This window comes from Nocardia sp. NPDC059691 (assembly GCF_042733915.1).
GTDB classification, from domain to species: Bacteria; Actinomycetota; Actinomycetes; order Mycobacteriales; family Mycobacteriaceae; genus Nocardia; species Nocardia sichangensis.
Window position 1 is genome coordinate 41,694 of the sequence record NZ_JBHWFB010000018.1, and the last position, 56,078, is coordinate 97,771.

The following is a 56,078-nucleotide window of genomic DNA, read 5'->3' on the forward strand; positions in this document are numbered from 1 at the left end:
ACCACCGCTGGCGACTTCGTCGCGGACGCGGTGGCCGCGCAAACGCGAGCCGGGCCGCGAACGGCGCATGCTCGGTCTCGCTTCGCTCGAAATCGGGGGCTGGGGTCGGTGGTCCTGCAGGTTGGAAACCGGCAGCACCCGATGCGCGCCGTTGATGGCCCCCCGGCAGCCTCCACCCGTCGCTTCGTGCGCCTCTTGCGGACCGCATGTACCCGCATGTTCGGGACGGGGACACAGCTTTGAGCCGTGTGGGGCGGGGAACCGGACAACAGTTCGTATTCCCGAGCGAAGGCCTGCCGAGGTGTGCGAATGACCTCAGGCGTGGCTGCCCCACGGGCCGCTGCCGCGGCATAGGGTCGGGATCATGAGCGAGGAGACGCAGTACCGCATCGAGCACGACACCATGGGCGAGGTCCGGGTTCCGGTGGACGCTTTGTGGCGGGCGCAGACCCAGCGGGCCGTGGAGAACTTCCCGATCAGCGGACGCGGCTTGGAGCGGGCGCAGATTCGCGCGCTCGGCTTGCTGAAGGCCGCGTGCGCCACGGTCAACCGCGATTTGGGGCTGCTCGATCCCGTGAAGGCCGATGCCATCATCGCCGCGGCGAACGAGATCGCGCGTGGCGAACACGACGATCAGTTCCCGATCGACGTGTTCCAAACCGGTTCCGGCACCAGCTCGAACATGAACGCCAACGAGGTGATCGCCTCGCTCGCCAAGGCGAAGGGCGTCACCGTCCACCCGAACGACGACGTGAACATGTCCCAGTCGTCCAACGACACCTTCCCCACCGCAACGCATCTCGCCGCCACCGAAGCGGTCATCACCGATCTGGTTCCCGCGCTGGAGCATCTGCGGCTGGCGTTGCTGGACAAGTCCACGGAATGGCGCACCGTGGTGAAGTCCGGCCGCACGCACCTGATGGACGCCGTCCCGGTGACCCTCGGCCAGGAGTTCGGCGGCTACACCCGGCAGGTCGCTGCGGGCATCGACCGCATCATGGCCACGCTCCCGCGGCTCGGCGAGCTGCCCATCGGCGGCACGGCGGTCGGCACCGGGCTGAACGCGCCCGAGGGTTTCGGCGCGAAGGTCGTCACGGAACTCGTGCGCGCCACCGACATCGATGCGCTGCGCGAGGCCGAGGACCACTTCGAGGCGCAGGCCGCGCGCGACGGTCTGGTCGAGGCGTCCGGCGCGCTCCGCACGATCGCGGTGAGCCTGACCAAGATCGCCAACGATATTCGCTGGATGGGCTCTGGTCCGCTCACCGGCCTGGCCGAGATCCAGCTGCCGGATCTGCAACCGGGCAGCTCGATCATGCCCGGCAAAGTGAACCCGGTGCTGCCCGAGGCGGTGACCCAGGTGGGCGCGCAGGTGATCGGCAACGATGCCGCGGTGGCGTTCGCGGGCGCGAACGGCGCATTCGAGCTGAACGTGTACATCCCGGTGATGGCGCGCAACCTGCTGGAGTCGATCCGCCTGCTGGCCAGCGTCTCCCGGCTGTTCGCCGACAAGTGCGTGCGCGGCCTGGTCGCCAATGTCGAGCACCTGCGCACGCTCGCCGAGTCGTCGCCTTCGATCGTGACGCCCCTGAACTCGGCGATCGGCTACGAGGAGGCGGCGGCGGTCGCGAAGGAAGCGCTTCGGGAGAAGAAGACCATCCGCCAGACGGTCATCGACCGCGGCCTGCTGGACGAGAAGCTGACCGAGGAGGAACTCGACCGCCGCCTCGACGTGCTCGCCATGGCGAAGGTGAAGGAGCAGGACTGACCCGCGCCGAAACGAACGCCACCTCGGTAGCCGGAAGGCTGTCGAGGTGGCGTTCGTGCGCTGCGCCCGGAAATGCGGATCAGTCGCGCAAGTGCGCGAGCTCCTCGCGCGCCTGCTCCCCTTCCGGACCGAAATCGGTGCGGGTGAAGATGTTCCACCGCTTCAGCAGCGGGGCGAACACCAACTCACCCTCCTTGGCGCGGTCGTAGATGCCCGCCTCGGCGAGCACCACATCGCTGTCGCGGCCGTCCGGCAACGTCACCGTCGGGACCTCGAAGCCCGCGACCCGGTCGGCGATGGCCCGCACGGTCTGGTCGGGCGCCAGATCGAGCGCGGCGGAGACCAGGTCGGCGAAGAACACCGACTGCAGTTCGTCGTCCAGCGCGATGCGCTCGGCGATGGCGGTGACCAGGGGGTTCTCCTCGAGCGCCGCGATGTTGCGGTGCCGGATCGCGCTGGCGGCCTCTTCGAACGCGCAGGTCGCCAGCACGTCGAGCAAGTGCATCGCCGGGCGGCGGAAGCCCTTGGTCATGTGCTCCATGCGCAACCGCTCCAGTTCCACCGGGTCGACGGACCTGCTCACCATGAGGTAGTTGCGGATGGTGATCTCGTGGCGGTTCTCCTCGGCCGTCCAGCGGCCGACCCAGCGCCACCACGCGCCGGTGCGCAGGTACTTGCCGATCTCGCGGTGATACGAGGGCAGGTTGTCGGCGATCAGCACCGAAACGGTCAACGCCAGCTTGGCGGTTTCGCCGAGCTCGGACTGCTCCGCCGCCCAGTCGGTACCGCCGAGGAAGGCGAAGTTGCGCCCGTCGTCCCACGGCACGAAGTCGTGCGGCTGCCACCCATCGGCGGCGTCCACGTGCTTACGCAGCAGCAGTTCTACGTCCACCGCGAGCGATTCGAGCAATTCGCGATCGGTCAGGAGAGTTTGCACCGAGATAACCTAGCGGCTTGGCCCGCGGAGCGGGGCGGATGGATGGGATTCACAGGCAACCGAGACCACACCGCGATCCCGGACGCCGAGTATCTGGTTCCTACTTCGGCGTGACCGTGATAGTACCGTTCACCCAGGTGATGGTGCCGCCGGTGAAGTCGCTCTGCTTGCCGCCGGGGATGTCCTTCTCGTCGCTGATCGGGTAGCCGAGCTGTCCCTGCGCGCCGCCGTTGTCTTCCCAGGCCTTGCGGATCTCACCCCAGACGACGTGCGCTTCGCCCTCCTTGGGTTCGTAGATCGTGCCGCCCGTGAAGTCCTGGTAGTGCCCCTCGTCGGGTGCGTCCTCTTCGGCCTGCAGCGGTGCGCCGAGCGGACCGGTCGGGCCGCCGAGCTGCACATACTTGTCGTAGATGGCGCCGGAGACGGCGATCTCCCCCGCCGGGGTCGCGATCTTGGTCGTCGCCTCGGCCGCGCCCGTGGTCGTCGGGCTCGCGCCGGTGTGCGTGGTCATCCCGGCGGTGGTGGTGGGGCTCGCGATCGAGGTGACCATACCGGTCATGCTGGCCATACCGGTCTTGGCGCCGTTGTCTTTGTTGTCGTCGCCGCCGCAGCCGGCCAGGACCAGCCCTGCCGCTGCGAGTACTGCGGTGAATCCAGCCGTTCGTCGAGCGAAGTGGTGCATGTCCATCCTCTCGCTGTGGGCTGCCGGCGCACCACGGATTCCGTGACGACGCCGCGCATAGCCTCGGCCGTTGGTCAGACGATGACCCGGTGACCGACGAGCGGCCACCGGGTCATATCGAACTGCTATCGCGGCCGATGATACCCACCGGACATGCGGTGAAACACGCCGGCGAACGGCGTCGCGGGATCAGGCGTTGGGGCCGTACTCCTCCAGCATCTCGGTGACCAGCGCCGCGATCGGCGAGCGCTCGCTACGGGTCAGCGTGATGTGCGCGAAGAGCGGATGGCCCTTGAGCTTCTCGACCACCGCCGCGACCCCGTCGTGCCTGCCGACGCGCAAGTTGTCGCGCTGGGCGACGTCGTGGGTGAGCACCACCCGCGAGCCGGTTCCCAGACGGCTGAGCACCGTGAGCAGCACATTCCGCTCCAACGACTGGGCTTCGTCCACGATCACGAAGGAGTCGTGCAGCGACCGCCCGCGAATGTGGGTCAGCGGCAACACCTCCAGCATGTCGCGGCTGAGCACCTCCTCCATCACCTCGCGGCTGGCCAGCCCGTCGAGCGTGTCGAAGACCGCTTGCGCCCAGGGGCCCATCTTCTCGCTCTCGGTGCCGGGCAGATAGCCCAGGTCCTGGCCGCCCACCGCGTACAGCGGGCGGAAGACCACCACCTTGCGCTGCGTGCGCCGTTCCAGTACCGCCTCCAGGCCCGCCGTCAACGCCAGCGCCGACTTGCCGGTCCCGGCCCGGCCACCGAGCGAGACGATGCCGACGCTCTCGTCCAGCAGCAGGTCGAGTGCGATGCGCTGCTCGGCGGAACGCCCGTGCAGCCCGAACGCCTCGCGCTCGCGGACCAATTGCACCCGCTTGTCCGGCGTGATCCGGCCCAGCGCACTCGAGCTGACGCCGAGCAGCCGGACGCCGGTGTGGCAGGGCAGTTCTCGCGCTTCGTCGAGATCGATCACCGACTCGGCGTAGAGCTGATCGATGCGCGCCGTGCTGACGTCGAGCTCGACCATGCCGGACCAGCCCGAGGTCACCACGTCCTGCGCGTGGTACTCGTCGGCGTGCAAGCCCACCGCACTGGCCTTGACCCGCAGCGGAATGTCCTTGGACACCAACACCACTTCGCGGCCCTCGGCCGCGAGATTGAGCGCACAGGCCAGGATCCGCGAGTCGTTGGTGTCGGTGCGGAAGCCGACCGGAAGGACCGCGGGATCGGTGTGGTTCAGTTCCACCTGCAACGTTCCGCCCTCGGTGCCGATCGGCACCTGCTGATCCAGCCTGCCGTGTTGCAGGCGCAGATCGTCCAGATTGCGCAAAGCTTCTCGCGCGAACCAGCCCAGCTCGTGGTGGTGCCGTTTGGCTTCGAGTTCACTGATGACCACCAGGGGTAACACCACGTCGTGTTCGCCGAACCGGGTGAAGGAACCGGGATCCGACAGCAGGACGGAGGTGTCGATGACGAAGGTTTTGCCGGGTAATTGCGAGGGGCGGGCCCCCTTCGCGGCGGCTCCGCCTTTCGCGGAGCGGGAGTTCGCCGAGGGAGCGGAAACGGAGCGTGCAGCAGTCACGGTGGGCTCCTCTGTGTTCATGCGGCAGTCGCACGAACGATCTCGCTGGACCGGTCCGTCCTGATGGACCCGACGTTGCCGTCAGATGCCACGAGGGCCGGGCTCCGGCCCCCTCGTACTGAGTAGCTCAGTCACGGTCAGGACCTCCCGTACGAGCCACACCGCCGCGGCCCGCACACCCGACGCTACCTCCGATTCCGGTGTCCGCGCTCGGGGACTGCGAGGCGTGTCCGTGAACATGTCGTAAACCCGCACGTCGCGAGGGTTCAGCGCAGCACGTCGAGCAACACCGGAACATGGCTGTGCGCCGGATCCTGTACGGCCGTGAGCAATGTCACCGGAGCTTCGGCTGCCAGGGCACGTAAATCCCGCAAATCTTGCTGAACCTCCGGCGCGGCGAGTTCGGCACGGTAGCGGCGGGCGAATTCCGGGCCGCGCGCGTCCCGGTCGGCGTGGAACCAGCGCCGCAATTCGGTGGTCGGGGTGAGCGCTTTGGGCCAGCGATCGACCCGCGCTTGCGCTTTGGTGATGCCCCTCGGCCAGAGCCGGTCGACCAGCACCCGGGTGCCGTCGTCGGGGTCGGGATCGTCGTAGACGCGCTTGATCCGGAAGCCGGGTCGGGGTTGCGGTGTCATAGCGGTTATCGCAGCACGACGTCCGGGCCGGGACGGGATTCGCCACGCGGTCGCTGTCGCCCGATTCGGCGGATAGAGTCGCTGGTATGTCCGGTAACGAGGATTTGGAGAAGCTGTCGTCGAAGGAACTGCACGACCGGGCGATGAAGCTCGCCGTGCGGCGGGGGGATGTGAAGTTCCTGTGGCGGTTGCTCACGTCGATCCCGGCCGCGGAGGCCGCCGCGGGCAATGTCGGCGAAAGCGAGGCGGACATCAAGTACGTGCTGCCCATGCTCGACGACTACGTCCACGCCGGTGACGGCGCGGTCGCCGAGGTGCTGCGACCGGTCTATCTCGACTACCTGGCCCAGCACTCCTGAGACCAGGTCAGCGGCGGGTGAGCGCCGCGCGCCAGAGGCCGACAGCCGTGCCGCGCAGGAAGTTCGCCCAACTGAAGTGGTCGTGCCACAAGATGATTCGGCCGTCGCGTAGCCGGAAGGTGCCGGTCACCCAGAACCCGACGCGCACCGGACCGAAGCGCAGGTAGTCGGTGCGGTCGGTGAGCACGACGTCGCCGTCGGCGGCGATGTGGTGCATGTCCACTCCGAACCCGAGCCAGTCGCGGCGCAGGCCGCGCAGCACGCCGCCGACCCTGCGGATGCCCTTCACATCGGGCAGCGAGGTGTTCTTCCAGACGATGTCGGGGTGCAACAGGTCGATCGCCTCCTCCGAGGCGCCCATTTCCAGCGCGGCGAAGAACTCCCGCACCGTGGTGGTCGAGTCCTGTTTCAGGTCGGGTTCGTCGGTCATGGTCCGAGCGTAGGCCGCTGCGGTCACCCGCGGCGCGCGATGAGCACGGCCAGTCCGTCGAGGATGCGCTCGATGCCGAACTTCAGCGCGCCGTCCCCGCCCGCGACCGCGCCGCCCTCCGCGAACGCGGCGGCCGCGGCCGGATATCGATCGGCCGCGGCGGCCACCATTTCGGCGAACTGAGCCGCTATCTGCTTCTCGAATTCGTCGGCGTCCGCCAGTCGCACCTGCTGCGCCAGGCTGCGGGCATGCCCGGTCAGCAGGACGATCGTGTCCAGCCGTTCGGCGGCGGTGAGCCCGGTCCCGGCGAGTGCGCCGAGCGCGGACTCCATCCACGCGACTTCGTTCGGGCCGACCGGCCGCAAACCGACCGACACCTCCATCGACCAGGGGTGGGCGCTGAAGCGCGCGTAGATCGTCTCGCACCACACGCGCAGCAGGTCGCGCCAGTCGTTCTCCGACGCCTCCTCGCCCGCGCTCAGTTCCGGCGGCGCGCCCAGCGCCGTGTCCAGCATCAGTGCGACGAGTTCGGCCTTGCCCGGCACGTAGCGGTACAGCGACATCTTGGTGAAGCCGAGGCGCTCGGCCAGCCGTTGCATGGACAGGTTCGCCAGCCCTTCGGCGTCGGCCAGCGCGACGGCCTCCGCGACGATCCGCTCCAGCGACAGCGCGGGCTTCGGTCCGCGCTTGGGCCGCTGACCGGTACCCCAGAGCAGTTCCAGTGTGGTCGGTGTCGGCATGCCCGAAATCCTTCCGGAGAACGTCTTGACGTGAAACTGTGTCTACCATACGCTAATCAGCGTCCATCGGATACAGTTTCCACCGGACGCAGATTTGAGACGAGGAGAACTCCATGCGCAACACCACCGTGCTCATCTCCGGCGCGAGCGTCGCCGGACCCGCGCTGGCCTACTGGCTGCACCGCTACGGCTTCGCGGTCACCGTCGTCGAGCGCGCTCCGGCGCTGCGCCCTGGCGGTCAGGCGATCGACTTCAAGGGCAGCACCCACCGCACCGTGCTGGAACGGATGGGCGTGCTGGACGACATCGAGCAGCGCAAGACGGGCACGACCGACACCGTCTTCGTGGACGAGCGGGGCGCCGAGCTGGCGCTGATGTCGGGTGATTTCACCGGCGGCGATGTGGAGATCCTGCGCGGCGACCTTGCCGAGATCTTCTACCGGCGCACCGCCGACCGTTGCGAATACCTGTTCGGCGATTCGATCACCGCGCTCACCGAGACGGCCGCCGGCGTGCACGTCGAGTTCGAGCACGCGCCCGCCCGCACCTTCGATCTGGTCTTCGGCGCCGACGGCATCCACTCCCGGGTCCGCAGGCTGGCGTTCGGTCCCGAGCGGGACTTCGTGAAGCACCTGGGCTACTACTACGCCGTCGCGGGCGCCAGCCCGTGGAGCGGCAAGACCACCGGACCGCGCGAGCGGGTGGTCGCCCGCGGCCACAACGCTCCCGGCCGACTCGCGGTCAGCGGCGGACCGAAGGCACAGCAGATGTACATGTTCGCCGCGCCCGAGCTCGACTACGCCCGCGACGACATCGCCGCTCAGCAGCGCATCCTCGCCGAGACCTTCGCCGGAGTCGGGTGGGAGGTGCCGCGAATGCTCGCCGAGCTCACCGGATTCGACGACTTCTACATGGACTCGATCAGCCAGGTCCAGATGCCCGACGGTTACACCAAGGGACGTGTCGCGCTGGTCGGCGACTCCGGGTACGGGAACACCCTCGGCGGCTTCGGCACCGGGCTCGCCGTGGTCGGCGCGTACGTCATCGCGGGGGAACTGGCCTTGGCGGGCGGCGACCATACTGTCGCCTTCGCTCGCTACGACGAGCACATGAAGCGCTACGCGAAGATCGCGGGCAACAGCAACGCCGGTCGCTTCCTGGCCCCGAAAACCGCGCGGGGCATCAAGATGCGCAACTGGTTCCTCGGCTCCCGGATGTTCGCGCTGATGGCGAAATTCGGCGACAACGCCGCCAACGACATCGATCTGCGGGACTACCCCGCGCTGGTCGCCGCGGCGAACGCGCGCTGATCGCTCGTCAGCGGCCTTGACAGCGATCGGCCCCGCCGCACCCGCCGGGGCCCGGCACAACATCCCAGTTGGGAACCGTCGCGCGGCCGACGACGAGCGGCGCGACGGGGCGACCCGAGGATTCGGCTGTGTTTCGATGGAACCGGAGCGAGACGGGTTGCGTCTATAAGGTCAGACGGCACTGACGGAAGGGGCGGCAATGGCGGACAGCCCGTTTCCCGGGTACATCGAAGCTGCGAAAACCGGGGCGTTGCGGGTGCGGATGGACCCGCAAGCGTTCGTGGACATCGACCGGGCCTGCCAGGAGTTGATCGACACGCTCGTCGCGGCACAAACCGACGCGCGCGAGCTCGGTGAGCGGCAGCACTGGGGGCTGGGCGAAGACAATCCGAAGCTGACCTCCGCCCTCGAACTGGTGCGGCTGTTCCGCGAAAAGGCCTTCGGTGGCCCGAACAACGCCTTCGACACCCTCACCGAGTACATCTCCGTGGCGCAAGAGATCAAATCCATGTTCGAAGCCATCCGCGACGGCTACGTTCGGACCGATACGGAATTCGCGGCGGCACTGCGGGAGCTCAGCGTATGAAGGCCGGAACAGCCTTTCGGGCAATCGGATTCGTCGCCGGAGCGGCGAGCTTGGTCCTGCTCTCCGGATGCGGCGGGACGACATCGAACGATCCGGCCACATCGGCCACCGGCGCGACCGAGTCCCGTTCGAGCGCATCACCACAGACGAACGCACAGCCCGCGTTCGATCCCTGCACCGCACTGACACCCCATTTGCTCGCGGAGCGCCAGTGGGACTCGAGACCCCCGGAACCCAAACAGGACAGCCAGGGCGGCGTCACCTGGAGGGGGTGCCGGTATGTCGCACGGGCCGGGTACGGATTCGTCGTCGAGACCACCAACGGCACCATCGAACAGGTACGCAGCAAATACCCTGCTGCCGTGGATATCTCGGCGGGCGATCGGAAAGCCGTCCGCTACGAAGCCCGTCCGGACGTACCTGGCGGCTGCACGATCAACGTCGAAATGAGGTCCGGCTCGCTCTACATCCTGACGAATGTGCCGCAGACGTCGGCGAACAAGCACCTCGCCGCCTGCGATATCGCCACCGATATCGCCGGAGCAGTCGCACCGCTGCTGCCCGCGGGCAGCTGAACACCGGGGGAAGCGATCATGAGACAGACCGACGGACGCGCGATCACCGATCCGGAGAACGCGCAGAGTTTCTCGCACGCGGAGATCAAACAGGCTGCCGAGGCGATGAATCCGGCCGCGCTCGACGGTGCGTTCGCCGCGTGGTCGGCCATCGCCGCTGCGGTGACGAACGCGGGCCAGCGCTTCGAGGACGCGATCAAGAACGCGGTGGAACAGCACTGGGAGGGCGCGGCGGCCGACAGCGCGGTCCGCGGCGTGCGAGATTACGCGGCGCGGGTGGGCGAACTCGGTGACGCACTCGGCGCACAGAGTTTGCCGCTGTCGGCGGCGGCGGACGCCGCGGCGAAGTTCAAGCTGTCGGTGCCGGATCTGCTGGACACCTCGAATGGCACGGCCGATCCGGCACAGCGCAATTCGCGGGAGGAGCAGGCCCGCGACGAGATGAACACCCAGTACATCCAGCCGTACGGGGCCACCGCTCCGGCTATCCCGACGCTCCCGCCCCCGGTCGCTCCGGCCGCCGCGGCGCCGATCGGTGCGGAAACCGGCACAGGCGTGGAGACGAGCGCGAACGTCGGCTCGCAGGCCGTGGCGGGCGCCCGCTCCACGGACAACTCCCCGTCCGGCAGCGCGCCTTCGGCCGCGGACACCGCCTCCCCCGCCGGTTCGGCGGACGACGGCGAACAGGCGGACCAAGCGCAGCCGGAAGCCGAGAACACACCGCAAACCGTCACGTCTCAGGCGGTTTCCCAGAGCCAGGACGCCACGCCGACCACTCCGGCATCCACCGTCGCGAGGACGCCGACGTCCACTTCGGCCACATCGGTCGCGCCCTCCTCCTCGCCGCCGCCGCAAACGACGCCCACCACCGTCGTCCCGACCTCGTTCAACGGCAGACCGAACGGCACGCCGAGCAAGCCGGCCACCCCGGGCACGACCGGAACCCCGAACGCCTCGGACAACCGAGCGCGACCGGGCACCTCTCGGCCCGCCCAGCCCACCGTCCCCGCCGCGGCGAACGGGCAACCCGCCGCACCGGGGCGCACGGGAGCGACGGGCGCTTCGGGGTACCCGGGCATGATGCCGCCGGGGATGCGCGGCAGGCGCACGGACGACGACGAGCACAAGTCGCCGAAGTACCTGCGCACCGAGGAGCACGCGAAAGAGTTGCTCGGCGAGGTGAAACCGACGGTGCCGCCGGTACTCGGTGAGCAATGACGGCGCAGTGGTCACTGTCGGCCGAGCAGTTCGCCGCGGCGTGGTTCGCAACGGGCTTGGACCGCATGCCGTTTCCGTTCCGGTTCACCAGCCGCTTCCCCGGTCTCAACGAGTACCAGGCGTATCAGCGGCAGTTCCGCGCCGAGCTCGGGCGGGACGAACGGCTGCCACTGCGCAGCGCGATCAGCACGCTGGCCGTTCCGGACTGGCGTATCGAGCTGTTCGGCTACGACAACACGCGTGCGGGCGTCGAACTGCGCGCCGTCGCCTGCGGCACCCGTTCCGGCTCCGGCGTGCTCGCCGTGCAGTCGCCCGCGCCGGACGGCGGCCGAGTCCGGTTGCGCCGCTGCCGGGTCGATCAGCTCGCCACCGAAGTGGTGCGCTTGCTCCCGGACGCCACGGCGGGAACGGTGGGTGAGAAGAGCTTCCTGCTCGACGATCTCAACGACGAGCGCCCCGATGTGTTCGGCAACGCGCCCGCCAGCCAGGCGAAAGAGCGTTACCGGCGCTTCTGGCGGCAGTCGTGCGCCACCCGCGGCACCGCCGTCGTGCTGCTCGGGCCGCGCAACGCCGAACCGCTGCGCACCGGCCGCCTCCGCTGGATCGACACGCCCGACGGCCGCTACTGCGAAGTGCCCGCGAACCGCGCCCTGATGATCCGGCCGGGTACCAGCGCCGATATCGCCCGGTACCTGGACGAGGCGATCGTGCGGGCGAAGGCGCGCATGGACAGGTAGTACCTGATCACCGCGCCGCGAGGTGGGCGGTGACGAGGGTGTCGAGCAGCACGTCGAGATCCGGCCACGGAAAGCTCGGGCGATCCTGGCGCAGCATCACCAGACCGTGCAGGGCGGCCCACAGGCAAGCCGCGGTAGCGGTGGGATCGGCGCTGCCGGTGGCCGCCACCGCATCCACCAGGTGACGAAAAACCGGCAGGCCGGGCAATTGAGCATCGGTCGGTTCCCAGCCCGGGGTGCCCGCGGTCGCGAACAACACGCGGTAATGGCCGGGATGGCGCAAGCCGTATGCGCAGTAGGCCCGGCAGATCTCGCGCAGCCGAGTGGCAGCATCGCCGTCCGGCAGGGCCGTCAGCACGGCGCCGAACTCGGCGAAGCGAGCCTCATAAACCGCGGTCAGCAGTTCCCGTCGATCCGCGAAGTGCAGGTAAATGCTCTGCGGCGCGATGCCCACCGCGCGCGCGACGGCGCGCATCGACAGCGACTCCTGACCGTCCAGCGTCTCCAGTAGGCCACTCGCGGCCTCGATCAAGTCCTCGCGCAGTTTGCTTCCCGCACCGCGGGGGTTTCGATTCCTCTTCGGTGGCGGCATCTTGACAGATTAACAAGACGGGTGTCCACTAACAACTGTCAGCAGACACCCGTCTAGTCAGGAAATTCCATGTCGGTCACTGTGACTCGCGTAGTGCATGCCAGCGTTCTGCTCGACTTCGGGGGAGCGAGAATTCTCACCGACCCGTGGCTGTCCGAGCGGCCCTTCTATCGGCAGGGTGAGCCGCGCAGCATTGCCACCGCTGCAGACCTGCCCGAACTGTCGGGCATCGTGATCAGCCACGGCCACTACGATCACTGCGATCTCGGCGCACTGGCGGCCTACCCCGACAAGTCCGTCCCGTTCGCGGTCGTCCGCGGCCTCGCATCCCGGGTCCGTACCGCCGGATTCCGCAATGTCGTCGAGTTGGATCCGTGGGAGCAGACCCACCTCGGCCCGATCGAGGTCACCGCGGCGCCCGCACGCCACGGCGTCCCGGAGATCACCTTCGTCCTGCGCGCCGACGGCACGAGCGTCTTCTTCGGCGGCGACACTTTGCGCATCGCCGAATTGGACGAGGTGGCCGTGCGCTATCCGGAACTCGACCTGGCGCTGCTACCGGTCAACGGTCTGCGCATCCGCCCCGCGTTCAACCGGCAGGTCGTCATGGACGCCGCGCAGGCCGCCGAACTCACCCGAGCCCTGCGCCCGCGCCTTGCCGTTCCCATCCACTACGCGTTCACCAGCGGCCCGATCGGCGACCGCGTGATGACGAAGGCCCAGCGCGACCCCGGGCTCTACGTCGACGCGTCCGCCGCTATCGCGCCGGACACGTCCGTCCACGTCCTCGCCCCTGGACAACCGTTGATCGTGTCGTCCTGAGCGCTCGGCGATTCAGCCCAGCAGGCGCCAGTCCTCCAGGCCGTCGTACAGCGGGACGTCCTTGGCCAGCTTGCTCACCCGGGCGCGCAGCGCGTCCAGGTCGGCGCCACCGGCCAGCGCGCTCGCGATGATGTCGGCGACCTCGGCGAACTCGGTGTCGCCGAAGCCGCGGGTGGCCAGCGCGGCGGTGCCGATGCGCAGGCCCGAGGTGACCATCGGGGGACGCGGGTCGAACGGAACGGCGTTGCGGTTCACCGTGATACCGATCTCGTGCAGCAGGTCCTCGCCCTGCTGGCCGTCGAGTTCGGAATTTCGCAGGTCGACCAGCACCAAGTGCACGTCGGTGCCGCCGGTGAGCACGCTGATGCCCTTGCCCTTGCCCTTGACGTCGGCGGCGGTGAGCCGCTCGGCCAGGAGCTTCGCGCCGGACAGGGTGCGCTCCTGGCGATCCTTGAACTCCGCGCCCGCGGCGATCTTGAACGCGACGGCCTTGGCGGCGATGGCGTGCATGAGCGGGCCGCCCTGCTGGCCCGGGAACACCGAGCTGTTCAGCTTCTTGGCGTACTCCTGCTTGGCCAGGATCAGGCCGGAACGGGGACCGCCGAGGGTCTTGTGCACGGTCGAGGACACCACGTCGGCGTAGGGCACCGGCGAGGGGTGCAGACCGGCGGCGACCAGACCCGCGAAGTGCGCCATGTCCACCCAGAGGTAGGCGCCGACCTCGTCCGCGATCGAGCGGAACGCCGCGAAGTCCTGGTGGCGCGGGTAGGCCGACCAGCCCGCCACGATCACCTTCGGACGCGCCTGCAAGGCGATGTCGCGCACCTCGTCCATGTCGACGCGGTGGTCTTCCTTGCTCACTCCGTACGAGTGCACCTCGTAGAGCTTGCCCGAGAAGTTCAAGCGCATGCCGTGGGTGAGGTGACCGCCGTGCGCGAGGTCGAGACCGAGCAGCTTGTCGCCCGGGTCCATCAGCGACATCAGCACCGCGGCGTTCGCCTGCGCACCGGAATGCGGCTGCACGTTGGCGAATTCGGCGCCGAACAGCGCCTTGGCGCGGTCACGCGCCAAGGTCTCCACCACGTCGACGTGCTCGCAGCCGCCGTAGTAGCGCCGCCCCGGGTAGCCCTCGGCGTACTTGTTGGTCAGCACGCTGCCCTGCGCCTGCAGCACCGCGCGCGGCACGAAGTTCTCCGAGGCGATCATCTCGAGCGTGTCGCGTTCGCGGGCGAGCTCGCCTGCCATCGCGGCAGCGAGCTCCGGATCGAGCTCACCGAGAGACTGGGAATTGACAGAGGCGGTCGTCTGCGTCACGTGCCTCAGTCTATGGGCCGTCGGCGTTGTCCTCGAGGAGGGGGTTCACCCCTCTCGGTCGGCACAGGCTCGGCACGCGGTCGGCCGGACCGCACTCGATCCGGTGGACAGGCGCTCAGCGGGACGCGCCGCCCTCCGGCAAGTAGTTCTCCAACAGCACCGCGAGATGCCGCTGGGCGTCTTCCAGCGGCCGGGTGGACTTCATCGCCCGCGACTGGACGATAGCTCCCTCCAGCGCGCTGAACACGAAACTGCCGAAGGAGCGCGCCTCTTCGGCGGACATACCCGCATCGGCGAGCGCCGAGCCGAGCCGCTCGTGCCAGTCGGCGAACACTTCGCCCGCCGCGGCCTGCACTCGCGGCTCGGACTCGGCCAGCGCCGCCCCCAGGATCGGGCACCCGGCGCGGTATCCGGTCCGCTCCAGTGTGGCGACCCACCAGCCGAGCAACGAATCGAACCAGCCCGGGGGCGGCGCGGCGGTGATCTTCTCGACCACTCCGGCGATCCGGGCTCCCGCGACCCGGGTGGCGGCCTCGACCAACTCACCTTTGCCTGCGGGAAAGTGCTGGTAGAGCGAGTTGCGCGAGGCGTTGCCGCGTTCGAGTAAGGCGGCCAGTCCGGCGGCGTGCACGCCCTGCTCGCGTACGAGTTCGATGGCGCTTTCGATCAGCCTGGTGCGCGGTCCTGCGGTCATGCGAGTTCCTTGCTCACTGTTGCGTGAACCGATCGGTCCATGTTGCAATCATGTCAGATGTGGACCGATCGGTTCATCGAAAGGATTGCGATTCATGTCCGAAACCACCGTCGACCCGACTCAGCTGTCCGGTCTGGAACTCCTGCGTGTCGCGATGACCAGAACGGATCGCCCGCCGTTCATCGGTGACCTGCTCGGCATGGAGGTCGATGAACTCGAGCACGGCAAGGTGGTCTTCGCGCTGCGTACCCGGCCCGATTTCGCCAACCCGCTCGGCACCACACACGGCGGCATCTGCGCCACCCTGCTCGACTCGGTGATGGGCTGCGCGGTGCACACCACCCTGGAGCCAGGCGTCGGCTACACGACGCTGGAACTGAAGATCAACTACATCCGGGCCGTGCCCACCGACGGACAGCGCCTCACCGCCACCGGCACCACGATCCACCTCGGGCGCACCACCGCGACCGCCGAGGGACGCGTGGTCGACGAGCAGGGCCGCCTGGTCGCGCACGCCACCACCACCTGCGCCATTTTCCGCCCACATCGATCCTGAGGAGGACTGTCATGGCGGGACGAACACCGAGCGCCGCGGTACGCAAATTCCGGCGCGAACGCCTCATCGGCCGCTACCTGGTGAACCCGGCCGTCGGCCTGCTCGACCGGCTCGGCATCCGGTCGTCACTGATCGCCGAACTGGAGACGGTCGGCGCGAGATCCGGTCAGCCGCGGCGGGTGCCGGTCACCGCGTCGATCGACGAGACCGGCGCGTGGCTGATCTCGCAGCACGGTTATCGGTCCGGCTGGGCCCGCAACATCGCCGCCGACCCGCACATCAGGCTGCGGCTGGGCACAGAGTGGCGCACCGGAACGGCCTCCTTCGTGCCCGAGGACGATGTGGTGGCTCGCTCGCGCACCTTCGCCAAGGGCCGCGTCTCGGCCGCCGTCGCCGAACGAACGATGAAAGCGCTGGAGAGCGATCCGATCTCGGTGCGCATCACCTTCGCCGGAGCTTGACCGCGCACCGGAAATCCGCGACCGCTCGACAGACGCGGCGGCCGTGCGCTGACGATCGTGCCGAGGCCGCGACGTATGGCCGGGCCACCGATTCGGTTTCCCTGGTGAGAGTTCGCAGCATCTCCACGGGCGGACAGGGCTGCGCGGCGATCCGGTAGCCCTCACGCCGCCGCGCGTACCGCCCCTGGAGTGAGTGGCTCGTCGAGCAGCCTGCGGAAACGGTCGGCCCGGTCCTCGGCGTCGGCCGCGCGATCGAGCCAGCCGCCCAGCAACCGGTATCCCTCGACGTAGGTGGAGATGTAGGCCCGCCACAGCGGCGAGGACAGGAAGCGCAGCGACTGGCGCGCCCGCTCGGGCGTCGTCAGGCTCCAGGTCTGCAAGAACTCCGCCACCTCGTCGTGCGACCGGCCCCGGTCGTGCAGCAGCAGCGCGGCGTCCTGGCGCACGCTCAGCAGGTCTGCCGAGGCGTTCGAAAGGCGTTCGGCACGTTCGCCATCGAAGCGCAGCCCGAGATCCGCGTAGATCTCCTGCGCCCACTTGCCCCAGCCAGGGCCGACGATCGAACGCAACGCCAGATCGGCGAGCCCCTCGGCCATCAGGCACTGCGGCGTGTTCACCAGGAACAGCGTCTGCTCGGCCTGACCGGCGGCGACCAGCCCGGCTTCCTTGCGGCAGTGCTCGGTGTGGTGCCCCGGGTAGGACTCGTGCGCGATCAGCTGCGGCAGGTGCGCCATGTGCTGCTTCAGGTCGGAGTTGATCGCGACCCGGGAGTGGTAGTTGCCCAGGTAGTAGTTGAACCCGGACCAGGGCTTGTCGCCGACCACCTCGTAGGTGACGTGCTCATGGTCGGGTAGCGGGTAGCGGGCGCGAACCAGCTCGCGCAACGCGCTGGAGAACGCCTCGACGCACACCGCCAACCGCTCCGGCGGGATCTCGTCGGCCTTGCGATGGGCGGCCACCCGCTCGGCCAGCGGACCGTCCCCGGCGAGCACCTCGTCCATCCGCCGGTGCGCGTCGCGGTAGTCGTCCACGTCACCGGGCGCGATGTCGACGTCGAAGTAGGCGCGCACCTCCTCGATGAAGCCGACGTCCTCGCCCGCGAATTTCCGTCCGGAGCACTCCAGCGCGCGCAGGTGCACGTCGAGGAACTCGGCGCGCTCGGGCGCCAATCCGGCCTCCGGCACCGCGGCGCGCAACTCGGCGGCACGGCGAGCCAGCTCGCGCGGCTGCGGCGCGGGCGCGTTCCGCACCTCGCGGCGCAGCGCCGGATCACCGGTGTAGGCGTCGACGAATCCTTCCTCCAGCCGGTCGAAGGCGAGGCCGAGCCGCAGGTATTCGGTCACGAGCGGATGCGCTTCCATGCCAGCCGACATTAGCGGCTCACACCTGTGTCATCGAGTCGGTTACCAGCCGGTAGTGGTACCCCGCTCGGCCCACGATGCTGACGCAGAGCAGAATTCGCCTATGCGGCGACAGCTAGACCGAATCTCACCGGATCCGCACGGTAACCGTGCGTGTTTGCTGAAACGGAGTGTCGGGTAAATGGCACGAATGAGCGAGCCGAGTCCCTACGTGGAATTCGACCGGAAACAGTGGCGGACCCTGCGTAAATCGACTCCCCTGGTGCTCACCGAGGAAGAACTGATCGGCCTGCGCGGTCTCGGGGAACAGATCGATCTCGAAGAAGTCGCGGAGGTGTATCTCCCGCTCGCTCGTCTCATCCACCTGCAGGTGGCCGCTCGTCAGCGACTGTTCGCCGCGACCGCGACATTTCTCGGCGAAACCCATCCCGACCAGCAGGTACCGTTCGTGATCGGCGTCGCGGGCAGCGTCGCGGTCGGCAAGTCCACCACCGCGCGCGTACTGCAAGCGCTGCTGGCGCGCTGGGATCACCACCCGCGGGTCGACTTGGTCACCACCGACGGATTTCTCTATCCCACCGCGGAACTCACCCGGCGCGGCCTCATGCACCGCAAGGGTTTCCCGGAGAGTTACGACCGCCGCAGCCTGCTGCGATTCGTCACCGAGGTGAAATCCGGTGCGGCCGAAGTCTGCGCGCCGGTGTATTCGCACATCTCCTACGACATCGTGCCTAGCAAGCTGCACTGCGTGCGCCAACCCGACATTCTGATCGTGGAGGGGTTGAACGTGCTGCAGACCGGTCCGCGCCTGATGGTGTCGGACTTGTTCGACTTCTCGATCTACGTCGACGCGCGTATCGAGGACATCGAGAAGTGGTACGTGCGACGGTTTCTCACCTTGCGCAAGACCGCATTCGCCGACCCGAACGCGCATTTCCACCACTACTCCGGATTCACCGACGAGCAGGCGACCGCCGCCGCGCAGGAGATCTGGAACAACACCAACCGGCCGAATCTGGTGGAGAACATTCTGCCCACCCGCCCGCGCGCGACCCTGGTGCTGCGCAAGGACGCCGACCACAGCATCAATCGGCTGCGGCTACGGAAATTGTGATTCCGATTACAATTTCCACGCCTCGTCGAGTCGCTGCGCGACATCGATATCGCGGACCGCGGCGATGTGCGGCTTACGGATCTCCGCGGAGATATAGCGGGCGACGAAACGCCTGATCTCGTGATCGACGCCGGCGAGGACGCGCAGCAGTTGCCCGCGCCGCGTGGCGGCGGCGACATCGACGTGCACGTCGGCAGACCGCGGCTCCGCGATATCGATCACCACCCGCAGGGGCGCCGCCGTGCGTACCGTCAGGTGCAGGTGCACGGTGCCCTGTACGTGGAACCGGTGCCGGTCGACCGCCAGGTGCAGCAGCAGGTCGACCTCCAGCAGGATTATCAATTCGAACGTGATGGTCTCGTCGTCGCGACGGCTCAGCCTGGACGACCCGAGCCTGACCTGGGCGGTCACCTTGGCGAGTCGGCCGGGACCGACCCCGATGGGGCCGAAATCGAATGCGCTGCCGGTCAGCTGGTCGAACGCGCCCGCGATGCGCGCTTCGGAGGCGGCGTACTCCAGGAAGCGTCTACCGAAGTCCGCATAGCTGATCGAGTCGTCCGGTTCGCCCAGCGCGGGTCGGCGGTCGAACGAGCTCATGAGACCGGACGGTACGCGAGAAGAACGATACCGGAGCGGGATTCAGCGCACCGACATCGAGTCAGACCCCGAAACGGCGATGACGCGCGGCGAAGTCGCGCAGCGCCCGCAGGAAATCCACCCGGCGGAACTCCGGCCAGTACGCCTCGGTGAACCATATTTCCGAGTATGCGCTCTGCCACAGCAGGAACCCGGACAGCCGCTGCTCGCCGGAGGTGCGAATCACCAGGTCCGGGTCCGGTTGGCCGGAGGTGTAGAGGTGCTGGCCGATGGCGTTCACGGTGATCGACTGGACCAGGTCCTCGCCGGTCTCGCCCGCGGCGATCTCCTGGCGGACCAGCGAGCGCACCGCGTCGGTGATCTCCTGTCTGCCGCCGTAGCCGACCGCGACATTGACGTGCACTCCGTTGCGGCCGTCGGTGCGCTCGGCCGCGGTGCGCATCCGCTTGGCGATCAGTTCGGGGAAGCCGTCGAGCGAGCCGACGATGCGCACGCTCCAGTTCTGCTCCGGCGCCGACAGCTCCTCGACCACGTCGGTGATGACCTCGAACAGCGTCTCCAACTCGTCGGGATCACGCTGGAGATTCTCGGTGGACAGCAGGTAGACGGTCACCATCTCGATGCCCTCGGCCTCGCACCAGCCGACCAGCTCGGCGATCTTCAGCGCGCCGACCCGATGGCCGTGACTGACGTCGGTGAAACCGTTCTCCCGCGCCCACCGGCGATTGCCGTCACACATCACCGCGACGTGCCGGGGATGCTGCTTGCCGGCCAGCTGCCTGGACAGCCGGGCCTCGTAGATGCGATACGGCAGACCCCGCACCTGACTCGGAAGTTCCACGCGGGCAACCCTACGCCTCGGCGACACGAACGCGGCATCGACCGCGATACGCCGGTACAGTGGCCAGGAGCACGCAAGTTACGGTTGCGTAGGTTACTGACGGGTTCAACTACCTCGTCTGCACTCGGTCCGGCGTGGGGCCGCGGAAAGACTGCTCCGGCTGTTCCCTTAGGAGGTACTCGTGTCCGAATCGGTCGGCGCCGCCGATGCGGCAACGGTCACACCGGTCCCCGCCACGGCGGGCGAAGCGCTCGCCGAGGCGCTGGTCAAACCGCGCATGCGGGGCTGGATCCACACCTGGGCCGTCGGCGTCGCGGCGATCGCGGCCGTCGTGCTGATCGCCACCGCGGGCACGGTCTCGGCGACCGCGGGATGGTCGACGCTGATCTACGGGCTCACCGTGTGCGGGCTGTTCGGCGTCAGCGCGGTCTACCACCGGGTGACCTGGCCGACCGCCCGCGCTCGCATCCGGATGAAGCGAGCGGACCACTCGATGATCTTCCTGTTCATCGCGGGCAGCTACACCCCCTTCGCCCTGCTCGGCCTGCCCGGACGAACCGGGCAGACGCTGCTGGCCGTGGTCTGGGCGGGCGCGCTGGCCGGAGTGGCGCTGAAACTGCTGTGGCCCGGCGCTCCCCGCTGGGTCGGCGTTCCGCTCTATCTGTTGCTGGGCTGGGCCATCGTGCCGGTGGCCGGACAACTGAACGGCCAGATCGGCATCGCACCGCTGATTTTGTTGCTGATCGGCGGCCTGTTCTACAGCGGCGGCGCGATCCTCTACGCCACGAAATGGCCGAACCCGTGGCCGGGGGTGTTCGGGCACCACGAGTTCTTCCACGCGGCCACGGTGCTCGCGGCGTTGACCCACTACGCGGCGGTCTGGCTCGTCGTCCTGCGCTGAGCGCATAGAGTCGACGCGGAGGGCGGACGAGAGGGCGGCGCAGGCGATGGAACGGTCATCGAGATCGCGACCCCTATGATCGCGAAGCTCGTCGTCTGGGCGCTCAAAGCGCGGGGTGGTCTGGCCGCTCTGGTCACCACGGCGAATCTCAGCGGCCTCGCGGTGATCGTCACCCAGCTGTGGCTGAACGGGTTCCTCGGCAGGCTGGGCACGGATTGGCTGCGGGCACTGGCCTTCGTCGGCATCTATCCGGCGGCGGGATTCCTGGCGGGCATCGTCCTGGCGGTGCGCGACCGCAAGGTGTACTTCGGCTGGCTCGACGCCGGGCGCAAGCCCACGGAGGTGGAGGCGCGGCGCTTGCTGCACCTACCCGTCGCGATCAGCATGCGCGCGATCGCGCTGTGGATTCCGGGGGTGATCGTGGCGACCGCGGTCTTCGCGCGGCTGAGCCCGGACAACGACCCCGGCGTGACGGCGTCGCTGTTCACGATCGGCGCCTTCGAGTCGGCGGCGGTCACCTTCCTGATCGTGGACCGGTTGATCCGGCCGACGATCCCGGTGGTCGCCCGGGTGCTCGGCTGGACCATGCACTGGAGTTCCTCTGTGCTGGTGCGGGTCGTGCTGACCTGGGCGGTGGCGGCCGCGCTTCCGCTGCTCATGCTGATCGTCGTGCTGGCCGACCCGGTAGCGGCCGCGCCCGACCGGGTCCGCACCGCCATCTACCTGTCCGCGGTCGGCATCGGAGTGGGCGCGCTGGCCACGGCGTTCCTCGCCCGCGCGGTCGCCGCGCCGATGCGCGTCCTGCGTCGCGCGCTGGACCGCATCGCGCAAGGCGATCTCGGCGTCCGGGTGCCGATCGGCAGCACCAGTGAGATCGGCCGGTTGGAGCATTCGGTCAACGAACTGGCGGCGAACCTGCGCGAGCGCGAGCGGATGCGTGAGGTGTTCGGCAGGCACGTCGGGGCCGAGGTGGCCGAGCGCGCGCTGGCTCGCGGGGCGGATCTCACCGGCGACGTGCGTGAGGTGTCGGCGCTGTTCGTCGATGTGACCGGGTCGGTGGAGCTGTCCACCGGGTTGCCGCCGCAGGAGTTCGTGGCCAAGCTCAATCGGTTGCTCGCGATCGTCGTCGCGGCGACCGAGGAGAACAACGGACTGGTCAACAAGTTCGAGGGCGACGCGGCGCTGTGCGTCTTCGGAGCGCCGATCGCTTTGGGCGACAACGCGACTCCGGCACTGCGGGCGGCGCGCCGCATCCGGGACGAGGTGCTCGCCACCGGAGAACTCGACATCGGGATCGGCGTCGCGCGCGGCGGGGTCTTCGCGGGCGACGTCGGCTCCGACACCCGCCTGGAATTCACGGTGATCGGCGACGCCGTCAACGAGGCCGCCCGCCTCACCACGGCGGCCAAGGAGGTGCCGCGGCGAATCCTGGTGAGCCAAGCGGTGATCGAAGCCGCTACGGAACACGAGCGCGCCAAGTGGACGTTCTACGACACCATCGTGCTACGCGGCATGAAGAACCCCACGTTCTGCTGGACCGACATCGACACCTCCGGCGCCCGGCCCGAACACATCGAAACCCGCACCGATCAGCTGGACGGCCACGACCTGCCCGCGGACACGAACCCGGTCATCGAAATCCACACTGCCGCAGAGCCGCCCCGTGGCACCGAGTTGCCGGACGCCGAGTTCGACGCCCCGCCTCGGCGCTAGTCCACTCAGCTGGGTGAACAGCGAAGCACCTCGGCACGGCTGGTTCAGCGGCCGTCTCGATGGCGACATGACCGAACGCGCGTGCACCGACCGCATCGGGCCCGCTCGGTTGCGTTCGGCGGCACGAACGTCGTCGTGCGCCCACCTGGCATCGTGTCGCGATGGTCTCGGCCGTCGGGCCGCCGGTGCACCGCCCGGGCCGCGAGGGGCCGACCACATTTCCCGGCTACGCCCTCCGTCGACGAAGCGTCCGACTCGAACCGTCTCTCGCCAACCGGCCGATGGCGGCCGGAGGTGCTGTCGTCAGTTTCGCCGAAGCGCCATCAGGAGCTCGTCGGGCGTGGAGACCGGGAGGTCGCAGACGGAGCCGCGGCAGACGTACGCGGCCGCGGCGTTGCGGACCAAGGGCCGATCGGCCAGCAGCGGGACGGCGTTCGGGGCCCCGGCAAGGACGACGGAGCCGCCGGGTGCGGCCGCACGGGCCGCGGCGAGCAACTCGGTGGGCTGGGCCGCCGATTCGGCGGCGATGGCGACCTGCAGCGGGCCGCGCAAGGCCGCCTCGGCGACGGTGAGCCACTGGCCCGCCGAGCGCGGCGCGCGTGCCAGCACAATCGCGCCGCGCTCGAGGGTGCGGTCGGCCAGTTCCCGGTAGCGGGCGGCGCCTTCCGGGTCGCTCGCGGCCGCGGCGGTGAGCAGCGCTTCGGCCAGCGCGGAGGCGCCTGCGGGGGTGGCTCCGTCGATCGGGTCGCGGGGGCGGGCGACGAGGGTTTCGGCGTCGTCGGCGGTGTCGAACCAGCCGCCCGGCTGATCGGGGTCGGCGAAGTGTTCGATCGCGGTATCCAGCAGGCGTTGGGCGTCGTCCAGCCAGCCGAGGTCGCCGGTGGCCTGGTGCAGCGCTAGCAGGCCGGTGACCAGCCAGGCGTGGTCCTCCAGGATGGCGGGCGCCGCGCCGACGACGCCGCCGAGCGATGCACGTCGCAGCCGACCGTCCACCACGTGCTCGGCCAGCAGGAATCGCGCGCATCGGACGGCGGCGGCGGTCCACTCCGGTTCGTCCAGCGCGCCCGCGGCCTCGGCGAGCGCGGTGATCGCCATACCGTTCCATGCGGTGACCACTTTGTCGTCGCGTTCGGGTTGTGGGCGTCGATCGCGGGCGGCGATCAACGCGGCACGGACGTGTTCCAGCCGCGCGTGGTCCTCCGCCGTGGCGGGTTCGGCGTACCTGGTCAGCACCGAGGTGCACTGTTCGAAGTTTCCGGCGGTGGTGACGCCGAAGAACTCGGCCGCCCAGGCCCCGTCGATCGGGCCGAGCACGCCGGCCAGCTCGGCGGGCGTCCACACGTACGTCGCGCCTTCGACACCGGGCTTACCGGGCTCCAAGTGCGTGTCGGCGTCCAGCGCCGAGGCGAAACCGCCCTGCGGGGTCCCGAGGTCATCGAGGAGAAACCGCACGATTTCCCGGGTGACCCGGTGCGACAACGATTCCGGAAGCTCGGACCCGCTGCGGCGCGCGAGATGCGCGTAGGCGCGTAACAGCTGCGCGTTGTCGTAGAGCATTTTCTCGAAGTGCGGCACCACCCATGCCGCGTCGACCGAATACCGCGCGAACCCGCCGCGCAGCTGGTCGTAGATGCCGCCGCGCGCCATGGCCTCGGCGGTGCGGGCGACCACCTGGAACACCGCCGGGTCACCGGTCCGCTCCCAGTGCCGCAACAGTCCCTCGAGCAGCGCCGACGGCGGGAATTTGGGAGCGCCGCCGAATCCGCCGTGCTCGGCGTCCTCGTCGCGCAGCACGGCGGCGACGGCATGGGCGAGCAGCTCCGGGGTGATCGTCAGGTCCGCGTCGGGCAGTCCCGCCGCTTGGTCGCGCAGCGTAGCAGCCACCTGCGCGGAGGCCTGATTCACTTCGTCGCGCCTGGTGCGCCAGGTCTCCGTGACCGCCGTGAGCAGCTGGGTGAAGGACGGCATGCCGCCGCGCGGGAGCTTCGGGTAGTAGGTGCCGCAGTAGAACGGTTCCCCGTCCGGCGTCAGGAAACAGGTCATCGGCCAGCCGCCTTGCCCCGTCATCGCGACCGTCGCATTCATGTAGACCGCGTCCAGGTCTGGTCGCTCCTCCCGGTCCACCTTCACGCAGACGAAGTTCTCGTTCATCTGATCGGCGGTGGCCTGGTCCTCGAACGACTCGTGCGCCATCACGTGGCACCAGTGACAGGACGCGTACCCCACCGACAGCAGAACGGGCACGTCCCGCTCCCGCGCTTCGGCCAGTGCCTCCGCGTCCCACTCCCGCCAGTGCACCGGGTTGTCCGCATGCTGCCGCAGGTACGGGGACGTCGCCTCTCCGAGCCGGTTCATGGCTCCACCGTACGACCCTTCCCGCCGCCGTGTGGGTACGCCGTCCTTGACTCTCCCGCGGCGGGAGACGACACGGTCGAGGAATGAAAATCGATCTGGCCCGAACCGATGGCCACTACTACGGAGCGAGCACGCGACCTGTGGTCCGGACATTCAGCGCATACGACTACGTGACGGTCGAAGGAATCGGGGACCCTGACGGCCCGGTCTACGCGGCGGCGGTGCAAACGCTCTACCGGGCCGCGTACGGCGCGAAGAAGGCGGCGAAAGCCGCAGGGCAGGACTTCGTCGTGCCCAAACTCGAGGGCCTGTGGTGGGTCGATTCCGACGCTCCGCCACTGACGGTGCCACGCGACCGATGGCACTGGAAACTGCTGATTCGCATGCCGGAAGTGGTGACGGCCGACATGGTGACCGGCGCGTCCTTCGAACGACTCACCGAGGGCGAGGCGATCCAGGTCCTGCACCTGGGCCCGTACGCGACCGAGCCCGAGACCCTGGCTCGCATGGACGCCCTCATGGCGGCCGAGGGATGGGCGCACCACGGCCGCCACCACGAGATCTACTTGTCCGACCCGCGCCGGACACCGAACGAGAGGACGAAAACCATTCTGCGTCAACCGGTTCGCTGCACGCTCACGTCTCAGTAAGGACCCGGCGCGCTCGGCTCGGCACGCCACGGCCCCGACGGGCCGGGGGCCGAACGTCAGAGCCGGGTCGAGCAGATGCCGGTCCCAGGAGCGGACCGCGAGGTCGGCCAGAACGCCGGAAACCGTAATGGTGTCGCGCCTGGCCGGCGCGGCAAGCGTCTGGTTGTCATCGGCCCAGAAGGTCACCGCCACCATCGGCCATACGCCGCCCGGCTTTCCGGTTCCATAGCAAATTGAGCTGCGCCGGTTGCATAGGACCGATTGCAGTTCTACCCGAACCGGGTGCGCAGGCAACGGATACTTCCGATACACGCGATCGGCTGCGGGTTCGAGTCACGTCCGGATCGTTTCGATCCGGTGGCTCAATTGGTAGAGCAGTCCACGGCAGGGTTTCCGGATCCACAGGGCTCGGTTCGCTCGAGCCGGTATACCCGTCGCCACCCAGAACTCGGGCGCCCGAACTTCGCGCGGGAAGCGGCCGGGCATATCGTCTGCTTTCCGCGGAACTGCCTGCCGGAATGACTCGTCGAAAATCTTCGGCCCAGTTGAAGGTTTCGACACACCCGCCGAAAACGACGGACTACGTGCGCGCCAGTACCTCGCGTCCGACGTACGCCAACAGTCTGCGGTGTGCCGGTTCGTCGTCGGCGACCAGCACCTCGGGACCGAAAATGCCGGGCGCGCGGAAGGAATCGATGCCACCCGCGGCCTGCATGGTGGCGAGCAATTCGCCACACAACTCGTCGTCGGCCAGATCCGGCCGATCGATGGCCACCGCGATATCCACCCCGTGCACGAGAATCTCGGTGAGATGCACCAGCGCGGCCGCGGGGCCGGGCAGTTCACCGAGCGAGATGCCCACCGTGCCGTCCAGCGCATCGGGCCGGTGCCAGGCCGCGCGGTCCACCTCGGCCGCCGCGGCGTACGCGCCCTGCGGATCACCGCCGAGCCAGTCGGATTCGTGGTCGGCGCCGGTATCCATGCCGCTCAGGGCCGCCGCGAAGATGTGCATACCGCCGACCGTGTGGTTGAGAACGGTGCGGACATCCCAGTCCCGGCACGGCGTCGGCGTCGTCAGATCCGCTCCTCCCACGGCGGCGACGATCGCTCCGGTCGCGTCCAGTGCACGGTCGATCTGTCCGATCACGTTGTCCATGAGCTTCCTTCGGTCGAGCGGTTTGGCTGAATTGGTAACACAGGACACCGACAAGCGCGCGGCAATGCGAACTCCACCTTGCGTCGAGATAGTTGCCGACAGTGTGCTTCTCGTGACCGCGAAGGAAATTCGGATGCGCGGGCCGGACGGCCCCGCTCCCCTCGGTGGTGTGACCGGTGCGCAGGCACTTCCACTTCTAATGGACAGGTTGCGGGTTCGAGTCCCGCCCGGACCCCATGGTCAGATAGCTCAATGGCAGAGCGGTATGTTCCGTCGCCGAATTTCATCTCGGGCGCACCACCACCGAATTCGCGCACGCGCGAAGCGGGACGTCTCGCTCGGGCGAAGATTCGGCGCTTGTCCGGTGCGCAGGCGACGGTTGCTTCGGATTCAATTCCTGCCGAGACCATTTCGGTCGCTCGATACGGCGAGCAGCCCGTCGCCGCTTTTCCTCGGACATTCCGCTCCGAAAAATGGGTTGCGGCAAATTTTTTCGTCTCGGGTGCCGCTCTACACGTGGAGCCTGGCCGGATACCGCCACGGGCATGCCCCCAGCGGCACCCCGCACCGGCACGCCTTCGGCGGCCTGACCGACGCGGCGTTCCGGATGATCCGGCTGTTGGAGGCGGGACGCGACGCCGACTGGCCGTTCTGAACGGCGGCGGGGCCGAGATCGCCTCCCGACCTCGGCCCGTGGGTCCACCGGACCACCGGCACGCCTTCGGCGGCCTGACCGACGCGGAGTTCCGGACCATCCCGCTGCTGGCAGCGGGAGGCGACGCCGACTGGCCGTTCCGCTCCGCGGCCTACCCGAGCACCGGATAGTTGGCCCGGATGACGCCGTGCGGGTCGCGGGCGCGCTTGATCTCGCGCAGCCGGTTCAGCGTCGCGGCGTCGAAAGCGGCCTCGGCCGTCTCGCCGGGCGTGAGGAAGGTATACGGCTTGTGGCCGCTGATCTGCCCGCTCACCGCGTCGACGATGGCGGTGCGCCGCGCCTCGACCGCATCGCGCAGGTGCGGCAGCCCGAGACCAAGGCAGTAGAGCAGGTACGGCTCCGCGATCGGGCCGCGCGCGCCACCACCGGGCCGGGCTTCGGCCAGGGCGCCGCCCAGGTGCCGGATCTGCACATTGGCCAGCGGGGCGACCGGTTCCTCGATCAGGGTCTTGACCACGGCGTCGCCGAGATCGGTGAGCTGCTCCGCACGGGACAGCGACGGGCTCGGGTCCGTGGGTTCGGCGGTGACCGCGCCGATGTCGGCGGCCCCGAACACGCCGCGCCTGTCGAGAATGAGATCTTTGATGGCGTCCAGCGCGGTCAGCAGCGTCCGTCCACGATCAGGATCACCCAGATACACCGCGTCCACGCCGACCATCGGCGGTGCGTCCGGGATCTGCAAACGCTGGAACCACACCGACAGTTCGTCCGGAGCCGCCGCGGTGATCTCCTGGAATGCGTCGAACACCTCGCGAATCCGCGTTTGCGGCCACAGCATGCGGCCGCCGAACAGCTCCGGCGCGGGAAACAGGTCGAACTCGAGCGCCGTCACGACGGCGAAGTCGCCGCCACCGCCGCGCAACGCCCAGAACAGGTCCGGATCGTCCTCGGCCGTGACCCGGCGCGCAGCGCCCTCCGCGTCGACGATCTCGAACGCGCGCACCGCGTCGGCGGCCCAGCCGTGCTTGCGGCCGAACCAGCTCATGCCGCCGCCGAGGGTGTAGCCGGTCACGCCGACGACCGGATTGCTGCCCGCGAGACCGGTCAGCCCGTGCCTGGCCGCGGCCGCCTGCACCCGACCCCACGGCACTCCGGCGCCGACGCGCGCCACCCGACGCCGGGGATCGATCTCGATGCCGTCCAAATACCCGGTGCGCAGCAGGATCGCCTCGGGCACGCCACCGGACGCGCCGTGTCCGGTCGGTTGGGTGACCACCGGCACGCCCACGCGGCCCGCGTACCGGACCACGGCCGCGACGTCACCGGCGTCTCCGGCCCGCACCACGGCGGCCACCGGCTGGTCGACGGTCGTCGTCCAGGGCCGCGCCGCCGTTTCGAAGCCCTCGTCACCGGCCACCAGCACGCGGCCGGGCAGCGTGGCCCGCAGTTCGTCGAATGTCATTGCTCGTCCTGACTCTCAGCGTTCGGAAGCAGACGCGCGCGGGAACCGGGGTGTCGGCTTTCGACGAAAGGCCGTGGTTCGCGCCGCGACTACCTCATTGACGAAAGAGAGCGCGGAAAGGTAACAACGAGCAGGTCAGCGAGGGTTTCGCCGCTCAGCCGGATTCGGCTCGGCCTTCGGGGTCGGCGCCCTTTGATTCCTCGGCACGGCGGGTGATGCCGTGCTCGGTGCCCTCGTCGGCCTCCTGGTCCGGTTCCGGGTGCTCGGGCTCGAAGGTCGCAGGCAGGCCCTTGATGTGCCGGTTCATCGACCGGACCAGCAGGAAGGTGCCCGCGAGCAGAATCAGGATGATGACCAGGCCGAGCGGCGACGCCTTGCCGAACTCGGGGCCGGTCGGCGTTCCGGGTGTCTGGGCGAGCAGGACGAACGTCACGACCGCTCGTCCTCGATGCCCGCGAACAGGTCGGTCTCCGGCAGCTCGGTGCGCACGCGAGTCTTGGCCAGCTCGAACTCCTCGGTCGGCCACAACCGCTGCTGCATCTCCATCGGAATGGCGAAGAACGCGCCGTTCGGATCGATCTGCGTCGCGTGCGCGCGCAAGGCGTCGTCGCGCTGCGGGAAGTACTTGGCGCAGTCGATCTGGGTGGTGATCCTGGCGAACATGTCACCGCGCTCGGCGGCGTACTTGCGCATCCGGTCCAGCCACTCCTGCAGCGGGAACGGTTCGCCGACGCGCTCGTACTCCGCGGCGAAGATCTCCATCCGCTTCATGCTGAAGCCGTGGTCGTAGTACAGCTTGAGCGGCGTCCACGGCTCGCCCGCGCCAGGGAAACGCTCAGGGTCGCCCGCCGCCTCGAACGCCGCCATCGACACCTCGTGGCAGCGGATGTGGTCGGGGTGCGGGTAGCCGCCGGTCTCGTCGTAGGTGGTCATCACGTGCGGCTTGAACTCGCGCACCACGCGCACCAGGGCCTCGGTGGCCTCCTCCAGCGGAACCAGCGCGAAGCTGCCCTCGGGCAGCGGCGGCAGGGGGTCGCCCTCGGGCAGGCCCGAGTCGACGAAACCGAGCCAGTGCTGGCGCACGCCGAGCGCACGGGCCGCGGCGGCCATCTCCTCACGGCGGATCTCGTGGATCCGCTCCAGGACGCCGGGCGTGTCCATGGCCGGGTTCAGGATGCTTCCACGCTCTCCGCCGGTCAGCGTCACGACGAGGACGTCGTGTCCTTCGTCGGCGTAACGGGCGGTCGTCGCGGCACCCTTGCTGGATTCGTCGTCTGGGTGGGCGTGCACCGCCATGAGGCGAAGGCCACTCACGTCTCGTTCTCCGTCGCTCTCGGTCGCGGGTGTCGGGGCTTCGTTACCTATAGTTCCATTCGACCCACATTTGTTCCGACGTACCCCCCGGGAGCGACCACGATGAGCCAGCCCGCGCCGGAGAGCGGCGGCGACGCGAAGGCGGCGTCTCCCGGCGGACCCCCGCCCGACCGCTACGGCACCGGGCCACGCAAGCCGCGCCGCTGGATCGTGCCGGTGCTCGGCGTGCTGGTGGTGCTCGCCGGGCTCGGCGTGGCCTACCTGGGCTATCAGAAGTACGGGCCGGAGGACATCGAGGCCGAGCAGCTCGGCTACGTCGTCGTCGATGACTCGACCATGACCATCCACCTCAAGGTCACCCGGGCCGACCCGCAGCAGCCGGTGGTGTGTTTCGTCCGCGCGATGGCTCGCGACGGCTCCGAACTCGGCCGCAGGGAGGTGCTGATCGAGCCGTCGAGCAGCGGGACGGTCGAGTTGACCACCGTCGTGCGCTCGTCCGCGCGTCCCGTGTCGGGCAGCGTGTACGCGTGCAGCGATCGGGTACCCAGCTATCTGCGAGTTGGCTGATTTCCGCGCATAAACCGGCGATTTGCCCGCGAAATTAACTCCGACCTGCACATTTGTGAATCATGCTAAAATGGCGTGATACACGGTTCCGGAGCTCGGAGCCGTGTTTGCTGCATTGGCGGCCAGCGCTGAGGGTTCGGGCTTGCGATTTCGCCCGTGACCGGGGCCTGTCGGGGTTCGATGAACTTCCCAGGATCGCTCTAGCCGTCGACTGGCGCGTGCCCGCTTCCGGGTGGGCACACGCCGGTGCTCAGGGAATCCCGGCCTGCCGGGAACAACTACTAGGGAGTGATCGAGATGACTGAGACGCAAGTGACCTGGCTGACCCCGGAGTCGCACGACAGGCTCAAGAGCGAACTCGACGCGCTCATCGCCAATCGTCCGGTCATCGCCGCCGAGATCAACGAACGCCGGGAAGAGGGCGACCTCAAGGAGAACGGCGGATACCACGCCGCGCGCGAGGAGCAGGGTCAGCAGGAGGCGCGCATTCGCCAGCTGCAAGAGCTGCTGAACAACGCCAAGGTCGGCGTCGCACCGACCAAGTCCGGCGTAGCGCTTCCCGGGTCGGTCGTCAAGGTCTACTACGACGGCGACGAGACGGACACCGAAACCTTCCTGATCGCCACCCGCGAGGAGGGTCTCCGCGATTCCAAGCTGGAGACGTACTCGCCGAACTCGCCCCTCGGTGGCGCGCTCATCGACGCCAAGGTGGGCGAGACCAGGGAATACACGCTGCCCAATGGGAACACGATGAAGGTCACCCTGCTCAGCGCCGAGCCCTACCACAGCTGACGCTCTCGGTCGCGCCGCCACGGCGGGCCGATACCCCCGCGGACACGAGCGGCCGCGCCCGATCATCGGGTGCGGCCGCTTCCTCATGTCCGTGAACCTAGCTCAACGCCTGCTCGATGTCCGCGAGCAGGTCGCTGACATCCTCGATGCCGACCGAAAGCCGCACCAAGTCCGCGGGCACCTCCAGCTCGGAACCTTCGGTGGAGGCGTGCGTCATCGCGGCCGGATGCTCGATCAGCGACTCGACACCGCCCAGGGACTCGGCGAGGGTGAAGACCTCGGTCCGCGCGCAGAATTTCCGCGCGGCTTCGACGTCACCATTGAGGCGCACCGAGATCATCCCGCCGAAGCGCCGCATCTGCTTCGCCGCGACGGCATGGCCCGGGTGCTCCGGCAGGCCGGGGTAGATCACATGCGAGATCGACGGGTGCCCGGACAGGAACTCCGCGATGGTTTCGGCGTTGTCGCAGTGCCGATCCATCCGCAGGGCGAGGGTCTTGGTGCCGCGCAGCGTGAGGAACGCGTCGAACGGGCCCGGCACCGCGCCCGCACCGTTCTGCAGGAACGCGAACGCCGCGTCGAGTTCCGGATCGTCGGTGATCAGCGCGCCGCCGATGACGTCGGAGTGGCCACCGAGGTACTTGGTGGTGGAGTGCACCACGATGTCGGCGCCGAGCAGCAGCGGCTGCTGCAGGTAGGGCGTCGCGAAGGTGTTGTCGACGACCAGTTTCGCGCCCGCCGCGTGCGCGACGTCGGCCAGCGCGGGGATGTCGCCGATGCTCAGCAGCGGGTTGGTCGGGGTTTCGATCCACACCAGCTTGGTGTTCGGCCGGATCGCGGCGCGCATCTCGTCCACGTTGAACACGTGCGCGGGCGAGTGCTCGATCCCCCACTGGCTGAAGACCTTGTCGATCAGCCGGAAGGTGCCGCCGTATGCGTCGTCGGGGATCACGATGTGATCGCCCGGACGCAACGTCGCCCGCAGCGCACAGTCGGTCGCGGCCATGCCGGACGCGAACGCCCGGCCGTAGCGGCCCGATTCCAGCGCGGCGAGGTTCGCTTCCAGTACCGACCGCGTCGGGTTGCCGGTGCGGGCGTATTCGAAACCGCCGCGCAACCCGCCCACGCCGTCCTGGGCGAACGTCGAACTCGCGTAGATGGGCACATTCACCGCGCCGGTCTGCGGATCGGGTTCATACCCGGCGTGCACGGCCCGTGTGGAGAATCCCAGCTCGCTCATGGGGCTCAGCCTAATCGGGGCGATTCCCGGGCAACTTCCCGGTGTAGGCATATCGCCGCTGCGTACGCAGGCGAAACGGACGAATCCGCACAACGGCGTTGGCATAGCGGGATGGCGCCCCTCGATCCGATCGAATTACACCGACGTCACCACCAGCACGGAAATCTTGCACCTAAGCAAGGGGCGTGAGTTCGGTCTCACTATTTCGCCGCCCCTTTAGGCTGAGTCCATGGTCACTGTGGAAGAACTGTTCGCCACCGACACGCTGCTGTCCGACGACGAGCGCGAGATCCGGGACACCGTCGCGAGCTTCGCGACGCAGCGACTGCGCCCGCACGTCGCGGAGTGGTTCGAGGCGGGCGCCTTCCCGGCCCGCGAGCTCGCCCCTGAGCTGGGCGCGCTGGGACTGCTCGGCATGCATCTGGAGGGGTACGGCTGCGCGGGCATGTCGGCCACCACCTACGGTCTGGCCTGCCAGGAGTTGGAGGCGGTGGACTCCGGCATCCGCAGCATGGTCTCGGTCCAGGGGTCGCTGGCGATGACCGCCATCCACAAATTCGGCTCCGAGGAACAGAAACAGCAGTGGCTGCCGGAGCTGGCCGCCGGCCGCGCGCTCGGCTGTTTCGGGTTGACCGAGCCGGACTTCGGTTCGAATCCGGGCGGCATGCGCACCCGGGCGAAGCGCGACGGCTCCGATTGGGTGCTGAGCGGCTCGAAGATGTGGATCACCAACGGCTCGGTGAGCGATGTCGCGGTGGTCTGGGCGCAGACCGAGGACGAAGGCAGGCAGGTGATCCGCGGATTCCTGGTCCCGGCCGGGACGCCCGGGTTCACGACGCGGGAGATGCACCGCAAGCTGTCGCTGCGCGCGTCGATCACCGCGGAACTGGACCTGGACGAGGTTCGCCTGCCCGCGGACGCGGTGCTGCCGGGGTCGAGGGGGCTGGCCGCGCCGCTGGCCTGCCTGAGCGAGGCGCGCTTCGGCATCGTCTTCGGCGCGCTCGGCGCGGCGCGCGAGTGCCTGGCGGCCACCATCGAGTACGCAAGGACCCGCGAGGTGTTCGACAAGCCGCTGGCCGCCTACCAGCTCACCCAGGCCAAGCTGGCCGACATGGCGCTGGAGTTCGGCAAGGGCCAGCTGCTCGCTCTGCACATCGGACGGCTGAAGGACCGCGGCGCGGTCACGCCGGAGCAGGTGAGCGCGGGCAAGCTGAACAGCACGCGCGAGGCCATCGCGATCGCCCGCGAGTGCCGAACCATCTTGGGCGCCAACGGCATCACGCTCGACTACCCGGTCTTGCGCCATGCGAACAATCTGGAGTCGGTGCTCACCTACGAGGGCACCGCGGAGGTACACCAGCTCGTGCTGGGCCGGGCGTTGACCGACGCGAACGCTTTCCGCTGACGAGCCGTTCGGCGGCGGAGCCGCGTAGCGACCGCGCGCTCCGCTGATCCGCCCCGTCCCGGCATGATGCCGCCGGGCGTGGTGCGGAACGCGGCGAAAAGGGTGCGGATGGATTGCCGGATGCCGTTCGCCGACGGCATCCGGGCGAATCCGCCCTTTCCGCGCCGGACCACCGTTCTGTAGCCGATCGGACGCCGACTCGGTCGCGACGCGGATCACGATCTCCGAGAAGGGATTCGGGTCTGCGCGAGCCGCGCACGGACACTACTGTCGGTGCATGTCGTCGATCCGCGCCGCCGAGATTTTCGCGGCACTGTCGCTGACCACCGATCTCGCCGCCGGTATGCCGTTCGAGAAGGGGCTGGCCACCTGCCTGGTCGCCACCGACCTGGCCGCGCGGATCGGGCTGCCGGAAGCCGATCGCCGCGCGGTCTTCCATGCCGCCCTGCTCGGCGATCTCGGATGTACCGGCCGCGCCTCGGAGAATGCGCAGGCGTATGCCGACGACATCGCCTTCCAGCGCGCCTGCCATGTGCTGGATCCGGGCGATTCCGCCGTCTTCACCGAGCAACTGCGCCGATTCGGCGGCTGGGCGCCCGCCGCCCAATCGGCGCTGCGCAATCGGTTCGTCGCCCGGTTGCGGTCCGGCGCAACGCAGGCGCTGCGCTCGTCGAGCGAGGTCGTCGAGGCGCTCGGATCGCACCTGGGTCTGCCGGATGCCTCGGTCCGCGCCCTGACCGAGGTGGAGGAACGCTGGGACGGACTGGGTGCGCCGAACCGGCTGCGCGGGGAATCCATTTCGATCGCGGGCCGCGTTCTGCACGTGGCCGAACAGGCGGTGCTCGCGCTCGACGCGGTCGGCGATGATCTCGCGACCGCGTCGGGCCACGGCAACGCGCATCCGGCTGCCCCGCACGACAGAACACGCTCCGCCCTGGGCACTGTGGCGAGACGGCAGGGCGTCGTTCTCGACGAGTTGCGCCGCCGGGCCGGCGGCCATCTCGACCCCGACCTGGTGGCCGTCTGCGATGCCGATGCCATCCGCGCGGTGCTCGACGTTCCCGACCTGCTGGCCGCCGTCCTCGCCGCGGAACCGGGGACGCGGTCTTCGCTTCCGCCCGCCGAACTCGACCGGCCCGGTCTGGCGCTGGCCATGATCGTCGACTTGAAAGGCCGTTACCTGCTGGGGCATTCGGCGCACGTGGCCGGGCTCGCCGATGCCGCGGCCGTCCGGATGGGCGTGCCCGCCGACGAAAGAGCGGCACTGCGCGCCGCCGCCCTGCTGCACGATCTCGGCCGGGTCGCGGTGTCGAGCGCGGTCTGGGACCGTCGCGGCCCGCTGGGACCCTGGGACTGGAAACGCGTTCGGCTGCAGAGTCTTCGGACCGAGCGCATCCTGCGCCGCTGCCCCGGGCTGGCGGCGCTGGCCGATCTCGCGGCGGGTCACCACGAACGACTCGACGGCAGCGGCTACCCGCGGGGCAAGCGCGACCTTCCACCCGGTGCTCGATTGCTCGCGGCCGCCGATGTTTTCGCGGCCTGCACCGAAGCGCGGCCCTATCGCCCCGCCGCCCGGCTCGAGGAAGCCGCTGCCCAACTGGCGGCCGAGGTCGCCGCGGGCCGACTGGACGGCGATGCCTGTGCCGCCGTCGTCCGTGCCGCCGCGGACGACACCACCATCCCCGCTGTCCACGGCCTGTCCGAGGCCGAGACCGACATCCTCCGGCTGAGGGCCCGCGGCCGCTGCGGCCGGGAGATCGCCGCGGAACTGCTGTTGCCCGAGCGCGCCGTCACCCACCATCTGGCCGAAATCCGCTCCAAGACCGGCCGCCACACCCGGGCGGGCGCGGCCGTCTTCGCGATGACCCACCAGATCCTCCCCGGCTGACTCGCTCGCGCGCGGATACGTCCGCGCACCCGCGACGACCTGTGCTGAGCTGCGCCGGGCCCGCGAAACCGCACCTCACAGGCATGTGCGGGCGGAAGCTAGCGCATTGTTACGTCTTGTCATTCAAGTGCCATGTGGGTGTCACCGGTAGGCCAGCGAAAGCGCGCATTCTTTAGAGGGACCCGGCATTGGGGCGATGCCTCCACCACCACACCATCGGAGGTGCACGATGCACAGCTTGTCGATCGACCGCGGCGTACGGCGGTCCGTTCCGAATGCACTGGGAGTCTGCCATGTTCGTGCGTGACCATCTGCCACGACGCTCGCACGGCGTCGTACGGCCGCTGCCGGATCAGCGCGAACTGGTCGCCGCCTTCGGCGGGCACCCGAGCGAGTCGGGCGAAGACCACCCCCTGGTCGGCTGGGCCAGGACGCTGGCAGCGCTGCACCGGCAGCGCCACTCCGATCCGCTGGCCGCCGCTGGAATAGATTGCCGCCGCGCCGAACTGGTGGCCACGATCGATGCGTGGGTGGTCGATCGACTGCCCCGAAGGCGTACGACCGACCATTTGCGCAGCGAATCCATCGGCGCCACGGTCGACCGCATGGCCGCCGCCCACGTCCACGCCAGCCATCTGCTGCACACCGCCGAGAAAGTGTCCGACACCCGGGTGCACGCGGCCTGGTACCGACTGGCGCTGCTGGCCGACGAATGGACCGACCTGATCACCGGCGGCGTCCGCGAAACGGTCCGCGGCAGGAGACCGGCATAGGCGTTCGGCCGGAAGCCGCCGTGACTCGGCTTCCGGGTTCGCCGCTCGCCGTGGTCTCGTCTACTTCCCGATGTTGCCCGTGCTGAGGAAACCGAGCAGGTCGTGGCGGGTGATCACGCCGACGGGCTTGCCGTCCTCGACGACCATCAGCGCGTCGGTGTCGGAGAGCGCCTTCGTCGCGGCGGAGATGGGCTCGCCCGAACCGATCAGCGGGAACGAGGGGCTCATGTGCTGGGCCACCGAATCGGTCAGGTTGGCCCGGCCCTCGAAGACCGCCGACAGCAGGTCGCGCTCGGACACGCTGCCCGCGACCTCGCCCGCCATGACCGGCGGCTCGGCGCCGACCACGGGCATCTGGGAGACGCCGTACTCGCGCAGGATCTCGATCGCGTCGCGCAGCGTCTCCGACGGGTGGGTGTGCACCAGGTCCGGCAGCTCGCCGGACTTGCCGCGCAAGACGTCGCCCACGAGCGGTTCGGCCGTGCCGTCCAGCCGTTCGCGCAGGAACCCGTAGGAACTCATCCACTCGTCGTTGAAGATCTTCGACAGGTAGCCGCGTCCACCGTCGGGCAGCAGCACCACGACCACCGCGTCCGGGTCGCGCCGCGCCACCTCGACGGCCGCGACGACCGCCATGCCGCAGGAACCGCCGACCAGCAAGCCTTCCTCGCGGGCGAGCCTACGGGTCATCTCGAAGGAATCCGCGTCGGAGACCGCGATGATCTCGTCCGGCACGGCGGGGTCGTAGGCCGAGGGCCAGAAGTCCTCGCCGACGCCCTCGACCAGGTACGGCCGCCCGGTGCCGCCCGAGTACACCGAACCCTCCGGGTCGGCGCCGATGATCCGCACCTTCCCGCCGGAGACCTCCTTGAGGTACCGGCCGGTGCCGGTGATGGTGCCGCCGGTGCCGACACCCGCCACGAAGTGGGTGACCTTGCCGTCGGTGTCGCGCCAGATCTCCGGGCCGGTCGTCTCGTAGTGGCTTTCCGGGCCGCCCGGGTTGGAGTACTGGTCGGGCTTCCACGCGCCGTCGATCTCGCGAACCAGGCGGTCGGAGACGCTGTAGTAGCTGTTCGGGTGGTCCGGCGGCACGGCGGTCGGGCAGACCACGACATCGGCGCCGTAAGCCCGCAGCACGTTGCGCTTGTCCTCGCTGACCTTGTCCGGGCAGACGAACACGCACTTGTAGCCGCGCTGCTGCGCGACCAGGGCGAGGCCGACGCCGGTGTTGCCGGACGTGGGCTCGACGATGGTGCCGCCGGGCCGCAGCTTCCCGGACCGCTCGGCGGCGTCGATCATCTTCACCGCGATCCGGTCCTTGGAGCTGCCGCCCGGGTTCAAGTATTCGATCTTGGCCGCGACCAGCCCCGCGTTCGGTCCCACGACCGAGTTCAACCGGACCAGCGGCGTGTTGCCGATGAGATCCACGACATGATCCGCGATGCGCATGGCCCCCATAGTTGCAGACGCACTAACTGTGAGTTCGCGCACGCCGTGTGCAGCGGCCGCGGACTACCGGCGAACCGGCGCCCGCGGCCTTAGGATCGCTGCCATGAGGCAGCCGAACATCGCCCGCGCCGCAATGCTTCTGGCCGGATCGGCAGTGGCCCTAGTGGTCGGATCCGGCGCTCCAGCGGAGGCGGCCACCGTCGAATTCCCCCAGGTGCCGACGCTCGCGCGCGGCGGCCTGTGCTGGACAAGCATCCGCACCTGGGCCGACACCGGTCCGGAATGGCCCGGACGCGCCATCCTCAACGTGCGCGCGCTGCCCGTGAACGGCATCGGGCCGGGCTCCTACCCGCTGGCGCCGCTGTGCGAGGTCCGCACCACCGTGGCGTGGCGCAACGTCACCACCGGTGCGACGGGCAGCTACGACAACATCGTGGTCACCGGCATCTACGGCAGCATCCAATACGCGCTGTTCCAGGACACCGGCCCCGGCCTGGTCGAGGTCACCATCTCCACCGACGCGGCGAGCATCCCGGCCCGCGGCAGCTTCGTCGTACCGGGCTGACCTCGGCGGATCGGGACGCGCACATTTCGGGCCTGCCTCGCGGCGACCCCGCCGTCGCGGTCCCGAGCTGACCCGAGCGGGTGTTCTCCACACACGTTTGCCGACGACAGTGCGGGGTCAGAGGACCGCAGGGCAGCTGCGCCCCCTGCTCAGCAGCAGCCGAAGCCAGGTCCTCGATCCTGCTGCGACGCGCTGCGCACACGCGACGGTCCGCGATCACAGAACGCTCCACGCGCACCGGATTCTCGATGGCCGACTCGGCGACCGTCCGGCTGCTGATCGTCGGTGGCCTATCGCCCGACCATCCGTCGACGCACCCGCGACGCCTGGAAGCCCGCAGCGGCTGCCGGTGCGCCTATGTTCGCCGCTGGTCGACTCGGCGGATTTTCGTAAAATTCCTGGCGTGAGCGCACCTCAGTTTCGCTGGCGCGCGGCCGCGCTGACCGGTGCCGCGGCCGTGCTCGCCGGTTCCGGCGCGGGGACCGCGTGGTGGGCGACCTACCGTCTGCTCATGGCGCAGGCGGGCGTCGCGCGCGGAGTGATCGGCCGGGACACCTCGAAGCCGCCGGAAGCCGACGGCATCTACACCGCGGGCTGCGCGGAGCCCGAGCTGTGGCGTGCGGGCAAGCACGCCGACCTCCATCTGATGATCTTCGGCGACTCCACCGCGGCGGGCCTCGGCTGCGCGGTGGCCGACGAGGTGCCGGGCGTGCGCCTGGCCCGAGGACTCGCCGAGGCGACCGGGCAGCGGATCCGCCTGAGCACCAAGGCGATCTCCGGCGCCACGTCCAAGGGCCTGGCCGGGCAGGTGGACGCGATGTTCGTCGCGGGCCCGCCGCCGGATGCCGCGGTCATTCTCGTCGGCGCCAACGACGTCACCAAGAAGCACTCGATCCGCGCCTCCGCACGCAGGCTCGCCGCCGCGGTCGCCCGGTTGCGCCGCGCCGACGCGGTGGTGGTGGTCGGCACCTGCCCGAATCTCGGCACGGTGGCGGCCATTCCCCAGCCGCTGCGCACCGTCGTGCAGAACTGGAGCGTGCGGCTGGCCAAGGCGCAGCACGTGGCGACGACGGTCGCGGGCGGGCAACCCGTGCGCATGGGTTACCTGCTCGCCCCCGAGTTCCGCGCCGCGCCGGAGCTGCTGTTCGCCGCCGACGGCTTCCACCCGTCGGCGGCCGGCTACGAACTGGCCGCAGCGCAATTGCTCCCGGCGCTGCTGGAGGCACTGGGCGGGACAGGCGCTTTCGGTCCTCGGCGACGGGACGTAGATTCGGTACGAACCCGTGAGTAACAACTCCGGTTCGCCAGAACCGTCCGACCCAAGGAGTCCTCATGCCTGAGGCCGTCATCGTTTCGACCGCACGCTCCCCGATCGGCCGGGCCCGCAAGGGTTCGCTGGTCGACCTGCGGCCCGACGATCTGACCACGCAGATTGTGCGGGCAGCGCTCGACAAGGTGCCTGCCCTGGACCCCGCCCAGATCGACGACCTGATCCTGGGCTGCGGCTCGCCTGGCGGTGAACAGGGCTTCAACATCGCCCGCGTCGTCGCCGTCCAGCTGGGCTACGACTTCGTGCCGGGCACCACGGTGCACCGCTACTGCGCGTCGTCGCTGCAGACCACCCGCATGGCCTTCCACGCGATCAAGGCGGGCGAGGGCGATGTGTTCATCTCCGCGGGTGTGGAGACCGTGTCGCGCTATGTGAACGGTTCCGCCGACAGCTGGCCCAACACGCAGAACCCGCTGTTCGCCGAAGCGCAGCAGCGCACCGCGAAGACCGCCGAGGGCGGCGCGGGCATCTGGCACGACCCGCGCGAGGACGGCCTGATCCCGGACGTCTACATCGCGATGGGCCAGACCGCCGAGAACGTGGCGACCTCCACCGGCATCACCCGCGAGGACCAGGACCGCTGGGGCGTACGGTCGCAGAACCGCGCCGAGGAAGCGATCAAGAACGGCTTCTTCGAGCGCGAGATCACCCCGGTGACGCTGCCCGACGGCACCGTGGTCAGCAAGGACGACGGCCCCCGCGCCGGGGTCACCTACGAGGCCGTGTCCGCGCTGAAGCCGGTGTTCCGCCCGGACGGCACCGTCACCGCGGGCAACTGCTGTCCGCTCAACGACGGCGCGGCCGCTTTGGTGATCATGAGCGACACCAAGGCCAAGGAGCTGGGGCTGACGCCGCTGGCGCGGATCGTGTCCACCGGCGTGTCCGGTCTGTCGCCGGAGATCATGGGTCTCGGCCCGATCGAGGCGTGCAAGCGCGCGCTGGCGCTGGCGGGCAAGACCATCGACGACATCGACCTCGTCGAGATCAACGAGGCGTTCGCGGTGCAGGTGCTCGGCTCGGCGCGGGAGCTGAAGATCGACGAGGACAAGCTGAACGTCTCCGGCGGCGCGATCGCACTCGGCCACCCGTTCGGCATGACCGGCGCCCGCATCACCACCACGCTGATCAACAACCTGCAGACCTACGACAAGCAGTTCGGTCTGGAGACCATGTGCGTCGGCGGCGGCCAGGGCATGGCGATGGTCATCGAGCGTTTGAGCTGACCCGCGGACGAAAGGGCGGTCGCCGGATATCCGGCGACCGCCCTTTCGTCGTATTGGCTAGTCGTTCTGGAAGTAGCTCAGCAGCCGCAGGATCTCCACGTACAGCCACACCAGGGTGACGGTGAGGCCGAGTGCGACGCCCCAGGCCGCCCGCTCCGGAGCCTGCGCGCGGATCAGCTGATCGGCGGCGTCGAAGTCGAGCAGGAAGCTGAACGCGGCGATGGCGATGACCACGAGGCTGAACACGATCGCCAGCGGACCGCCGTCGCGCAGGCCGAGGCCGCCGTCGATGAAGAAGCTGGCGACGAGGTTGCCCAGCATCAGGACCAGGATGCCGATCATGGCGCCGACGATGATCCTGGTGAAGCGCGGCGTCACGCGGATGGCGCCGGTCTTGTAGACCACGAGCATGCCCGCGAAGACGCCGAAGGTGCCCAGCACCGCCTGACCGATCAGCGCGCTACCGCCGACCCCGCCGAACTCGATATTGGTGAACATGAACGACAGGGCGCCGAGGAAAAGGCCCTCCGCGACGGCGTAGGACAACACGATCGCCGGATTGTCCATCTTGTTCGCGAAGGTCGCGATCAGCACGAGCACCAGGCCGACCAGGCCGCCGCCGATGACGAACAGCGGCGCGAGCGAGGTGTTGGCGTTGGTGAGGCCGTAGGAGACGATCGCGGACAGCGCGAGCACCGCGAGGGTGATGCCCGTCTTCGTCACCACGTCGTCGATGGTCATCGAGCGCGTGGTGGGGGGAGCCTGCTGGTACTGGCCGTACTGCTGCGGGTGTTGGCCGTACTGGTTGCCGAACTGGCCGGCGGAGGTCACGCCGGAACCGAAGCTGGCGTATCCACCGCCCTCCTGCCTTGGCAGGTTCCTGAAAACCGGATTGCTCGTGGTACGCATGTGAACGGCGTCCCTTTCTGGAGTCGTTGCCGCTGTTCATCGAGTTGCTTCACTCGATATCCAACTGCCCTGTCCAACGTTTGTCATCCGTCGCGAGTTCCCGGGGAGTCGCACAGAGCCGGACAATTCGGACTCTACCTTTGTCGTGGGTCGTGCAGACCACGCACCGACCGAGTCACGGTGAATTTCCGGTTGCGGCCCATCACTTCGGTCCGGCCCACCATCCGTTCGACTACGGCCCGATAGTTCAAATGCGAGTTGTACACCGTCCACAGCTCTCCGCCCGGGCGCAACACCCGCCCGGTCTCGGCGAACATTTTGATGGCCGATCCGGTGTGCACGGCCGCGCCGATATGGAACGGCGGATTACACAGCACCAGGTCGGCGCTGTTGTCCGCCGCCGAGGACATGGCGTCGTCGCGCACGACGCACACTCGGTCGGCGACCCCGTTCGCCTCGGTGGTGGCCCGCGCCGAGGCGACCGCGGCGGCGGATTGGTCGGTGGCGATCACCTTGATGCCCGGCCGCGCCGTGGCCAGGGCGACGGCAAGGATGCCGGTGCCGCAGCCGAGATCGATGGCGTCGCGCGCGTCCGGCTTCATCAGTCTCAGGTGCTCGAGCAGGAACCTGGTGCCGATGTCCAGGCGAGCCCCGGAGAATGCCGCGCCGTGCGCGACCACGTCGAGACCGAGTTCGTCCAGCCGGTCGCGCACCGGGAACGGCCGACCGGCTACGGGTTTGGGTCCGGCCACCAGCAGGGTCCGCGACTTCTGCCTGCCGCGGCTTGCGCGCACCTCGGAGAACGACTGCGCCAGAACGTCGTTCATCGACTTGGTCAGATATTTGTCCCGCCCGCCCGCGAACACCTCGACCGCCGGATCCGCGTAGCGCGCGATCGTGTCGGCGACCTCGGCCAGACCGGCCAGCATCCGGGGCAGGCGAAGCAGGACCACCTGGGCATCACGCAGCAACTCGGGGCCGAGCGGGTGCGCGGTGTAGCGATCCGACAAGCCCACCGCGCGGGCGTTGTTCGCGAGGGCGAGTTCGCCGGTGAGCAAGTCCTGATGTACCCGGACGTCGCGCAGATCGTGTCCCGCGATAGCGCCGAGGGTCAGTGCACCATAGGCGTCACCGATGATGGCTACTTTCCCGCTATCCACAGTCGCGAGGGCGTCGGCCGCGACGTCGAGGATCAGCCGATCGGCGGCGTCGACGGCGTAGAGGTTCAGCGCCTCCACGTCCGGATACCGCCGCAACCGGCCAAGTACGTCCTCGACATTTCCCACGCCTCAAGTGTGCTAGATCGTTGCCGCATGGTCGCGCCCACCCCGCCCTATCGATCCCGCCGGATTCCCGGCACGGCGATCCGCACGCTGAATCCGGTCAGGACAAGCGGTTTCGCGGACGCATCGGCGAATACGGCATTCGATCAACCGCCGATCCTCTCGGGCTCGACGGAGGGGCGATCCGGCGCCGGCGCTCACTCCGCCGGCGACGGCAGGACTCTCGCACACAGGACATGAACCATGGCAATCAAATAGCAATTAATCGGGCTCGGCAGGCCGACCATTCGAGGTGCACGAGTGTTCGCACCTCCGCGTAGCTTGCGGCGGACCGATCGCGAATGCTCCGCAACGCTCTCCGGTTACGCCGTCCGAGGCCTTTCGCTGAGTAGCATCGGGCCATGCGCAACAGGATGGTGCTCATGGTCGCGGTCGCGACGGCACTGCTCGCGGGCTGCGGGGACGGCGAGTCGGCACCGGGCCCACCGGCCGCGTCGAACACCGCCACGTCGGTCGAGGTAGCGCAGGCCCCAGCCCCCGGGGACACCGCACCGAAGCAGGGCAAGCCTTCCGGCGACGCCGCGCTCACGGTGACCGATGTGCGGCTGGGAAGTCAGCCCGGTTTCGATCGCGTGGTCTACGAACTCGGCGGGGCGGGCACGCCCGGTTGGATCGTCCGGTACACCGACCGGGCGGTGCAGGACGCCAGTGGCAATCCGGTGGACGTGGCGGGCCGGTCGATTCTGGAAGTACGAATCCTGGGCTCGGCTTATCCGTTCGACAGCGGCGTGACACCGTACGAGGGCCCGGACCCGGCCGTCGACGCGGCGGTCTCCGGCATCGCGGGCGTCTACCGGACGACGGTGTTCGAGGGCGTGACGCAGTCGTTCATCGGCGTGCGGGCCGACCGGCCCTCCTTCACCGTCACCACGCTGTCCAACCCGACCCGATTGGTCGTCGACGTCGCGAGCTCCTAGATACCGGTACCGCCAACGGGTATATCGAGAGCGGGGGCTAGACTCGGTACTCGTGGTCGACCGCCGCGCACTTCCCGCCGCCGGGCTCGCCCAGCTCCTAGGGGTGCTGGCGTTGGTCGCCGGGGTCGTCGCGATGCATTCGGCGGTCTTCGGGTTCGCCGGCCACGCCCACGCGGCCGGCGTGCACACACTCGCGACCGCCTCCGACGCGGTCGCCGACGGACTCGAACGAGCTGCCGCCGCGCCCGGATTTCCTCATCGACACGCGACACCGCAATCCTCGGGCGGCGCTCCGACCGGCCACGATCGACCTCAGGACAGGGCGCACCGCGACGACCGGCAATTCTTCGGCACACGCGGCCAGGAGTTATCGGGCACACCGGGCGCATCCGCACCGGTGGTCGCTTCCCGCAACTCGTCTACCCCGCCAGCCGTCCGGGCAACCCCGGGCACCGACACACCGGCCGTCGCTTCCCGCAACTCGTCTACCCCGCCAGCCGTCCGGGCAACCCCGGGCACCGACACACCGGCCGTCGCTTCCCGCGACTCATCTGCGCCTCGAGCCGTCGAGTCGACCTCAGGCGCGTCATGGCACGCGACCGTCGCGGCGAAGATGTCCCACTGCGCGGGCGGCGGGTGCGACGGCGAGCACAGCGCACTGCACGACTGTGTGTTCATCTTGGCCGCCTCCATCGCGTTGGCCGCGTTGGTGCTGCTCCGCCGATTGGCGTTCGATCGCCCCGGCGGCGGTGCGGCACGACCGCGGCACTGGCGGGCGCGGCGTGCACGACCGCCGCCGTGGACCGTGCTCACCTTGGCCGAACTGGCGATTCTGCGGATCTGACAACTCCGTCGCCGCCGTGTGTCCGAACCACGGTGGCGGCGCAGTCCACTCCGTCCTCAGACTTCGCACTTCGCAAGGAGCGACCCCATGTTCATCACTCGCACCCGATCGGCCCTCGTTCTCGCCGCGGCGGCCGCGGTGAGCCTCGCCGGATGCGGCGACGCCGACACCGGGCACACCACCGAGCACGGCACCTCGACCACCACGGCGGCCGTCACGACCGCACCCGCGCGTGCCGCGCACAACGACGCGGACGTGATGTTCCTCCAGATGATGTATCCGCATCACGCCCAAGCCGTCGAAATGGCGCGGCTGGTGCCGACGCACACCGACAACCAGCAGCTGCGTGCGCTCGCCACGCAGGTGGAGCAAGCACAAGCGCCGGAGATGCAGCAGATCACCACCCTCTTGCAGAGCTTCGGCAAACCGGCGCCCACCCCGAGCGAGGGGCACGGCGGCCACGAGATGCCCGGCATGATGTCCGCCGAACAGATGGCGGCGCTGGACGCGGCATCGGGTCCGGACTTCGACCGTCGATGGCTGACCATGATGATCGAGCATCACGCGGGCGCGATCGCCATGGCCCAGACCGAGCTGGCCGAGGGCGAGAGCGCCGACGCGAAGGCGCTCGCTCAGCGGATCGTCGCCGCCCAGCAGGCCGAAATAGCGCAGATGCGAGCCATGCTCGGCCAGAGCTGAACCGCTCCCCCGCGCCGATATCGGTTGGCCATCGTTATCGGCGCGGGCTCGGCGTGGCGGGTCCCCGCGACGTACCTTCGGATTGTCCGGCTCCGTTCATCCGTCCCGGCCGGACTTCCGAGGGGAGCGAGGGACCGACCATGCGACGACTCGAACGCGCGGGCCTGCTGGTGGCCGCGACGGCTACCGCGGCGGGCGCGCTGACCATCGGCGCCTGCGCGCAGCAGATCTCCGGCACGGCGGCGGTCAACCGGACCGACCTGGCCGCGTACGCCTCGGAGGTCACCTCCTCCTCGTCCGCCGCCTCGTCGTCACGGGCCGCCGCCGCCGAACGCGCCACCAAGTCGGCCTGTGACGCCTTCCTGGCCGCGAACGGCAGCTCGGTACGCGCGTTCAACGACTACATCGATGCAAGCAACACCAAAGGCCGCGGCGATCCCGATACGAACGGCAAAGCCGACGCGGCTGTCACGACGCTGCGGAACAACGGGCGCTCGGTGGACCAGAGCGTGACCAGAGAGGTGCCGTCCGGTATCGCCACCCCGCTGCGCGCCTACCGCGACGACACCAACGCCTTGGCCGACACGCTGGCCCGCCGCGCCGACACCGACACTTTGAACGCGGCGATCGACCGGTTCAACGCCACGAAGAACACCGCGCTGACCGCCTGTCAGGGGCACGGCACCCGCTGAACCGTGCCGGTCGGGCTCACGCGCGTGCCAACGGCTCGCGGCACACGCCGCCGTTCGACCGGAGCGGTATCGCCTTCTCATCATTGAGGAATCCCGCCGTGCGGCTGTAGCATCTGGCCGTTTACTGCCACGCGGAACGGGACGATTACATGACCAGCGGTATCCGGGATACTCGTCCACCCGCCCGGAAAGGCCGCCGCCGCAGATCCGCCGAATCGGCCACGCCGACGTTCGCCGCGCTGCTGGCCGCCGCCGCGGAGCACAATCCCGACGGCGTCGCCGTGGTCTGCGACGACAGCGAGATCACCTACCGCGACCTCGACGCGCGCTCCTCGCGGCTGGCCCGCACGCTGATCGCCGCGGGAGCGGGCCCCGAAACAGCGGTGGCGGTGGCGCTGCCGCGTTCGCTCGATTCGGTGCTCGCGGTGTGGGCGATCGCGAAGTCCGGTGCGGCGTTCGTCCCTGTGGATCCGGCGCTTCCCCTGTCCCGCATCAAGTTCCAGGTCATCGACAGCGGTGCCGCGCTGGGCCTGACCCAGGCCGCCCACGCGGCGACACTACCCACCGAGGTGCGCTGGCTCGCGCTGGACGATGCCGAAGTGATCGCGCAGGTGGCGGCGAATCCCGCGAGCCCGATCGCGTATTTCGAACGCCCCGTTCGACTTCGCGCCACCCACGCGGCCTACGTGATCTACACATCGGGATCGACCGGACGCCCGAAAGGCGTCGCCGTGACCCATGCCGGGCTCGCCCCGCTGTGCGCCGAACTGGCCGCGCGGCAGGCGCTGGACAAAGACGCGCGGGTGCTGCACTTCGCGTCACCGAGCTTCGACGCCTCGGTGCTGGAGTTGCTGCTCGCGATCTGCTCCGCCGCCACGCTGGTGATCGCCCCACCGACCCTGTACGGCGGCACCGCACTGGTGGAACTGCTCGCACGGCAGGCGATCACCCACGCCTTCCTCACTCCGTCCGCGCTGGCCACCATCGAGCCGACCGGACTGCCCGCCCTGCGTTCGGTCATGGTCGGCGGCGAGCCGTGCCCGCCGATGTTGCCCCGGCACTGGGCGGCCGAGGGCCGTCTGTTCCAGAATGCCTACGGCCCCACGGAATCCACCATCATGGCGACGCTGAGCCCGCCGTTGTCACCGGACGCACCGGTCACCATCGGGTCGGCTGTGCCGGGTATGCGCTGCCAGGTACTCGATCACCGGTTGCGCCCGGTCGGCGTCGGCGTCGTCGGCGAGCTGTACGTGTCCGGGCCCGGGGTGGCGCGGGGGTACCACGGACGCCCGGATCTGACCGGACAGCGGTTCCTCGCCGATCCGTTCGGACCGCCCGGCTCGCGGATGTACCGCACCGGCGACCTCGTCCGGCGCACCACCTCGGGCCATCTGGACTATTTCGGCCGGGCCGACGACCAGGTCAAGGTCAGGGGTTTCCGGATCGAACTCGGCGAGATCGACGCCATCCTGTCGACACAGCCCGGCGTCCGGCTGGCCGTGACCGTCGACCGCAAGACCGCCGCGGGCGAGACCACGCTGGCCGCCTTCGTCCAACCCGAACCGGGCCATGCCCCTGACCCCGCCACGCTGGCCGACGCACTGGCCGCGCTGCTGCCGAAATACATGGTGCCCAACACGATCACGGTCGTGGATCGGATCCCACGCACCCCGACGGGCAAGGCCGATCGGCCCGCGCTGCGCGTGCGCGCCCTGGACGAGCCGGACTACCGGCCCGCCGTCGACCTCGGCGAGGAAACGGTCGCCGAGGTCTTCGCACGCGTGCTGGGCCGGGAACGGTTCAGCGCGGACGCCGATTTCTTCGCGGCGGGCGGCAACTCGCTGCTGGCGACGCAGGTCGCCGCGCGCCTGAGCGAAACATGGCGGCTGCGCATCCCACCCCGGCTGGTGTTCGACCATCCGACGGTCGCCACCTTGTCCAAGGCGATCCGCTCGCAGCAATTCGACACCGCACGCCCGGTGTTGCGCGCACGGACCAGGCCGGAGCGCATCCCGCTGTCGCCGGCCCAGCTGCGGTTCTGGCTGCGCAACCAGTTCGACACGACGTCCTCGGTGGACAACATCGGCTTCGCGCTGCGGCTGTCGGAGCTGGATATTCCCGCCTTGCGCGCGGCATTCGCCGACACGGTCGAGCGGCACGAGTCGCTGCGTACGAGTTATCCCGCCGACGCGAACGGACCGCGGCAACTCATCCTCGGCACCGAGCAGGTGGTCGACGATTTCGCGGTGGAGGAACTGTCCGACGACGCGGTACCCGACCGCGTCCGCGCCATCCTGCGGCACGGGTTCGACGTGTCGGCCGAGGTGCCGCTGCGCGTCCGGCTGCTGCGCACCCCCACCGAGTACGTCCTGGTCTGCGCCCTCCACCACATCTGCGCCGACGGATCCTCACTGGCGCCGCTGGCCCGCGACGTCGCTTTGGCCTACGCCGCCCGCAGCGCGGGAGCCGCCCCGGCCTGGCTGCCACCGGATGTGCAGTACGCCGACTACGCCCTGTGGCAGCAGGATCTGCTCGGTTCCCGCGACGACCCCGATTCACCGCTGTCGCGGCAACTGGCGTACTGGACCGGCGAGCTGGCCGGTCTGCCCGACGAACTCGACCTGCCCGCCGACCGGCCGCGCCCGCCGGTGGCCACACTGCGCGGCTCGGCCACTCAGCGGACGGTGCCAGCGACCTTGCACCGCGACCTGCTCACCGTCGCGCGCGCCCACCGATCGACGCTGTTCATGGTGATGCGCTCGGCGCTCGCCGTGCTGCTGGCCCGCCTGTCCGGAAGCTACGACATCGCGATCGGCGTGCCGATGACCAACCGGGCCGAGCCCGCGCTCGCGGATGTCGTCGGCATGTTCGTCAACACGACCGTCTCCCGGACCAGGATCGAGCCCGCGGAGAGTTTCACCGCTCTGCTGCACCGCACCAGGGAACGGGATCTGGTCAACTTCGCGCACTCCGAGGTGCCGTTCGAGCACGTGGTCGACGCCGTCGATCCGACCCGATCACCCGGACGCCACCCGCTCTACCAGGTCGGCTTCGCCTTCCAGAATTTCACGCAGGCCACCTTGGACCTGTCCGGGCCCAGCGTGTCGTTCCTCGACGTGGACGCCGACACGGCGAAAACCGATCTGCACATCGGCGTGGTCGACATCCGCGACGACGACGGCGAGCCCGGCGAGATCATCATCCGGTTCGGTTACAGCACAGACCTGTTCGACGAGCACACGGTGCAGCGCTTCCTCGACGGCTACATCCGCACCCTGCTGCGGGTCGCGGCCGAGCCCGACGCCGTGGTCGGCGACATCGACATCATGGACCCGGTCGAGCACAAACGCATCCGCTCCTGGGGCGCCGGAGCCGAGCACGACGTGCGGGCCGAGCCGCTCACCGCCGCGACGGCGCGGCAGGCCGCGGCGACGCCGGACGCGATCGCGGTGGTCTGCGGATCCGAGACGCTCACTTACGCGCGACTGCTCGAACGATCCGCGCGGCTGGCTCGCTGGCTGATCGAACGAGGCGTGGGTGCGGAGACCGTCGTCGCGGTGGCGATGCGGCGGTCGATCCAGCAGGTCGTCGCGCTGCACGCGATCGTGGCGGCGGGCGCGGCCTGGGTGCCGATCGACCCGGGACACCCGGCCGAGCGCATCCGGTACGTGCTCGAATCGGCGGCGCCCCGGTGCGTGCTGACCACCGCGGCAGACGGTTTCACCGCGGCCGAGGCTTACGACATCGACGCCCTGGACCTCGACCGCTTCGGCGCGGAACCCGTGCTCGACGCCGAGCGCCGGACACCGTGGCACGCCGACCACCCCGCCTATCTCATCTACACCTCCGGGTCGACCGGCCGCCCCAAGGGCGTGGCGATCAGCCATCGGGCGATCGTGCACCAGCTCGCTTGGATGCAGGCGGAATACGGTGTCGACGCCACCGACGTCTACCTGCACAAAACTCCCGCGACCTTCGACGTGTCCCTGTGGGGCTACTTCCTGCCGCCGCGCGCGGGCGCGCGGATGGTGCTGGCCGGACCGGACGAGCATCGCGACCCGGCGGCGCTGTCCCGGCTGATCGCCGAGCACCGGGTAACGCTCACCGATTTCGTTCCCGCGATGCTCACGGTATTCGCCCAGCAGGCAACGGCGGACGAACTGTCCTCGCTACGAGCTGTTTTCGTCATCGGAGAGGCGCTGCCCCCGGAAACCGCGCGTGCCTTCGCGAACGTGACCACGGCCGAGTTGCACAACCTGTACGGACCTACCGAGGCCGCGGTGAGTATCACGCGACACGCGGTCTCAGCCGCCGATCGCACCGCGGCCGGCGTTCCCATCGGTGTGCCGGAATGGAATTCGCGCTGCCACGTGCTGGACGACCGGTTGCGGCCGGTTCCGGTGGGAGTGGCGGGCGAGCTCTACCTCGGTGGCATTCAGCTGGCCCGCGGTTACCATGGCGCGGCGGGCCTGACCGCGGCCCGGTTCGTCGCCGATCCGCTGCACCCGGGCGAACGGATGTACCGGACCGGTGACCTGGTGCGCTGGAACCGCATCGGCACCCTGGACTATCTGGGCCGCACGGATTTCCAGGTCAAGGTCCGCGGCCACCGCATCGAACTCGGTGAGATCGAAGCGGCTTTGCTGGCCGACCCTGCGGTGGGCCGGGCCGCGGTGGCGGTCAAGGGCTCCGATGCCGGGGACCGGCTGGTCGGCTACGTCGTCGCGGCGCCGGGGGCCACGCTCGACCCGGATGTCGTGCGTCAGTCGGTCGCTCGCGTGCTGCCCGGTTACATGGTGCCGTCGGCGGTGCTGGCGCTCGACACGTTCCCGGTGAACACCAGCGGAAAGCTCGACCGCGCCGCGCTACCCCAGCCGGTGTTCGCCGCACGCACCGGTGCGCAGCCCGGCACCGCGCTGGAGCGCGCGGTCGCGGAGGTCTTCGCCGACGTGCTCGGCGTGTCCCCGATCGGGGTGACCGACGACTTCTTCGAACTCGGCGGGTCGTCACTGCTCGCGTTCACGTTGCACCAGCGGCTGTCGGAGCGGCTCCGCCGCGACGTGCCGATGTCGGCGATCCTCGCGACCCCGACCGTCGGCGGCCTCGCGGCGCGACTGGCGGGCGGGTCCGCCCCCACCGCGGCGACGCCGGAACGCGACGCCGTGCTGGAGCCGGAGATCGGCATCGGCGGATGCGAGCCCGCGCACACCGGTCCGCCACAGGAGATCCTGCTGACCGGCGCGACCGGCTTTCTCGGCGTACACCTGCTGCAAGCCCTGCTGGACCGCACCGAGGCGAGGGTGTGGTGCGTGGTGCGCGCCGCCGACGCCGAGGAAGGCATCGACCGAATCCTCGGTGCGCTGAGCCACTACCGGCTCTCCGGGACCACCGCCGCGGAGCGGATCGTCGTCGTCGCGGGCGACCTCACCGCACCGCGCCTCGGCCTCGACCCGGCCGACTACGACCGATTGGCCGACAGCATCGACGTGATCTATCACAACGGCGCGCGCGTCAATCACGTCGATCCTTATGCCCGGCTACGGCAGGCCAACGTCGAGGGCACCCGCGAGTTGTTGCGGCTGGCGACGGCGCGGCGGGTCAAGCCGTTCCACCTGGTCTCCACCATGGGCGCGGCCGTCGCCGCGACGCCGGATTCGCCGGTGGTCACCGAGGACATCCGCCTACCCGCGGGGCAGGTGTCCGGCAACGGCTACCTCGCCTCCAAATGGGCCGCCGAGGAACTGGTCCGCCAAGCAGGCGAACGTGGTGTGCCCATCGCCATCTACCGTCCGAGCACCATCTGCGGTTGCCCGGACATAGGCGTGAACAGCCCGCAGGATTCGCTGTGGAACATGGTGCGAGCCGCCGCGATGCTCGGCATGGCGCCCGACGTGGGCGAGGCGACCGTTTCCTTGGTTCCGGTGAGCTATGTGGCGGGCGCGATCGTGGAGATCTCGGCTCGTCCGCGCTCGGAAACCGTCTATCACCTGGTCAATCGGGCCCCGGTAGCGGTCGGGGAGATCCTCGCCAGTCTGCGCGCGCACGGTTTGCCGGTGGCGACGATGCCGGAGGACACGGTGCGCACGGGCCTGGCCAGGGAAGCGCGGCGGCGCGACGCCCTCGGCGACGATTCGCTGGTGCGCGCGGCCCTGCTGAGCCACGACTTCGCCGGACTCGCCGGTCACCTCGACTGGGCCGACGAACACACCCGCGCCGCGCTCGCGGACACCGGCATCGCCTGCCCGGCGATCGACCGTGCGGTGGTGGACACCTTCGTCCGGGAGTTCATCGAGTCGGGTTTCCTGCCCCGGGATTGACGCTCCTCAGTACCCCGGCGGCACGGTGGCCCGTTCGGCGGGCTGTGCGGCGTGCCTGCGGGCCCGCACCTGCTCCAGCACGATCAGGCCCACCCCGACCAGCAGGAAGACGACCGTGATGATCGCGGCCACGACCGAGAGCCTGCCGAACCCCCAGCCGGCGAGCACCGCCGCGGTTATGGCACCCGCCGCGGCGACCAGCAGCAACCCGTACCCCGGCCAGTTCCTGGTGTCGGCCATCGTCGCTCCCGGCGGCGGCGCGGAGTCGCGCGCGATATCCGGGGCGTCATCGATCGGAGGGATCTCCCATGGGCCGTCGTCCGTTGTCACTGGTCGTTCCTCCCGCCGCGATACCGGCCGTTGTTCCGGTATCTGATGCGAAAAGGGTGCCCGGATCCTCTCCACCGAAACGCGAGCGGCGATCCGCCCCGGGTTCAGTTGTAGGACTTGGTTACTCCGTCGAGCAGGTGCTCCAGGGTGTCGTAGGTCGGGGTGGCGACGACGTCCAGCAGGTCCGGGGCCACCGGGACGTTGCGTTCGGCGACGACCTTCGCGAACTGGGCGCCGTCGTTGGTGCGGAAGCCGTGCTCGGCGGCCAGGCGCTGCAATTCCGGGTCGGTGGACAGCAGGCGCCCGAGCCGGTCACCCGCCGCGCCGAACGGCACCAGCGTGTGCCGGGACAACACCGTCGGTGACGGGTACAGCAGCGTCATCTCGGGTTTGATCTGGCCGCGCACGGTCGCCTCGACGTACTGCGCCTCGTAGATCCAGGCCATCGGCGTCGGGCCCATACCCGTGGCGAGGTAGTTGTTGAACGGGCCCTCGGTGGTGTTCTCGGTGTAACCCTGGCCCACGAAAAGCCGCGACACCGCGGGGAGGACGGCCTGCTCGGCGTTCTGCCCCTGCACGATCGTGTTGTTGTTCGCGACGTAGCTCGCCGCGGCCACATACATGGCCGCGGAGTTGGAGCTGCGCGGGTCGGTGGTGGAGATCAGGATGTTCTTGCGCACCGGGTAGGCGGTGTTGTCGGGCAGTTCGTCCCAGCGGGTGCCGTTGCGCACCAGCTCGAGGTAGCGGCGCAGGTCGAGCGTCGGCACCTGACCGGGGCGCGCCGCTCCCGCCCGGGTGAGCAGCTCGGTGATCGGCGCGAACGTCGCGACGGCCATCGGCGAGGAGAACGGCGTGTATTTCGCGGTCACGTTGCGCTGCCGCTGGATTCGCTCGGCGGCCGGTTCGCTGGACGGGAAGGCGAAATCGAATTTCGTGAGATCGATGGACGTGGCGATCTGCCGCGAACCGGCGGGCTCGACCTCGACGCGCACGCCGTTGCGCGCCAGCGCGTCGATCACCTTGGGGTCGGAGAAGAACGGCATCTTCTCCGAGCCGACCACACCGTGGACGACCGTGAGCGGCGCGGCGGGCGCGGGAGCGGCGGCGGGCGCCTCCGGAGCGGGTTGCCGCACGGCGAGAACCACGGCGATCACCGTCAGAACGACGACGGCGCCCACGGCGTACGGTGCGAAACGCTTCTTGGACGACAAAAGCCCACGGATCTCCGACAGTTTTCCGGGAGCAGCGGCGGGGGCCTGCGGCGCCTTGTCCATCGGGACCGTGGTGGGTTGGACTTCCGCCTCGGGAGACTTCTCCAATTCCCGCCGCACCAACCGTTCGATCAGAATCGGAACGAACTGCCGCACCGGGCGGCCCTCGAATTTCTGCCGCGCCGCACCGACGGCGCTCTCGATATGGTCCGGAGAATAAGTCTCGGTGTAGTTTTCGACCAGCCGCTCCGTCATCTGACGGATCGCCTGTTCCTCACGGACGGTATCGACAACCACCACAATCTCCTCGGCGTCGGGGGTAACGCGGCAGCGTCTCCGGCCTGCACCGCGCCGGCCAACACTAGCCCCATCCCTCCACCGCCGACATCCGGAACGACTTCCCTCCGGTGAACGATTTCGACTGCGCCGGTGCGCATCCCACGTCGCCATGCACACTCGTCCGCCCAGCTCACAGGCCCGCGAACCACGCGAGCGCGGCACACACGACAGCCCGCCGACGCCACGTCCGGGCTCGAACCCGCCATGCAGAATTCAATGGGCAATATCCGGGCCGCCACCACGTGTTGTACTCCCGTTTCCCACCGCCATTGGGCCGGGCGGGCATCGACGCCGCGTTCGTCGTGCGGTCGGCTCCGCAGCACATCGACGGCACCGAAGTTACTTTCTGGTAGCACAGAGCGAGAGTTGACGATATCGTCAGCATGTTGCCGTCGAAAGGAGCGTTATGTCTCGCGTCGCTGTGATCACCGGTGCGTCGTCCGGAATCGGGAAGGCTACGGCCGCCGCGCTGGCCGGGCGGGGGTATCGGGTGATCGGCACCAGCCGCAATCCCGACGCCATCGGTTCGGACGCCGTGCTGCCGGGGGTCGAGTACCGGGCGCTCGATCTCACCGATCCGGCTTCGATCGAGGCCTTCGCCGCCGGTCTGGACCACGTCGACGTGCTCGTGAACAACGCGGGCGAGAGCCAGGCGGGACCGCTGGCCGAGTTGCCCACCGACGCCGTCGAGCGACTGTTCCAGCTGAATGTGCTCGGCCCGATCGCCCTGACCAAGGCGGTGCTGCCCGGGATGCGGGATCGCCGCTACGGGCGCGTCGTCATGGTCGGGTCGATGCTCGCCAGCTTCCCCATGCCCTACCGCTCCTCCTATGTCGCCACCAAGGCGGCGCTGCGCGGCTTCGCGGTCGCCGCCCGCTTCGAGGAATCCCCCTTCGGCGTCTGGATCACCGCCGTCGAGCCCGGCCAGATCGACACCGGCCTGCGCGAACGCCGCACCAAGTACCTCACCGACGGCTCCCCCCACACCGCCGATTTCACAACCTTCATGGCGAAACTCGACGAAAACCAGTCCAAGGGCATCACCCCCGAAAAGGTCGCCACCACGATCGTCAAAGCGATCGAAGCCGCGCGCCCCCAACCCCTCTACGCCGTAGGCAGCAACGCCCCCGCCATG

At 69.2% G+C, this 56,078-nt stretch carries 53 protein-coding genes (1 of these 53 only partly in view); 30 read left to right on the forward strand and 23 right to left on the reverse strand.

Features of this window, described 5'->3' with window-relative positions; all coding sequences use genetic code 11:
* The first annotated feature begins 364 nt into the window (after positions 1–364).
* Complete coding sequence (locus ACFV2O_RS31935) at positions 365–1,768, forward strand: class II fumarate hydratase (RefSeq protein WP_355078609.1); 1,404 nt, start codon at positions 365–367, stop codon at positions 1,766–1,768.
* A 79-nt stretch (positions 1,769–1,847) separates the two neighbouring features.
* Here ACFV2O_RS31935 and ACFV2O_RS31940 read toward each other — a convergent pair whose 3' ends face one another.
* From ACFV2O_RS31940 to ACFV2O_RS31955, 4 genes are all read right to left on the reverse strand, one after another.
* Positions 1,848–2,705 carry an acyl-ACP desaturase gene (locus tag ACFV2O_RS31940; RefSeq protein ID WP_379255284.1) on the reverse strand — a complete coding sequence of 286 codons (858 nt, stop codon included), beginning with the start codon at positions 2,703–2,705 and terminating at the stop codon, positions 1,848–1,850.
* 100 nt (positions 2,706–2,805) lie between these two features.
* The gene (locus ACFV2O_RS31945) at positions 2,806–3,387 is read right to left on the reverse strand and encodes an esterase (protein WP_356966749.1); all 582 of its coding nucleotides are present in this window, start codon (positions 3,385–3,387) and stop codon (positions 2,806–2,808) included.
* Between the two features lie 189 nt (positions 3,388–3,576).
* Complete coding sequence (locus tag ACFV2O_RS31950) at positions 3,577–4,962, reverse strand: PhoH family protein (protein ID WP_355078606.1); 1,386 nt, start codon at positions 4,960–4,962, stop codon at positions 3,577–3,579.
* 266 nt (positions 4,963–5,228) lie between these two features.
* On the reverse strand, positions 5,229–5,597 hold the full coding sequence (locus ACFV2O_RS31955; RefSeq protein WP_355078605.1) for a DUF488 family protein: 369 nt from the start codon (positions 5,595–5,597) through the stop codon (positions 5,229–5,231).
* Positions 5,598–5,683: 86 nt separating this feature from the next.
* On the opposite strand from ACFV2O_RS31955, the gene ACFV2O_RS31960 reads away from it, so the two are divergent.
* Positions 5,684–5,956 carry a hypothetical protein gene (locus tag ACFV2O_RS31960; RefSeq protein WP_039800723.1) on the forward strand — a complete coding sequence of 91 codons (273 nt, stop codon included), beginning with the start codon at positions 5,684–5,686 and terminating at the stop codon, positions 5,954–5,956.
* Positions 5,957–5,963: 7 nt separating this feature from the next.
* Here the strand turns inward: ACFV2O_RS31960 and ACFV2O_RS31965 are convergent, their stop codons facing one another.
* Together ACFV2O_RS31965 and ACFV2O_RS31970 are read right to left on the reverse strand one after the other, a co-directional pair.
* Complete coding sequence (locus tag ACFV2O_RS31965) at positions 5,964–6,386, reverse strand: limonene-1,2-epoxide hydrolase family protein (protein WP_379255285.1); 423 nt, start codon at positions 6,384–6,386, stop codon at positions 5,964–5,966.
* Positions 6,387–6,409: 23 nt separating this feature from the next.
* Complete coding sequence (locus ACFV2O_RS31970) at positions 6,410–7,126, reverse strand: TetR/AcrR family transcriptional regulator (protein WP_379255287.1); 717 nt, start codon at positions 7,124–7,126, stop codon at positions 6,410–6,412.
* Between the two features lie 113 nt (positions 7,127–7,239).
* Here ACFV2O_RS31970 and ACFV2O_RS31975 point away from each other — a divergent pair, with 113 nt between their 5' ends.
* The 5 genes from ACFV2O_RS31975 (at position 7,240) to ACFV2O_RS31995 (ending at position 11,552) form a co-directional block, all read left to right on the forward strand.
* Complete coding sequence (locus ACFV2O_RS31975; RefSeq protein WP_379255289.1) at positions 7,240–8,436, forward strand: FAD-dependent monooxygenase; 1,197 nt, start codon at positions 7,240–7,242, stop codon at positions 8,434–8,436.
* Positions 8,437–8,635: 199 nt separating this feature from the next.
* Positions 8,636–9,022, forward strand: coding sequence for a hypothetical protein (locus ACFV2O_RS31980; RefSeq protein WP_379255291.1), 387 nt, complete (start codon positions 8,636–8,638; stop codon positions 9,020–9,022).
* Complete coding sequence (locus tag ACFV2O_RS31985) at positions 9,019–9,597, forward strand: DUF3558 domain-containing protein (RefSeq protein ID WP_379255292.1); 579 nt, start codon at positions 9,019–9,021, stop codon at positions 9,595–9,597. The genes ACFV2O_RS31980 and ACFV2O_RS31985 overlap by 4 nt, the downstream gene beginning before the upstream one ends.
* Positions 9,598–9,615: 18 nt before the next feature.
* Positions 9,616–10,815: a hypothetical protein gene (locus ACFV2O_RS31990; RefSeq protein WP_379255293.1), complete on the forward strand. Its 1,200-nt coding sequence runs from the start codon at positions 9,616–9,618 to the stop codon at positions 10,813–10,815.
* On the forward strand, positions 10,812–11,552 hold the full coding sequence (locus ACFV2O_RS31995) for an ESX secretion-associated protein EspG (protein WP_379255295.1): 741 nt from the start codon (positions 10,812–10,814) through the stop codon (positions 11,550–11,552). The genes ACFV2O_RS31990 and ACFV2O_RS31995 overlap by 4 nt, the downstream gene beginning before the upstream one ends.
* Positions 11,553–11,559: 7 nt before the next feature.
* On the opposite strand, the gene ACFV2O_RS32000 is transcribed toward ACFV2O_RS31995, so the two are convergent.
* Entirely contained in the window at positions 11,560–12,144 is a 585-nt protein-coding gene (locus ACFV2O_RS32000) for a TetR/AcrR family transcriptional regulator (RefSeq protein ID WP_379255297.1), read from the reverse strand.
* 69 nt (positions 12,145–12,213) lie between these two features.
* Here ACFV2O_RS32000 and ACFV2O_RS32005 point away from each other — a divergent pair, with 69 nt between their 5' ends.
* Positions 12,214–12,966: an MBL fold metallo-hydrolase gene (locus tag ACFV2O_RS32005; protein WP_379255298.1), complete on the forward strand. Its 753-nt coding sequence runs from the start codon at positions 12,214–12,216 to the stop codon at positions 12,964–12,966.
* Positions 12,967–12,978: 12 nt separating this feature from the next.
* Here ACFV2O_RS32005 and glyA read toward each other — a convergent pair whose 3' ends face one another.
* Both glyA and ACFV2O_RS32015 read right to left on the reverse strand, forming a co-directional pair.
* Positions 12,979–14,280: a serine hydroxymethyltransferase gene (gene glyA, locus ACFV2O_RS32010; protein ID WP_379255299.1), complete on the reverse strand. Its 1,302-nt coding sequence runs from the start codon at positions 14,278–14,280 to the stop codon at positions 12,979–12,981.
* 115 nt (positions 14,281–14,395) lie between these two features.
* Positions 14,396–14,974: a TetR/AcrR family transcriptional regulator gene (locus ACFV2O_RS32015; protein WP_379255300.1), complete on the reverse strand. Its 579-nt coding sequence runs from the start codon at positions 14,972–14,974 to the stop codon at positions 14,396–14,398.
* 94 nt (positions 14,975–15,068) lie between these two features.
* Here ACFV2O_RS32015 and ACFV2O_RS32020 point away from each other — a divergent pair, with 94 nt between their 5' ends.
* Complete coding sequence (locus tag ACFV2O_RS32020) at positions 15,069–15,530, forward strand: PaaI family thioesterase (RefSeq protein ID WP_355078593.1); 462 nt, start codon at positions 15,069–15,071, stop codon at positions 15,528–15,530.
* An 11-nt stretch (positions 15,531–15,541) separates the two neighbouring features.
* Positions 15,542–15,991 (forward strand): nitroreductase/quinone reductase family protein, encoded by a 450-nt coding sequence (locus tag ACFV2O_RS32025; RefSeq protein WP_355078592.1) that lies wholly within the window; start codon positions 15,542–15,544, stop codon positions 15,989–15,991.
* Between the two features lie 161 nt (positions 15,992–16,152).
* Here the strand turns inward: ACFV2O_RS32025 and ACFV2O_RS32030 are convergent, their stop codons facing one another.
* A complete protein-coding gene (locus ACFV2O_RS32030; protein WP_379255303.1) occupies positions 16,153–17,352 on the reverse strand; it encodes a DUF885 domain-containing protein in 1,200 nt (399 codons plus the stop codon).
* Positions 17,353–17,533: 181 nt separating this feature from the next.
* Here ACFV2O_RS32030 and coaA point away from each other — a divergent pair, with 181 nt between their 5' ends.
* Positions 17,534–18,466, forward strand: coding sequence for a type I pantothenate kinase (gene coaA, locus ACFV2O_RS32035; RefSeq protein ID WP_355078590.1), 933 nt, complete (start codon positions 17,534–17,536; stop codon positions 18,464–18,466).
* A 6-nt stretch (positions 18,467–18,472) separates the two neighbouring features.
* On the opposite strand, the gene ACFV2O_RS32040 is transcribed toward coaA, so the two are convergent.
* Positions 18,473–19,063 carry a hypothetical protein gene (locus tag ACFV2O_RS32040; RefSeq protein WP_379255305.1) on the reverse strand — a complete coding sequence of 197 codons (591 nt, stop codon included), beginning with the start codon at positions 19,061–19,063 and terminating at the stop codon, positions 18,473–18,475.
* 61 nt (positions 19,064–19,124) lie between these two features.
* The gene (locus ACFV2O_RS32045; protein WP_357890375.1) at positions 19,125–19,904 is read right to left on the reverse strand and encodes an isoprenyl transferase; all 780 of its coding nucleotides are present in this window, start codon (positions 19,902–19,904) and stop codon (positions 19,125–19,127) included.
* A 262-nt stretch (positions 19,905–20,166) separates the two neighbouring features.
* On the opposite strand from ACFV2O_RS32045, the gene ACFV2O_RS32050 reads away from it, so the two are divergent.
* Positions 20,167–20,805 (forward strand): hemolysin III family protein, encoded by a 639-nt coding sequence (locus ACFV2O_RS32050; RefSeq protein ID WP_379255414.1) that lies wholly within the window; start codon positions 20,167–20,169, stop codon positions 20,803–20,805.
* A gap of 75 nt (positions 20,806–20,880) precedes the next feature.
* On the forward strand, positions 20,881–22,518 hold the full coding sequence (locus tag ACFV2O_RS32055) for an adenylate/guanylate cyclase domain-containing protein (RefSeq protein ID WP_355078587.1): 1,638 nt from the start codon (positions 20,881–20,883) through the stop codon (positions 22,516–22,518).
* A 303-nt stretch (positions 22,519–22,821) separates the two neighbouring features.
* Here ACFV2O_RS32055 and ACFV2O_RS32060 read toward each other — a convergent pair whose 3' ends face one another.
* Positions 22,822–24,873: a thioredoxin domain-containing protein gene (locus tag ACFV2O_RS32060; protein WP_379255306.1), complete on the reverse strand. Its 2,052-nt coding sequence runs from the start codon at positions 24,871–24,873 to the stop codon at positions 22,822–22,824.
* An 83-nt stretch (positions 24,874–24,956) separates the two neighbouring features.
* On the opposite strand from ACFV2O_RS32060, the gene ACFV2O_RS32065 reads away from it, so the two are divergent.
* Positions 24,957–25,523, forward strand: coding sequence for a GyrI-like domain-containing protein (locus ACFV2O_RS32065; RefSeq protein ID WP_379255307.1), 567 nt, complete (start codon positions 24,957–24,959; stop codon positions 25,521–25,523).
* A gap of 580 nt (positions 25,524–26,103) precedes the next feature.
* Here ACFV2O_RS32065 and ACFV2O_RS32070 read toward each other — a convergent pair.
* Positions 26,104–26,679: a TIGR03086 family metal-binding protein gene (locus ACFV2O_RS32070; RefSeq protein ID WP_379255308.1), complete on the reverse strand. Its 576-nt coding sequence runs from the start codon at positions 26,677–26,679 to the stop codon at positions 26,104–26,106.
* A 502-nt stretch (positions 26,680–27,181) separates the two neighbouring features.
* On the opposite strand from ACFV2O_RS32070, the gene ACFV2O_RS32075 reads away from it, so the two are divergent.
* The gene (locus ACFV2O_RS32075) at positions 27,182–27,334 is read left to right on the forward strand and encodes a hypothetical protein (protein ID WP_379255310.1); all 153 of its coding nucleotides are present in this window, start codon (positions 27,182–27,184) and stop codon (positions 27,332–27,334) included.
* 38 nt (positions 27,335–27,372) lie between these two features.
* Positions 27,373–27,504, forward strand: coding sequence for a hypothetical protein (locus tag ACFV2O_RS32080; protein WP_379255312.1), 132 nt, complete (start codon positions 27,373–27,375; stop codon positions 27,502–27,504).
* Here the strand turns inward: ACFV2O_RS32080 and ACFV2O_RS32085 are convergent.
* From ACFV2O_RS32085 to mca, 3 genes are all read right to left on the reverse strand, one after another.
* The gene (locus ACFV2O_RS32085) at positions 27,486–28,796 is read right to left on the reverse strand and encodes an FAD-binding oxidoreductase (RefSeq protein WP_379255314.1); all 1,311 of its coding nucleotides are present in this window, start codon (positions 28,794–28,796) and stop codon (positions 27,486–27,488) included. The two genes, ACFV2O_RS32080 and ACFV2O_RS32085, sit on opposite strands and share 19 nt — an antisense overlap.
* Positions 28,797–28,950: 154 nt before the next feature.
* On the reverse strand, positions 28,951–29,229 hold the full coding sequence (locus tag ACFV2O_RS32090; RefSeq protein ID WP_356966784.1) for a hypothetical protein: 279 nt from the start codon (positions 29,227–29,229) through the stop codon (positions 28,951–28,953).
* Complete coding sequence (gene mca / locus ACFV2O_RS32095; protein WP_379255316.1) at positions 29,226–30,110, reverse strand: mycothiol conjugate amidase Mca; 885 nt, start codon at positions 30,108–30,110, stop codon at positions 29,226–29,228. The genes ACFV2O_RS32090 and mca overlap by 4 nt, the downstream gene beginning before the upstream one ends.
* 102 nt (positions 30,111–30,212) lie before the next feature.
* Between mca and ACFV2O_RS32100 the strand changes: the two genes are divergently transcribed.
* The gene (locus ACFV2O_RS32100; protein WP_355078578.1) at positions 30,213–30,677 is read left to right on the forward strand and encodes a DUF4307 domain-containing protein; all 465 of its coding nucleotides are present in this window, start codon (positions 30,213–30,215) and stop codon (positions 30,675–30,677) included.
* Between the two features lie 297 nt (positions 30,678–30,974).
* Complete coding sequence (greA, locus tag ACFV2O_RS32105) at positions 30,975–31,469, forward strand: transcription elongation factor GreA (protein ID WP_028477722.1); 495 nt, start codon at positions 30,975–30,977, stop codon at positions 31,467–31,469.
* A gap of 97 nt (positions 31,470–31,566) precedes the next feature.
* Here greA and ACFV2O_RS32110 read toward each other — a convergent pair whose 3' ends face one another.
* Complete coding sequence (locus tag ACFV2O_RS32110) at positions 31,567–32,709, reverse strand: cystathionine gamma-synthase (protein ID WP_355078577.1); 1,143 nt, start codon at positions 32,707–32,709, stop codon at positions 31,567–31,569.
* A 229-nt stretch (positions 32,710–32,938) separates the two neighbouring features.
* Between ACFV2O_RS32110 and ACFV2O_RS32115 the strand changes: the two genes are divergently transcribed.
* From ACFV2O_RS32115 to ACFV2O_RS32125, 3 genes are all read left to right on the forward strand, one after another.
* Positions 32,939–34,114, forward strand: coding sequence for an acyl-CoA dehydrogenase family protein (locus ACFV2O_RS32115; RefSeq protein WP_379255319.1), 1,176 nt, complete (start codon positions 32,939–32,941; stop codon positions 34,112–34,114).
* A 277-nt stretch (positions 34,115–34,391) separates the two neighbouring features.
* Complete coding sequence (locus ACFV2O_RS32120; protein WP_379255320.1) at positions 34,392–36,002, forward strand: HD domain-containing phosphohydrolase; 1,611 nt, start codon at positions 34,392–34,394, stop codon at positions 36,000–36,002.
* A gap of 293 nt (positions 36,003–36,295) precedes the next feature.
* On the forward strand, positions 36,296–36,775 hold the full coding sequence (locus ACFV2O_RS32125) for a DUF4254 domain-containing protein (protein WP_379255322.1): 480 nt from the start codon (positions 36,296–36,298) through the stop codon (positions 36,773–36,775).
* 60 nt (positions 36,776–36,835) lie between these two features.
* On the opposite strand, the gene ACFV2O_RS32130 is transcribed toward ACFV2O_RS32125, so the two are convergent.
* Complete coding sequence (locus ACFV2O_RS32130; protein ID WP_195082524.1) at positions 36,836–38,224, reverse strand: cystathionine beta-synthase; 1,389 nt, start codon at positions 38,222–38,224, stop codon at positions 36,836–36,838.
* A gap of 103 nt (positions 38,225–38,327) precedes the next feature.
* Between ACFV2O_RS32130 and ACFV2O_RS32135 the strand changes: the two genes are divergently transcribed.
* From ACFV2O_RS32135 to ACFV2O_RS32145, 3 genes are all read left to right on the forward strand, one after another.
* Positions 38,328–38,789, forward strand: coding sequence for a hypothetical protein (locus ACFV2O_RS32135; RefSeq protein WP_356966792.1), 462 nt, complete (start codon positions 38,328–38,330; stop codon positions 38,787–38,789).
* Positions 38,790–39,192: 403 nt separating this feature from the next.
* Positions 39,193–40,080 (forward strand): SGNH/GDSL hydrolase family protein, encoded by an 888-nt coding sequence (locus ACFV2O_RS32140; RefSeq protein ID WP_379255323.1) that lies wholly within the window; start codon positions 39,193–39,195, stop codon positions 40,078–40,080.
* A gap of 41 nt (positions 40,081–40,121) precedes the next feature.
* On the forward strand, positions 40,122–41,342 hold the full coding sequence (locus ACFV2O_RS32145) for an acetyl-CoA C-acetyltransferase (protein ID WP_379255324.1): 1,221 nt from the start codon (positions 40,122–40,124) through the stop codon (positions 41,340–41,342).
* A gap of 57 nt (positions 41,343–41,399) precedes the next feature.
* Here the strand turns inward: ACFV2O_RS32145 and ACFV2O_RS32150 are convergent, their stop codons facing one another.
* Both ACFV2O_RS32150 and ACFV2O_RS32155 read right to left on the reverse strand, forming a co-directional pair.
* On the reverse strand, positions 41,400–42,251 hold the full coding sequence (locus tag ACFV2O_RS32150; protein ID WP_379255326.1) for a Bax inhibitor-1/YccA family protein: 852 nt from the start codon (positions 42,249–42,251) through the stop codon (positions 41,400–41,402).
* 134 nt (positions 42,252–42,385) lie between these two features.
* Positions 42,386–43,537 carry a class I SAM-dependent methyltransferase gene (locus ACFV2O_RS32155; protein ID WP_379255328.1) on the reverse strand — a complete coding sequence of 384 codons (1,152 nt, stop codon included), beginning with the start codon at positions 43,535–43,537 and terminating at the stop codon, positions 42,386–42,388.
* A 398-nt stretch (positions 43,538–43,935) separates the two neighbouring features.
* Between ACFV2O_RS32155 and ACFV2O_RS32160 the strand changes: the two genes are divergently transcribed.
* The 5 genes from ACFV2O_RS32160 to ACFV2O_RS32180 all read left to right on the forward strand — a co-directional run bounded on the left by ACFV2O_RS32160 (position 43,936) and on the right by ACFV2O_RS32180 (position 53,063).
* Positions 43,936–44,511 carry a hypothetical protein gene (locus ACFV2O_RS32160; RefSeq protein WP_355078568.1) on the forward strand — a complete coding sequence of 192 codons (576 nt, stop codon included), beginning with the start codon at positions 43,936–43,938 and terminating at the stop codon, positions 44,509–44,511.
* 613 nt (positions 44,512–45,124) lie between these two features.
* Complete coding sequence (locus ACFV2O_RS32165; RefSeq protein ID WP_379255330.1) at positions 45,125–45,355, forward strand: hypothetical protein; 231 nt, start codon at positions 45,125–45,127, stop codon at positions 45,353–45,355.
* 87 nt (positions 45,356–45,442) lie between these two features.
* A complete protein-coding gene (locus ACFV2O_RS32170) occupies positions 45,443–46,054 on the forward strand; it encodes a DUF305 domain-containing protein (RefSeq protein WP_379255331.1) in 612 nt (203 codons plus the stop codon).
* A 140-nt stretch (positions 46,055–46,194) separates the two neighbouring features.
* Positions 46,195–46,746 (forward strand): hypothetical protein, encoded by a 552-nt coding sequence (locus ACFV2O_RS32175; protein WP_379255333.1) that lies wholly within the window; start codon positions 46,195–46,197, stop codon positions 46,744–46,746.
* A gap of 149 nt (positions 46,747–46,895) precedes the next feature.
* Positions 46,896–53,063, forward strand: a complete 6,168-nt coding sequence (locus ACFV2O_RS32180) for an amino acid adenylation domain-containing protein (protein WP_379255334.1) — start codon at positions 46,896–46,898, stop codon at positions 53,061–53,063.
* Positions 53,064–53,069: 6 nt separating this feature from the next.
* Here the strand turns inward: ACFV2O_RS32180 and ACFV2O_RS32185 are convergent, their stop codons facing one another.
* Together ACFV2O_RS32185 and ACFV2O_RS32190 are read right to left on the reverse strand one after the other, a co-directional pair.
* Entirely contained in the window at positions 53,070–53,393 is a 324-nt protein-coding gene (locus ACFV2O_RS32185) for a hypothetical protein (protein ID WP_379255336.1), read from the reverse strand.
* A gap of 104 nt (positions 53,394–53,497) precedes the next feature.
* Positions 53,498–54,901: a three-helix bundle dimerization domain-containing protein gene (locus ACFV2O_RS32190; protein WP_379255337.1), complete on the reverse strand. Its 1,404-nt coding sequence runs from the start codon at positions 54,899–54,901 to the stop codon at positions 53,498–53,500.
* A gap of 448 nt (positions 54,902–55,349) precedes the next feature.
* On the opposite strand from ACFV2O_RS32190, the gene ACFV2O_RS32195 reads away from it, so the two are divergent.
* Positions 55,350–56,078: the 5' portion of an SDR family oxidoreductase gene (locus ACFV2O_RS32195; RefSeq protein ID WP_379255338.1), read on the forward strand. The gene runs 75 nt beyond the window's last position; 729 of the gene's 804 nt are visible here — the first part of the coding sequence; its start codon is at positions 55,350–55,352; its stop codon lies beyond the right edge, outside the window.

What these genes read in the sequence shown, in the direction of transcription:
- ACFV2O_RS31935 (WP_355078609.1), top strand. Translation starts at nt 365, where the DNA reads ATGAGCGAGGAGACGCAGTACCGCATCGAGCACGACACCATGGGCGAG.
- ACFV2O_RS31945 (WP_356966749.1), bottom strand. Translation starts at nt 3,387, where the DNA reads ATGCACCACTTCGCTCGACGAACGGCTGGATTCACCGCAGTACTCGCA.
- ACFV2O_RS31955 (WP_355078605.1), bottom strand. Translation starts at nt 5,597, where the DNA reads ATGACACCGCAACCCCGACCCGGCTTCCGGATCAAGCGCGTCTACGAC.
- ACFV2O_RS31960 (WP_039800723.1), top strand. Translation starts at nt 5,684, where the DNA reads ATGTCCGGTAACGAGGATTTGGAGAAGCTGTCGTCGAAGGAACTGCAC.
- ACFV2O_RS31965 (WP_379255285.1), bottom strand. Translation starts at nt 6,386, where the DNA reads ATGACCGACGAACCCGACCTGAAACAGGACTCGACCACCACGGTGCGG.
- ACFV2O_RS31970 (WP_379255287.1), bottom strand. Translation starts at nt 7,126, where the DNA reads ATGCCGACACCGACCACACTGGAACTGCTCTGGGGTACCGGTCAGCGG.
- ACFV2O_RS31975 (WP_379255289.1), top strand. Translation starts at nt 7,240, where the DNA reads ATGCGCAACACCACCGTGCTCATCTCCGGCGCGAGCGTCGCCGGACCC.
- ACFV2O_RS31980 (WP_379255291.1), top strand. Translation starts at nt 8,636, where the DNA reads ATGGCGGACAGCCCGTTTCCCGGGTACATCGAAGCTGCGAAAACCGGG.
- ACFV2O_RS31985 (WP_379255292.1), top strand. Translation starts at nt 9,019, where the DNA reads ATGAAGGCCGGAACAGCCTTTCGGGCAATCGGATTCGTCGCCGGAGCG.
- ACFV2O_RS31990 (WP_379255293.1), top strand. Translation starts at nt 9,616, where the DNA reads ATGAGACAGACCGACGGACGCGCGATCACCGATCCGGAGAACGCGCAG.
- ACFV2O_RS31995 (WP_379255295.1), top strand. Translation starts at nt 10,812, where the DNA reads ATGACGGCGCAGTGGTCACTGTCGGCCGAGCAGTTCGCCGCGGCGTGG.
- ACFV2O_RS32000 (WP_379255297.1), bottom strand. Translation starts at nt 12,144, where the DNA reads ATGCCGCCACCGAAGAGGAATCGAAACCCCCGCGGTGCGGGAAGCAAA.
- ACFV2O_RS32005 (WP_379255298.1), top strand. Translation starts at nt 12,214, where the DNA reads ATGTCGGTCACTGTGACTCGCGTAGTGCATGCCAGCGTTCTGCTCGAC.
- ACFV2O_RS32015 (WP_379255300.1), bottom strand. Translation starts at nt 14,974, where the DNA reads ATGACCGCAGGACCGCGCACCAGGCTGATCGAAAGCGCCATCGAACTC.
- ACFV2O_RS32020 (WP_355078593.1), top strand. Translation starts at nt 15,069, where the DNA reads ATGTCCGAAACCACCGTCGACCCGACTCAGCTGTCCGGTCTGGAACTC.
- ACFV2O_RS32025 (WP_355078592.1), top strand. Translation starts at nt 15,542, where the DNA reads ATGGCGGGACGAACACCGAGCGCCGCGGTACGCAAATTCCGGCGCGAA.
- ACFV2O_RS32030 (WP_379255303.1), bottom strand. Translation starts at nt 17,352, where the DNA reads ATGGAAGCGCATCCGCTCGTGACCGAATACCTGCGGCTCGGCCTCGCC.
- coaA (WP_355078590.1), top strand. Translation starts at nt 17,534, where the DNA reads ATGGCACGAATGAGCGAGCCGAGTCCCTACGTGGAATTCGACCGGAAA.
- ACFV2O_RS32040 (WP_379255305.1), bottom strand. Translation starts at nt 19,063, where the DNA reads ATGAGCTCGTTCGACCGCCGACCCGCGCTGGGCGAACCGGACGACTCG.
- ACFV2O_RS32055 (WP_355078587.1), top strand. Translation starts at nt 20,881, where the DNA reads ATGATCGCGAAGCTCGTCGTCTGGGCGCTCAAAGCGCGGGGTGGTCTG.
- ACFV2O_RS32060 (WP_379255306.1), bottom strand. Translation starts at nt 24,873, where the DNA reads ATGAACCGGCTCGGAGAGGCGACGTCCCCGTACCTGCGGCAGCATGCG.
- ACFV2O_RS32065 (WP_379255307.1), top strand. Translation starts at nt 24,957, where the DNA reads ATGAAAATCGATCTGGCCCGAACCGATGGCCACTACTACGGAGCGAGC.
- ACFV2O_RS32070 (WP_379255308.1), bottom strand. Translation starts at nt 26,679, where the DNA reads ATGGACAACGTGATCGGACAGATCGACCGTGCACTGGACGCGACCGGA.
- ACFV2O_RS32085 (WP_379255314.1), bottom strand. Translation starts at nt 28,796, where the DNA reads ATGACATTCGACGAACTGCGGGCCACGCTGCCCGGCCGCGTGCTGGTG.
- ACFV2O_RS32100 (WP_355078578.1), top strand. Translation starts at nt 30,213, where the DNA reads ATGAGCCAGCCCGCGCCGGAGAGCGGCGGCGACGCGAAGGCGGCGTCT.
- greA (WP_028477722.1), top strand. Translation starts at nt 30,975, where the DNA reads ATGACTGAGACGCAAGTGACCTGGCTGACCCCGGAGTCGCACGACAGG.
- ACFV2O_RS32110 (WP_355078577.1), bottom strand. Translation starts at nt 32,709, where the DNA reads ATGAGCGAGCTGGGATTCTCCACACGGGCCGTGCACGCCGGGTATGAA.
- ACFV2O_RS32115 (WP_379255319.1), top strand. Translation starts at nt 32,939, where the DNA reads ATGGTCACTGTGGAAGAACTGTTCGCCACCGACACGCTGCTGTCCGAC.
- ACFV2O_RS32120 (WP_379255320.1), top strand. Translation starts at nt 34,392, where the DNA reads ATGTCGTCGATCCGCGCCGCCGAGATTTTCGCGGCACTGTCGCTGACC.
- ACFV2O_RS32125 (WP_379255322.1), top strand. Translation starts at nt 36,296, where the DNA reads ATGTTCGTGCGTGACCATCTGCCACGACGCTCGCACGGCGTCGTACGG.
- ACFV2O_RS32130 (WP_195082524.1), bottom strand. Translation starts at nt 38,224, where the DNA reads ATGCGCATCGCGGATCATGTCGTGGATCTCATCGGCAACACGCCGCTG.
- ACFV2O_RS32135 (WP_356966792.1), top strand. Translation starts at nt 38,328, where the DNA reads ATGAGGCAGCCGAACATCGCCCGCGCCGCAATGCTTCTGGCCGGATCG.
- ACFV2O_RS32145 (WP_379255324.1), top strand. Translation starts at nt 40,122, where the DNA reads ATGCCTGAGGCCGTCATCGTTTCGACCGCACGCTCCCCGATCGGCCGG.
- ACFV2O_RS32150 (WP_379255326.1), bottom strand. Translation starts at nt 42,251, where the DNA reads ATGCGTACCACGAGCAATCCGGTTTTCAGGAACCTGCCAAGGCAGGAG.
- ACFV2O_RS32160 (WP_355078568.1), top strand. Translation starts at nt 43,936, where the DNA reads ATGCGCAACAGGATGGTGCTCATGGTCGCGGTCGCGACGGCACTGCTC.
- ACFV2O_RS32165 (WP_379255330.1), top strand. Translation starts at nt 45,125, where the DNA reads ATGTCCCACTGCGCGGGCGGCGGGTGCGACGGCGAGCACAGCGCACTG.
- ACFV2O_RS32170 (WP_379255331.1), top strand. Translation starts at nt 45,443, where the DNA reads ATGTTCATCACTCGCACCCGATCGGCCCTCGTTCTCGCCGCGGCGGCC.
- ACFV2O_RS32175 (WP_379255333.1), top strand. Translation starts at nt 46,195, where the DNA reads ATGCGACGACTCGAACGCGCGGGCCTGCTGGTGGCCGCGACGGCTACC.
- ACFV2O_RS32180 (WP_379255334.1), top strand. Translation starts at nt 46,896, where the DNA reads ATGACCAGCGGTATCCGGGATACTCGTCCACCCGCCCGGAAAGGCCGC.